The following is a 57671-nucleotide window of genomic DNA, read 5'->3' on the forward strand; positions in this document are numbered from 1 at the left end:
TTACCCTGTTCCTGGTCCCACCAGATGTATTTCTTCCGCTCGCTCCACGGGTTGCCGGCCGGATCAGCCGACGCGCGGTTGTAGAGGATCCGGCGGTTGGCCGGCCATGCCCAGCCCCATTCCGGGGCCGCAGGCCCCTGTTCCTTGCCCGGCTTCCGGTTGGCGGCGTGGTTGACACCGTCAGCGTACACGCCGGTGTAGATCCAGCAGCCGGCCGCCGTGGATCCGTCGGCGCGCAGTTCGGTGTATGCCGAGAGCGGCTTGCCCGCATCCGGGCCGTCCAGGTGGCGGCCGTTGATTTCCGCCAGCACGGCTTCACCATCAGGTTCGCCATGCCCGTCCGTGGGGTAGTCCCAAGTGAGGTCCAGCAGCGGACGGTCCCGTTCGTCCTGCGACCCGGCCAGTTTCTCCCGGATCCGCTGGCCCAGTTCGAAGAAGAACTGCAGCTCGCTCTGGCACTCCCCCGGCGGCGACACCGCCTGGTGCCGCCACTGCAGCAGGCGCTGGGTCTGGGTGAAAGAGCCGGCTTTCTCAACGTGGGTTGCGGCAGGCAGGAAGAACACTTCGGTCTCGATGTCCTCGGTGCGCAGCTCCCCGGATTCAATTTCCGGACCGTCTTTCCACCACGTGGCCGACTCGATGAGGTTCAAGTCACGCACCACCAGCCACTTCAGGTGCGACATGGCCAGGCGTTGCATCCGGCCGTGGGCCGAACCCACTGCAGGATTCTGGCCGAGAAGGAAGTAGCCCTCAACTTCGTCCTCGAGCATGCCCATTACTGTCTCGTACGTTCCGTGGGCCCCCGTCAGTCTCGGGAGATAGTCGTAAGCCCAGTCGTTGTCCGCGTTGGCAGCCTCACCCCACCAGGCCTTTAGGAGGCTGATGGTGTAGGCGTCGGCATCAGCCCAAAAACCCTTCTGTTGCTTCGAGCCAATGACTGACAGGTACTCCTCAAGGCTGTCATGGCGTCCGGCGCTGGGCATGGGCAGGTACCCGGGCAGAAGGTTGAAAAGGGTGGGGATGTCCGTTGAGCCCTGGATGCTGGCATGGCCACGCAGGGCCATGATCCCGCCACCGGGGCGTCCGACGTTCCCGAGCAGAAGCTGCAGGATGGCGGCGGCCCGGATGAACTGAGCCCCAAGGGAGTGCTGGGTCCAGCCGACGGCGTAGGCGAAACACGTCGTGCGGTCGCGCCCGGAGTTTTCCGTGATGGAGCGCGCCAGGTACTCGAAGTCCGCGGCGTCGATCCCGCACATGTCCTGGACCATCTCCGGGGTGTAGCGGGCGTAGTGCCGCTTGACGATCTGGAAAACAGTCCGCGGGTCCTGGAGGGTGTCGTCGCGCTGCACTTCGGCGTGCTCCAAAGGTGGTCCGCCGCTGCCAAAGGCGTGGCCGGCGGCGCGGGCCGTGGCATCGGCTCCGTGTTCCGAACCTGGCCCGGGCTCATCGATGGCACCGTCCCCTTTTTCCGCATAGGCCCACGATGACGTGTCGTAGGCGCGCTTCTCCGGATCAAAGCCGGAGAACAGCCCACCCAGGTCCTCGGCGTCGCGGTAATCCTCATGGACCAGCGTGGCGGCGTTGGTGTACGCGCTGACGTACTCCTTGAACCACAGGTCATTGGTGAGGACATAGTTGATGAGCGCACCAAGGAGAACCACGTCGGAGCCTGCACGAATGGGAATGTGCTTATCCGACACTGCCGACGTCCGCGTGAACCTGGGGTCAACGTGGATGACCTTGGCTCCGCGGGCTTTAGCCTCCGCTACCCACTGGTATCCCACGGGATGGCACTCGGCCATGTTGGAACCCTGGATAACGATGCAATCGGCGTTGGCCATGTCCTGCAGTGACTGCGTTGCACCACCGCGTCCAAACGAGGCTCCCAAACTGGGAACCGTGGCGGAGTGTCATATGCGGGCCTGGTTCTCGGTCTGCACCGCCCCTGCAGCCGTGAAGAGCTTCTTGATCAGGTAGTTTTCTTCGTTGTCCAGGGTTGCGCCGCCCAGCGAAGCAATGCCCATGGTGCGGCGAAGCAGCCGGCCCTGGTCGTCCTCCTGCTGCCACGTCCTGCGGCGCGTTTCGATGAACCGGTCCGCCACCATCTCGACGGCCGTGGCCAAATCCAGGTGTTCCCACTCCCTGGAGCGCGGCGCACGGTAAAGCACCTTGGTCTGCCGGCCTGGTGAATTGACCAGTTGCTCGCTGGCAGAACCCTTGGGGCACAGGCGGCCGCGCGAGATGGGTGAGTCCGGATCGCCTTCGATCTGGATGACCTTTTCGTCCTTGACGTAGACACGCTGTCCGCAACCCACGGCGCAGTAGGGGCAGACGCTCTGGACAACGCGGTCAGCAGTAGCTGTGCGGGGGGCAATGGCCTGGGTCTTGGCCGAGGTGACAGCGGGCCCACGGCCCAGCAGATCCCCCGTCGACAATTGACGGATGACCGGCCATTGAAGGAAACTTCGCGGTGCCATTTGTGGAGCATATCCCGAAGCGCCGCGAAAGCAACAGGACAGCGTTCGCGTGTCTTCCGCAGAAACTACGGCGCCGAAATTCAAGTAGTCCCCACAAAAGTCAAGGAGCACGACGACGGGACGCACCGCCGTCGTGCACCTTCCGCCGGTGCCCCCTCCCCCAGGCGGACGCAAAAAGACATTCGCCCCGGTCCGACCGCCCCGCGTTCAGCTTCATGGTGGAACGATGGACGCATCGGAAGGTAAAGGGAGAAAATTTTGAACCAGTTTGATAACTCCGACGACGGCGCTGAAGGCGGCGAACGCGGTTCGCATGCGGGCGGCACCCCCGCGGCCCTTACGGTCGACCAGTTACTGGAAGAGAGCCGCAGCGGGCTCGTGCGTGTCCACCCTTCGGATCTTGAGCGGGAAATGGGAGCGGGCGCCCTTGTTGTTGACATTCGGCCCGTGGATCAGCGGGACCGGGACGGCGAACTTCCGGGAGCCGTCGTGATCGACCGCAACGTTCTTGAGTGGCGGCTCGATCCTTCCAGCGCCCATCGGCTCCCGATCGCTGACGACCCCGCCCGCCGCATCGTGGTTGTGTGCAACGAGGGCTACAGTTCCAGCCTCGCTGCGCACACCCTGCAGAGGCTGGGGCTGATCCGTGCCACCGACCTGATCGGCGGTTTCCAGGCGTGGGCGGCGTTGCGCAACCAAAGCAGTGAGTAACCGGCCCCGGGCCAGCGTCCAACCGGATTTCACACGCCTTAGCTGATGCGCGCCCGGGTCCAGTCAGCACGTTTTTTCGTAGTTTTTGGCGGCGTCAATTAATAGATTGACACCCTGCGTGGCACGAGTCACACTGTTGCATATGGTGATCGATGTTGCGTACAGCGCGAACAGGGACGTCCCCGACGGACGCATTGGTGCAGGTCGATCCTCCCCAACCTTTATGACTGCAAAGTTGCGGCAACGCCGGTTGCCGCCTCCAACTCTGTGGTCGCCACGAATCGCCCACCAGCCAGCCCTCCCGGGAGGAAACCCAACATGACTGCTTCAGTGAACGTCCCCCTCAAGCGCGGAAAACTCGCTGCATCCCTGCCTGCCGAGCAACTGGCGGAAATCACCGAACTGTTCGAGTTCCGGCGCACGGGATATTCCCTCGATGCCCCCTTCTACACGGACTCGACGATCTTCAACATCGACATGGAGGCCATTTTCGGGCAGCACTGGATCTTTGCCGCCAGCACAGCCGAACTGCCGGAACCGGGCGACTACGTCACTGTCGACTACGGGCCCTATTCCCTGATCGTGCTGCGCAACGACGACGGCGGCGTGAACGTACTGCACAACGTGTGCCGGCACCGCGGCGCCCGCGTCCTGACGGAATCCACGGGATCAACGGGAAACCTGGTCTGCGGCTACCACTCCTGGACCTACTCGCCCAGCGGTGATTTGATCCACGCCTCGGCCCCGGGGGAAACGAAGTTCGACAAGAGCTGCTTCGGCCTCAAGCGCGCCCACGGCCGCGAGGTGGCAGGACTGATTTTCGTCTGCATTGCGGACGTGCCGCCGACGGACTTCGATGAAACCGCAAAGATCTTTGAGCCCTACCTCGCGCCCCACGATCTGTCGAAGACGAAAATTGCCTACCAGCAGAACATCATCGAAGAGGGCAACTGGAAGCTGGTCATGGAGAACAACCGGGAGTGCTACCACTGTGACGGCCACCCCGAACTCGCCTGCTCCCTCTTTCCCACCTGGGGCCTCACGGAGGGGCTGATCCCGACGCACCTTGAGGAAGTGTGGGACCGCAACAAGAACGCACAGTCATCGCTCGAGGAGCGCTGCCGCCGCTACGGCCTTCCCTACGAGGTGGTCGAGGAGCTCGACACGCGCATCGCGGGAATCCGCATCTCACGGGAATCGCTCGACGGCGAGGGCGAATCGTTCTCGCCCGACGGACGCAGGCTTTCCAAGAAACTGCTTGGCGACCTTCCGGACTTCCGCCTTGGCCGCTGCTCGATGCACCTGCAGCCCAACAGCTGGTTCCATTTCCTTGGGGACCACGTCATCACCTTCGGTGTCTTCCCCATCAACGAACACCAGTCGCTGGTGCGAACCACCTGGCTCGTGGCGGACGACGCGGAAGAAGGCGTCGACTACGACCTGGACAAGCTCACCTACACCTGGAAGCAGACAAACCTGCAGGACAAGGCGTTCGTGGAACTGTGCCAGAAGGGTGCCGGCAGCCCTGCCTACCAGCCCGGCCCCTACATGAAGAGCGAATACCAGGTGGAGGCCTTCATCAACTGGTACGTTCAGCGCGTTCAGGAGCACTTGGCATGACGGAACTCCTTACTGAAACGGTAGTCCAGGAACCCCAACGCATCCGTGGCCTTGAGATGCCGTGGAACAGGGTAATGGGCAGCGCCGAGGCACCCGCCCGCGCTGCACGTGCTTTGGGTCCCTGGCATCCGCAGGAGTTCATGGCGGAATGTGTGGAGACCGTACCCGAGGCCGGGGGCATGATGACCTTCGTGTTCCGCCGCTGCGACGGCGCACCCCTGGCATTCAGGGCCGGCCAGTACGTGAATATCGCCTTTCCCGTGAACGGCGAGGACCAGGAACCCGTGGACCGCAGCTACTCAATCTCCAGCTCACCCACGGAACCCTGGACCTTCAGCGTCACCGTTAAGCGCGATCCCGGCGGACTGGTTTCACCGTGGGTGCATGACAACGTCAAACCCGGCACCGTCCTGGACATGCTGGGACCCGTGGGGGCATTCCACCTGCCCGATGCCGACCGGCGCGCACGGTACCTCTTCCTGGCTGCCGGCGCCGGCATCACTCCGATCATGTCGATGCTGCGGACCATCCACTCGCTGCCCGGTACGGCCAATGTGGTAGTGCTCTACCACGGAGCGGAAGCCGGCGGCTTTGCCTTCCACCGGGAACTGGCCTACATCGCGTCGGTGGACTCGCGCGTCAAGGTCTTCTACGCCCTTGGCGACCGCGGCCGGCCCGAGGAGTGGGATGGCTTCAGCGGAAGGCTGTCCTCGGCCATGATCGACGAGGTCGCTCCTGATGCCAACGGCCGCCAGGTGTACGCCTGCGGCCCGGAAGGTTACCTGAACACCGCCACCGAGCTGCTTAAGCAGGTCGGCGTCGACGACACCTCCATTTACATGGAGTTCTTCTCGGGGGATCGCCAGACACTCCTTGAATACCAGGCAGAAATCGCGCTCGCTTCGGACATCGCGGAGGAGATCGCCGAGGAAATCGCCGATTCCGCCGAGGACTATTTCGAAAGCCAGCCCAGCGCGTTCGGGCTCTACGAGCCTGGCTACGACGACGAGGGAACCTTGAAGGCCACGGGGGTGCCGCTGGAAACGGTCGACCCGGGCCCGGCGGCCGCCGAAGGCGGATCAGATGCGGAACCGGAGGCCGCGTCCCCCGACGCCTCGAGCTTTGACACTGTGGGAACGGGCAGCCTCACGTTGTCCTTCATGCGGACGGGCATCAATGTACGGATCGGCCCGGACGAACACATCCTCGGAGTGGCCCAGCGCGCAGGCGTCCGGATCGGCGCGAACTGCAAGGAGGGTATGTGCGGCTCCTGCAAAGTCGTCAAGCTTTCCGGCGAGGTGGAGATGAACCACCAGGGCGGGATCCGGGCCCGTGAGATCACTGCAGGCAAGTTCCTTCCCTGCTGTTCAACCGCGCTGACCGACATGGTTATCGACGCCTAGCCGCTCGGTCCGGCCCGCCCGGCACCTCAATCCACCCCCCTTGCTTCACGAAAACTGACAACTCTTGCCCCACGGAAGGTCTGATGCAGCCGGCGTCAGGCCTTCCGTGCCAATTCGAACACCAACCATAGGAGCCATGCCCATGTCAGCCAACAAAGCCGTTGCGTACAAGGCACCCGGGATTGTCGAAATCATCGATACCCCCTACCCCACCTTTGAACTGAAGGCCGGCCCCGGAGTCAATCCCGTCAACGTCGGCCGGAAGGTCCCGCACGGCGTCATCCTGCGCACCGTGAGCACCAACATCTGCGGGTCGGACCAGCACATGGTTCGCGGCCGCACGACCGCCCCGGCCGGCCTGGTCCTGGGTCACGAGATCACCGGGGAAGTCATCGAGACCGGGCCCGACGTCGAGTTCATCAAGGTCGGGGACATCGTCTCGGTCCCGTTCAACATCTCCTGCGGGCGCTGCCGGAACTGTAAGGAGCGCAAGACCGGGATCTGCCTGAACGTGAACCCGGACCGCCCAGGATCCGCTTACGGCTACGTCGACATGGGCGGCTGGGTCGGAGGGCAGGCGGAGTACGTCCTGGTCCCTTATGCCGACTGGAACCTGTTGCGGTTCCCCGACCGCGACCAGGCCCTGGAGAAGATCCTGGACCTGACCATGCTCTCCGACATCCTCCCCACCGGATTTCACGGCGCCGTCACGGCAGGTGTCGGCGTCGGGTCAACCGTCTATGTTGCCGGGGCCGGACCCGTAGGACTTGCCGCGGCGGCAAGCGCCCAGCTGCTGGGGGCCGCCGTGGTCATCGTAGGGGACCTCAATGAGGATCGTCTCGCCCAGGCCCGGTCCTTTGGCTGCGAAACCGTCAACGTGGCCAACGGCGACCCGGCCGACCAGGTCGAGCAGATCCTCGGCGTTCGGGAGGTCGATGCCGGTATTGACGCAGTCGGTTTCGAGGCCCGCGGGCACGGGCGTGGCGCCAAGGAAGCGCCGGCCACCGTGCTCAATTCGTTGATGGACCTCACCGCCGCCGGCGGGTCCGTGGGCATTCCCGGCCTTTACGTCACAGGAGACCCGGGCGCCGCGGACGAGGCGGCCCAGAAGGGTTCACTGTCCCTGTCCCTGGGCACTGGCTGGGCAAAGTCCCTCTCCTTCGCGACCGGCCAGTGCCCGGTGATGAAGTACAACCGGCAACTGATGATGGCGATTCTGCATGACAAGATCCAGATCGCCAAGGCGGTCAACGCCACAGCCATAGCGCTCGATGATGCACCGCGGGGGTACGCGGAATTCGATGCCGGAGCGGCCACAAAGTACGTCCTGGACCCGAACGGCTACCTCAGCAACTAGATCCGGGCAGGAAGCGGGCTGCCTGGGCAGGCTACCTCATGAGGTCCGCCGGTTCGTCACCGGCGGACCCGCTCCCCCTGTCCGGTATCGCTCCCCGCCGCCTGCGGTTCTCCGGCCGGTTCAGGTGACGGTGAGCTCCGTGTACATCCCTGCCCAGTAGTGGCCCGGGAGATTACAGAACAGTTCATACCGCCCGGGCGGCAGGTCAAGCGTGACCCAGCCGCTCGTGGACGGCAGGATCCCCTCTCCTTCACCTTCGGCGCAGGCAGCGGAGGCCTCGCCCAGGCTGCCGGCCTCGTCGGCTCTTCCGTCCCGGCCCACGGGGCGCGTTCCTGCGCTCTGGGTGCCCGCCACGGGGACGACCAGCATTTCATGGGGAATGGTGCCGGCGTTGACGACCAGGAAGGACACTTTGCCGTGGACCACGGTGGCCCGGTCCGCGGTCAGGCGCATGCTGCCGCGCATCATCCTGGGACCGGCCATCATGGTCCCGCCCCTGTCGATGGTAGTGACGTTCACGACGGTGCCCGCGAAACTCGGCGCCGCACAGCGGGTGGTGCCGGGATTCCCTGCTCCGCCCGGATTCGGGCCACCGCCCAGCAGCGCGATCCCCGTCATGGACAACGCGGTCAGCAGTACTGTCGCGATAGCCCCGATCAGGATCTGCGTGCTGCGGGAGAGTGTCTTCACGGCCTGCGTCGGAGAGCAGCCCGGCGTTCATTCAGCTCGGTAGCGTCGATTTCCCCCCGCGCGAAACGTTCATTCAGGATCCGCTCAGCCTCATCATGAGCAGACCCGTAGTATCCCCCGTGCCCCTGGCGTCCGCCGCGGACCAGAAGAATCACGACCGTCACCACACCACCCCAGAACAGCAGCATCATCAGGGCCATGACAATCCAACCGCCCACACCCCAGTCGCCATACCATCCGTACATCATCCCCGGACCCGCCCCTTCAATCCCTGCCGTTCATTCCAGCTTTGCGCGGTCACCGACGGGCGAACAGAGCCATTAGTCACCTGGTTTCGGGCCTTCCCGAAGCCACGGGATTCCCTGGCGTCCCGCCCGTCGCGATTGCGCATTCCGCCGGATCGTCCATCTGTGCTGTGTTCAAACCAAGCCTTGAACAGCAGGCACTTTCTCATCTGGCTGACATGCAGAGCCGGTCAAGGGTCTCGTTCAGGGAGGACTCGATCTGGCTGTTCAGGAGGTCACGCCTGTTCCCGGTGGACGGGTCTTCGAGTTCGGTGGGCAGTGATGGCGTTGTGACTGTCATCGCCGCCTGGTAGCTCCCGTCAGCGCTGCTGACTGCTATGGTCCGGTATCCCCACAATGAGCCCCTTCCTTCGTGCCGCGACTCCTTCGAGCATCCGTCCGCATGCTCCCACAGGCCCGGCCCGTAGGGGCCAAACCCGGGCATGGTGCTCACCCTGGAAGGGCTCCTGCCCTTGGATACCCTCCACGCCGTTACGGTGGGCAGGCAGGGTCGTTTCGGACGCTCGAAGCAGTGACAAACGCAACGGGAAGGGCGCGCACACTGAACGGAGTGCGCCATACATGGCACGCCTCTTCACTGGCAAAGCGGTTTCGGTGGAGATGCTGCGGGAAATGGAGACCAGCCCGCTTTCGCCCCGACGGACTGTGCATGTGGGAGCAGGCTCTGCAGCCCTGCACAACTGACCAAAGACCTATTCTGACTGTCTTGGCACCGTCGAATCAAGGGCACAACAAAGCCTCGGACCAGCAATGGTCCGAGGCTCCCCAGATGCGCCTAACGATCGATGCGGACGCTGAGATCCAGGTGGATGTTCTCGGCCATGAGGCGGTCCTGAAGGTACTGGGCGAGGCTCGCATCGGTCGCGGTGTGCGGGCCTTTCGGCGCAGCCCCGCGCAACAGGGCCTGGGTGTTCGTTGACTTGATAACGTCCAGCGGCGTCCACCGGAGATGTCCGTCGGTCATCCGCTCGATGTCGGTGCGGAAGGTGCGCCGGTGGTCGTCTCGGACCGAGGCGCGCATAGTGAAGGGAATGAAAGCAGTGGGCAAGAGGGTCCTTTCGAACGAGGCAGCCAAGCGTCGGCGCCTCACTGGGAACAAGCCCAAAACCACCACTGGTATTCCCTCTAAGCCAGAATGAGGTGGGCGTCACTGACGGACGTCAAGGTCCCGCTTGTTGGGGGCAGGACCTTGAATGGGGACAGGGCCGGCGGCCGTGGCAGCTTTGAGACAGGATGCTGCCCTCTAACCGCCGCCGGCCCAGCCTTTCCCGGGCATCTGCGTGGGAGGGCTCCTGCGCCGATGATACCTGCGTGCCAAGAATCATCTGGGGCCTGGGCCTCGGCTGGAGCTGACACCGCCGCTTGAAAGACGACGCCGGCCGGACGCTTAGCTTTTGGCGTCGAGTCCGGCCTGCGAAATGAGCTCGCTCAGCCACGGACGGTGTTCGCGGTGGAAAGTGATGCCCTCCGGCAGGCCCTGCACCGATGGGCCAGAGGGGGTGATGTCAATGGTGATCCGGCCCCCGGCCAGGGGCGCATTGGTAATGTGCAGATCCCCGTACGATGCCGGCAGAGCAGGATCCATCCAGAAGCCGCCCCGCGACACGTGGGCGTCGTACCGCATCAGGCTGGTGATCAGCATGATGGGTGTGGTGGCCGCCCACGCCTGGGGTGAGCAGGCCGTGGGGTACGGCACCGGTTCGGTTACCTGTTCCCGGCTGAAACCGCAGAACAGTTCCGGGAGCCGCCCGTCGGAGTAGTCCGCCGCTTCAAGCAGGGCCGTGGCGATCCGTTGCGCCTCCTCCACGAAGCCGTAACGCATCAGGCCCGCCGCGATAATGGCATTGTCGTGGGGCCAAACAGACCCGTTGTGGTAGCTTGCCGGATTGTAGGCGCCCATGTTCGTGGCAAGGGTCCGCACGCCCCATCCACTGAACATTTCAGGCGACATCAGCCGCTCGGCCACCATCGGCACCTTGTCATCATCAATGATGCCGTGCCACAGGCACTGGCCCATGTTTGAGGCGCAGGCATCCACCGGGCGTTTCCTGCCGTCCAGCGCTACCGCGAAGTAGCCGCGTTCCGGCAGCCAAAACGCCTCGTTGAACCTCTTCTTCAGCGCCGCCGCCTCATCGGTGAGCTGCGCGGCCAAACCCGCGTCGCCGCCGTCGTACGCCATCCACGCCCGTGCCTGCAGCGCGGAGTACACCAGCGCCTGCACCTCGCAAAGGGCTATCGGCGGCTCGGCAAGGGTGCCGTCAGCGAAGTTGATGCCGTCCCACGAGTCCTTCCACCCCTGGTTTAGCAGGCCGTGGTCATTGAGGCGGCAGTACTCGACGAAGCCGTCGCCGTCCTTATCGCCGTAGTTCCGAACCCAGTCCAGTGCGCGGTCCGCGTTGGGCAGCAGTGCCGCAATGGTTTCCTTCGCGAAACCCCACCGGCTGACGGAGGCCAAAGTCATCACGAACTGCGGAGTGGCGTCCACGCTGCCGTAATAGACCGACTTTCCGCCCAGAGCCAGCCCGGAAGATACCCCAAGCCGTACCTCGTGGAGGATCTTCCCGGGTTCCTCCTCACTCACCGGGTCCACCACCTTGCCTTGGCGGTCAGCCAGGGTCTGCAGGGTGCCAAGAGCCAGTGACGGATCCACAGGTAGGGCCATTTCTGAAGCCCACAGCGAATCACGCCCAAAAAGGGTCATGAACCATGGCGCTCCTGCGGCCACCACAATCCGCTCCGGATACGCAGGGTCCTCGATCCGAAGTGCGCCGAGGTCGTCGTAGCTGCGCCGCAGCGTCCGTTCGATGGACCGGTTGGTCATCTGCAGCCTGGGTATCTTCGCGACCCATTCCTGGTGCCGCCGGTCACTCTGTGAGGTGCCGTGCCGGACAGGGCGTGAAACGTCCTTTTGCGCGGCCGGTGCAACGCTTAGCCGCGTTCTCCAGTGGCCGGAAGCGGGCACCATCGCCTGGTACGTGAGTGCGCCGGCGGTGGCCACGGCCCCGCGTCCCCGCACCAGGACAGCCTTCCGCAGGTCCTGCCATGCCGCGCTGATAATCAGGGAATCACCGTCGGCTCCACGGACGACCTCCCAGCGCCGCTGGACCCTCGCCTCCTTCACCTCGAACAGGTCCGCGAAATCCGAATCGACGCCAACGGAGACGCTGCACTCCACAGGGTTTCCGGAGTAGTTGCGAATGGTGATTTCCTCTATCACGCCGTCAGCGACTTCCCGCAGGCGCTCCACGATCAGAGGGCTGTCCGCGTATCCGTCCCCGCGCGGAACGCGGCCGATGAACAGTGCCCGGTAGGGTTCTTTCGTTTCCGCGGCCAGCGGCTCAAGCGACTGGCCGTTCACCGTCATGCTCCACCCGGACAGGATCCGGGTGTCCTCGTGGAAAACACCGTGGGGAAGTTCCGAATGGATGTCGCCGTTGGCAGCGGAGATGCAGAAACATGAGCCTTCCACCAGCGTTACAGTTCCCGCCCCCACCGGCCCCGCCGCTGTGTCCGCATTCCATCCAGCCATGTCCGCTCCTCTGACGGCTACGACCGTTCCCGGCGGAATAGACGATACGCCGCCGCCAGGGCTCATGAAAGGGCCATCGGCAGGAGTGGCAGGGCGTCATCCCGCACATCCTCGACAACGGACTGGAGCGACGTCGACCGCATGAAGACCTGGATGGAACTCCCCCGGACGGCATCGCCGGCGGGACGCGAGTTCATGGGGACGAGCCCCAGCCGTTTCAGACTGGTCCGGGTGAGGCTGGGGCATGTGGCTGTCCCGTGAGTATTGGAGGACTGCTGACTTCACACCCGTCTGCAGGACCTTGTGAATTGTCAATAAATGTTGACGCTGGCGATTTCCGTCAACTAATGTTGACGCATGGAGGTGGACCGGATGAAGACATTGGTTGCATCAATGGACGGCAAGGGCCCCGCTGACGCGTTGCGCGCGGTCGCTGAGCTGCAGAAGGAGGTTGGGCGCACCGAAGCGTCCCTGGTCAGAAAGGCCCGGCAGGCCGGCCTTTCTTGGGAAGCCATTGCCCTGTGCCTGGGCGTAAGCAAACAAGCCGTCCACCGCAAGTACGGGAAGCGCTAAGCGCTGCTGCTCAGTCTTTCTACCGGCTCGTCCCCGCCGGATGGGAGCAAACTTTGGCAGGACAGACAGGTGCCCCATCTCCCGCGCCGAAGAAAGTAGCAGTCCGAGGAAGTTTCCCACCACAATCAGCAAAGTCTTGTTGTGCCCGCTCCCCCCCCCCCCCCCCCCCCCCCCCCCCCCGGCCCATGCACCGGTGCTGGCCATCCCGAACCAACCCGACACAGCCGGAAACGAAGCCGGCTGTTCGCTGTTCAGCTTTTTGATTCGGGGTCGACTGCCTGGCTCTTTGCCGCTGCTGGCGACCCGGAGGGGCGGATGCGAGGCGGTGTCGAGGGCCCTTCGACACGGACGTGCAGCTCGTTGTCCCCGCGCAGAATGGCGCGGAGCAGCCGCCGCTCCTCCCATCTGAGCGACCTGAGCGCGTGACCGCGCCGCAGTAGCAGACCCCCGTTCGGGGTGGCGTACCACTTCTGCAGATCTCCCAGCTCCTCGGCTCGCAGCAGCGCGACCGTGCTGCCAGCCGCCGAGTCGATCATGCTGACAAGCGACGAAGGTCCCGTCAGATCGGTCGAAACGACTCGCCGCTCGCTCTCGGCGAGGATTGTCTTTTGCGCTGCGCGTGTCACGACGAGGGGACGGGACGGGCCGTCCAACAGCCCGGTCAGCACGTCCGCTGCAGCGTCAGGGCGGCCCGTTCTCCGCGCCGCCGCCTGCATCCGCTGCAGGCGGCCCGGCTCCCGCAGCAGCTCGTCGATCTTCCAACCGATCGTCGCGGGAGTGTTGCAACGGACCGCCGCCCCCTGCTCCATCAGGTAATCCCCGTTGCGAACCTCCTGCCCCGGAATGGGGTTCACAAGCACCATGGGCAGCCCTGCAGCCATGCACTCCGCCGCCGCCAGACCGCCCGGCTTGCCCACAAACAGGTCGGCGCGGCGCAGCAACTCGGGCATCTCCGCCGTGAAGCCGAGCACGCGGTAGCGGTCGCCAGCGGGCGCCACTAGCTGTTCGATACGCTGCCGCAGGGCATCGTTGCGTCCGCACAGAACCGTGGCCGTGAAGGATGAGCGCATGTGCAGCGTCTGCCGCACGACCGAGACGGCATAGTCTCCGCCAGTCGCGCCCGCCGAGATCAGCAGCATCGGGGGCTCGTTTACATCGCGCGCAGGCGCTACATCCAGCTGGCTGGCGATCGGGATGCCCGTGGCCGCGACGCGGTCGGGGGGCAAACCCAGCGCTATCAGCTCCACCCTGCCCTCTTCCCTGGCCAGGAAGAGCGCATGGAACGCCCCCGTAAGCCATAGGCCCTGGAAGTCGTAGTCCGTCATGACGACGGCGATCCGCGCGTCAATCACGCCGCGAAGGAGCAGCGACGCCAGCAGTTGGGCTGGCAGGAAGTGCGTGCACAGGATTGCGGTCGGCCGGAATCGCTTGATCGCACCGATCACCGGAAGAGCGTTTACCCGTGTCCAGGGATCAACTGGGACCCGGCGCCGGAACGGACGGTCGTTGATGTCGTAGCCCCACTCGACCAGCCAGGGCAAGTCCTTGACCAGGACGAAGTAACCCTTGCCCAGCAGTGAGCGGTAGAGCACGCTGCTCACCTGCAGCACGTCGAGCACCTGCACCTCATCAATGTCGGCGCGCGCGGCACACGCCTGCCGCAGCGCCGCCGCGGCGCTGTTGTGCCCCGCTCCTACCCCTGCTGACAGGATAAGTACGCGCTCGCTCCCAGCGGCGTCGGGGCCTCGTGCCGAGGTTGTGCGCATGAAACGAGTCTAACCGGCCCGGCCCTATCACCACCGCCTGACCCCAAGTAGTACTCGATCGGCATGGGATTGGTTCTCCTGTTGACGGCCCTGCAATCCTGGGCACCCTCAGGCTTTCCGGCAGGAGTAGTGTTGGAAGCACCGTCCATGACCTAGCCCTCTCACGTCTGCCACAACTTGAGCGATTGCTTTCTGCTTTCTGAACGTGTCTGTGAATCTCAAAAAGTCGTTATTTCTGGTGCTGAACCTATAGGCGAAGTGAGGTGCCCTCCAGTAAGCGAAACAGCTACCTGACCTGTTCAACGCGTGACATATCCGAATATCAGTTAGGCCCTGGACAGAACCGCTGGGGCCTAACTGCTCCAATCAGGACTCACTCGCACCGAACGGCAGGTACGCCCGCAGCAGGCGGAACGATTCGGTCATGAACGGCCAGGGAGAGCCCGTATGCACTTCTGAAAGGTGGCACAAATATTGTTGGTTCGCTTCGACGCCTACTGACCACAGCCTTCAGGCACAATGGCGTCATGTGCGGCAGATACGTGATATCCAAGGCCACCGGCGACCTTCTGAGCTACTTTGATGCCAAGAGGTAGAAGGTGACCCGCCTCCTCCGAGCTGGAATGTGGCGCCGACTCAGAGCGTGCATATCGTGGCTGAGCGCCTGGACGAGGGCTCCATCGAGCGGCATCTGCTCGTGGCCCACTGGGGTCTGGTCCCCTCTTGGGCGAAAGACATCAAGATCGGCAAAAAGCTGATCAATGCCCGCAGTGAACTGGAGAAGTCGTCATTCCGCAAAGCGGCGGTCAAACGAAGGGCAATCCTGCCAGCTGACGGATACTTTGAGTGGCAGAGCACCTGCTGGGCTCTCTGCCGGAGCCAACCCTGACACCCCGGGTTGTCAGCACGAGGGTAAACAGCGTCCGTAACAACGGACCTGAGCATATCGAGCCGGCCGAGTGATCGAGGCGTAGAGCACCACGATGCCGTTCCCGCATGCCCCGATGTGGCTTATGGCTGGCAGGCTTCGCGTCCCATGTAATTGTTTTTGCATGGCGAAATTGGCCGGCATTGAAAGGTCAAGGATGCCTTCAAGGAGTAACAGTTCTATACGGGAAGGGCGCGCGCTCAGCGAACGGGGCGCGCCTTCTTCGTGCCCTCTGACCTTCCTGCGTTGAACTTGAAATAGCGTGGCACCAGGCCACTGGCTGCCTCCGCTCTCCGGCCGTCCCTGCGGCGGGAGGAGGATGGAGTTAAGAGGTGCCCGGAGGGCCGTCCGCCATGTCGAAGAGGTCAAGGACCGCTGCGCCCTCCTCCAGCAGGGGGTCGCGATCGGCTGGCTGCGCCACGAGCCGGGTTACGTCGCTCATAAGGGTCTGCACATACTGCCGAACGACGGCGCGGTGCGCGGCGTCTCCGAACCAGGCGAGATCACGGCACACCCGCAGCAACGCCCTGACGACGCGGGGTTCGTTCGATCCGTAACGCCGAACCTGTCCGAGGGCCAGATCGACGAGATAGGCGAAGTCGCGGGCCGGGATGTGGAGCCTGACCGTACCTTGGGCGTCTGTCACTGCTCGCGGGCCGTGCTGCCTGAGTGTAAGCGCGGCGAGGATCGTGCCCAGATGGTCGACCGCCTGGTTCGCCGTGTATGGGTCATTAATAGCTGGCGAGAGCGCCTTCGACGCGACGTCCGCGAGCTGTCGGATCCCGAACGCGACGTCCTGCTCCAGGGTCCGTTCGTAGCCGATGCGTACACTCTGCGCTAGTGCACGCCGAAGCGGGGCGGAAGCCTCGGGCACATACGGTCTCCCGCTGCCGTCAGCGACGTCCCATACCCAGGCGATGGGTGCTCCGGCAACCACGTGCCGGCCCACCATGGGCACCATCAGTGCCTTCAGGCCCCGCTCCGCGAGTGCACCGACGAATGGCCCGACATGGAAGGCCTGGACGTATCCCGATGCCGGTGCCGGCAGGGCGGTGGCACCCTGCGGCACGTCCGGCATGGGGATCCCAGGGTCGCCGGGGACGTATGACTGCTCGATCACCTTCAGCGTCGCCGTCTCGACGCCCTTCATGACTTGGTCCACCTGGATCGAATGCGATAGATGGTGGACGAAGAACACGAGCATCACCATGCTCACGAACAGCAGCATCAGCGCGCCGCTAACGGCGAGTCGGGGGTACTCCTCGATGCGTTGGCCGCCTGCGATGCCCACCGTGTAGAGCCCCGCCGTGCTGTACGCGAAGGTCGCGACGAAGGCGCTCAGGGTCAGCTGGTTGGGGATGTCGCGGAGGAAATTCCGCAGGAGCCGAGGGCTGAACTGCGTCGACGCGAGCTGCAGGGCCACCACGGTAAGTCCCAGGACGAGGGCGATGACCGTGACCATCGTGCTGGCGATGCTCACGAGCAGGTTCCGGGCGTCATCGGATGTCCCCTGGAAGAGGAGGACTGCAAGAGGCGACGTCTTGTCGATCTGCACAGCGGAAAGGCTCGCCCCCGCGATGAGCGCGAGCACGACGGCGCATGTCGGCATCGCCCACAGTGCGCTCGCCAGATACTCCCGAAGAGCCACACGCTTCACATGTGCCACTCTCTGCCGACGGTCCTCGGTCGTCAAGGGGCGCTGTGCTGAGTCCGGTCCACCGGAGGTCACTGGTCTTCGCAGGACGGAAGCCCATGGCATCCATGCCCTTGCTGGTCTCCTCAATACCGCCGCCGCCGAACCACCCGAGTTGTTTCTGCCACCCGTGTGCGACGAGTACACCGCGTCCGCTCCGCCCAGCTGCGTGGTGGGGTTGCAAGGCCCTGCGGGCGAATCCGACAGCGCTGGGGCGAGGGTGAGGGGCCGGGTCTGCTGCTGATGCTGCTAGGCGCCCTCGGCTGCGATCCACGCCTGAACCTTGTCTAGATGCTCCCGCTCCTCACCGGTAACTGTCGCCTCGTCGATGTGAAGCGGGGCAGCGACCGCCAAGAGATGGATACCTGTGACGGCGCCACGATACGCCTGCCCGAGCCGCGAGGTGATTCCGGCGCCGAGATCACCACCATGCGCCGCGTACTGCTGGAGGCCGAGATGACGGTCATCAGGTGGTGCCAGAGTTTATGCGTTTGCTCGTCCAAAGTCGGTCGCTGGGGGGAGAAGCAAAGCCCAGGAAGGGCCGGAACTACCACCGTAACGGCGCGGTCCGGGTCGCCACCGAAGCGCGACGGCGTGGCCAGGCGCTGTGCCACTTCAACGAGCTCGAGGACACTGATTGGCCACCCATTGGTAAGAATGCTTACTCAATTCGGACGGGAGGGAAAATAGATTGTCTTCAGTGAAACTAGCCTGGGCGACATCATCCCGGGTCCGGGTCGGCATCTCCCCCAGAGATGGACGAGAAACAAGTCCGTGCCACCCCGACGGTGTTGGTGTGCATGGGTTCGCGAAACAAAGCTGTCAGTGTCCGCTGCGCCGGCCCGACGGTTAACCCCGGGGTGAGGTGTCGAGGACCAGGCGGGCGAGTTCCTTGGCGATCCGGACGGCGTCCGGGTGCTTGTCGAGTTGCGAGTTCGCGACCGCTCCGTCGTAGAGCAGGCAGATGCGGGCGGCGACATCGGCGGGGTCCCTAAAGCCTGCTTCTTCCGCCAACGCCAGGAGGGTGCCGGCGAGCCAGTCGCGGAAGGCACGCAAGGCCTTGGCTTCGACGCTGTCCGGGAGTGCCTCGGCATTGGCGTTGGCGAATGCGCAGCCCCTGTAGCCCGGGGCGAGAACTGCCTCCTCCAAGGCATCAAAGACGGCCAGCAGCTTATCAATCGGGTCCTCAAGGCCCAACTGATGGCGAGCGATCCGGTCGCGCCGCCGGTGGTCCCGGCCGGCAAGATAAGCGGCAACAACGTCGTCCTTGCCCGTGAAGTTGTAGAACAGCGATCCCTTTGCAACCCCGGCCTCTTCAATGAGCCGGTCAATACCGACGGTATGGACTCCCTCGGAATAGAACAGCTTGTCAGCCGCATCCAAGAGGCGTTGTCGTGCCGAAACCCGTGCAGAGGCCATACATCCACCATATCAGACAGATCGGTCTAAACAGCGCTTGACAGCTTTGTACAGATCTGTCTAACTGGAAGTGTTAGACCAATCTGTCTAAGGAGTTTCCACCTTGTTCCCCAAGAAAATGTCCGCGCGTCTCGCCTTCCCCGGGCTCGCCGCAGTATTCGCAGCGTTCTTTTTCGCTGCCGGTGCACCGACCCCACTCCTCTCGCTGCGCCAGCAGGAGTGGCACTTTTCATCTGGCACCCTTGGCATCGCTTTTTCCGCGTACGCCATAGGCCTGTTGGCGGCGCTGCTCGGGGCTGGTTCGCTGTCCGATCACGTGGGCCGTCGTCCCGTCATGCTCGCTGCTCTTGCTGCTGAACTCGCTGCGATGATTGGATTCGTACTCGCTCCAAGCATCACGTGGGTCATCGGTGCCCGCATCCTTCAAGGCATCGCCACGGGCCTGGCGACCAGCGCCTTCAGTGCTGCCATTACGGAGCAGGCACCTGCCCGATTCAAGAAGTTCGCCGGGGGCCTGGCTGCGGGTTCCGTTGCCGGCGGCCTGGGTGTCGGGGCGCTCGTGACCGGCGCTGCCGTTCAATTCACTTCCGACGCCAACACCGTGATATTTAGTGCCCTTACGGCAATCATGGCGCTGGGCCTTGTGTTCGTGGGCTTCACGTCCGAAACAACTCCGAAGTGGCCCGGCGCACTACGCTCCCTCATCCCCCGCATTGGCGTGCCCGCAGCGCTCCGCAGCGAGTTCGCTGCCGGCGTCCCGGTGCACGTCGCGGGCTGGATGTTCCCGGCCTTCTTCCTTGGACTCTCACCTGCGATCCTCCGCCTCCATTTCGCCCTGGACGGCGGACTGGTCGCAGGGTTCACCGCATTTCTAGGTCCTTTCGCCGCTGCCGTCTCAAGTTTCACCTTCAACCGGCACCCCGCCAGGCAGGCCACCATCATCGGTACGTCCCTCACGCTGATCGGGGTCATCGTGGTCCTCATCGGCGTGAATCAAACCTGGCTCGCCGCCGTCTGGATCGGTGCCGTACTCGGCGGGACCGGCTTCGGTGCCTCATTCGGGGGGCAGGTCCGCCTGATCGCCCCGCACATCCAGCCGCACCAGCGTGCCGGCGTCTTCTCCGGCATCTACACGGTCGCGTACTTGGCCTTCGGTCTTCCTGTCATCATCGCCGGGCAGCTTGTACCCATCCTCGGACCGGTACCGACCTTCCAGTGGTACGCAGCGGCCATCGTGGCCTTCGCCGTCCCGGCGGTCGTCATCCAACTGGTCCGCCAACGGCGCGATACCGCAAGCGCCCTCACCCCGGCAGCCCCCGCCGCCTGAAAAAGCAACCCCCAAGAACAATCACCACACAACAGGAGCATCAGTGAACCCGACACATCCAAGCAGCACAACGGCCATCCAAGCCCCGCCCGTGGCGTGCCGGGTTGAAGCGGTGGTCATCCCCTCGCCGACTTCTCCCGGGCCAAGGGCTTCTACGCGGGGCTGGGCTGGAGAATCGATGCAGACCTCGACGACGGCAATGGGTACCGCCTGATGCAACTGACCCCCGGGTCAGACGCCCTGTCCTCTTCGGCACCCAGGTCACCTCCGCCCAACCCGGCAGTCTCGACGGACTGCTCCTGGTGGTCGATGACACCGACGCCCGCCCGCACTGCCCTGATGGAGTACGGCGATGGACCGGGCGAGGTCTTCCAAGTCGCCAAACGGTAGCCTCGGCGGTGGTTTCCACATCAGCCTCGGCGGTGGTTTCCACATCAGCCTCGGCGGTGGTTTCCACATCGCAGACGAAGGACGGGCCCCAGGACAGATCCCGGCGGCCGATCGCATGCCTCCTACGCATCATTCCATGATTCGGAAGGCAACCGCTGGATCCTGCAGGAGATCACCACAAGAATCCCGGACGCATCAGCGCCACCGGTACCACGGACACAGCGGATCCCGCCGAACTACTCAAGGAGACCGCGGAGTGGAACATCTCCCTCCGGAGCCGCACTGGCGGATCACGAGCCGACCCCATGGAGGCGGCTTTCCTCTTTAGCGTGCAGGAACCTACCTTGTCCTCGCCGAACACGGCATCACCCGCCAGGACGACTCTTCATCGGCAAACCAACGCAAGCAACAGCGAATTCGTCTACCAGGCATCCACCGCAATCCCTTGACGGCTCAATATGGCGCAGGTTACAGTTTTACAGCAATCCAGTTATACGAATAACTGATACGAATAACGACCGGCCCAAGGAGGTGCCCATGGCACGACCCCGCTCACACTCAGGCCCAACCATGCACGACGTGGCGGCGGAAGCGGGTGTCTCGCAGGCAACTGTCTCCCTGGTCCTGAATTCGGCTTCCGGCTCACGCTTTTCGGACGACACACGAAAACGGGTGCAGGATGCCGTCCAGAAGCTCGGCTACCGCACTAACGCCCATGCCAAAACCTTGCGTGACGGCGTGTCTGGAATCATCGGATTCCTCGGGGATGCCGTGGCCACCGCTCCGTTCGCCGGAAAGATCATCGAAGGCGCACAGGAACGGGCATGGGAAGACGGCCTGCTCCTGCTTACCATGAACACCGGCGGAAACAAGGCCCTCGAGGCAGCGTCGCTGGACTCCATGCTCAGCTACAAGGTGGCTGGGGTGGTGTATGCGGGCATGTACCACCGCCGCCTGGACGTGCCTGAGGCGCTGATGGACGTCCCTTCCGTGGTGCTGAACTCCCAGGACCGAAGGGGCCGCCTGCACAGCGTGGCTCCCGACGAGGAATTGGGGGGCCTCACGGCTACCCGGCATCTGCTGGACGCCGGCCACACCCGGGTGGCGATGATCAACATCGAAACCCTGGAAAGCGAACTCCCCGCCGCCGTCGGACGCTTTCGAGGCTACACCCAGGCCATGAACGAAGCGGGGCATGGCGTTCAGCCGGAGCTGGTGCGCTTCGGCAGGGGCAACGAAGAGGATGGCTTCACCCACGCCATCGAGCTGCTTACGGCTGCGGAGCCGCCCACCGCCATCTTCTGCGCCAACGACCGTACCGCCTGGGGCGCCTACCAGGCCGCCCAGGAACTGCACCTTTCGATTCCGCGTGACCTATCCATCATCGGCTTCGACAACCAGGAAACCCTCGCCCCGCACCTGCGGCCCGGCCTCACCACCCTTGAGCTGCCGTTCGTGGAGATGGGACGCCGCGCCGTGGACCTCATCCTGCAAGGCGCCGAACCCGACGGCCAGGTGGAATTCATCACCTGCCCCCTGATCGAAAGAAACTCAGTGACTCATCCCAAGGAGAAGCCATGAGCCGCATCCTGGCTCGATCCACACCGGCAGCGCCGCCGGCTCCACCGGCTGGACCAACGCGCCGCACTCCCCTGCCACTGCGGCTGAAGAAAATCGCCCGGTCTTGGCAGTTATACGTATTACTAACCCCGGCCCTCATCTATATCGCGGTCTTCAAGTACTGGCCGATGTACGGAGTGCAGATCGCCTTCCGCAACTACAACCCGGTTGACGGCTTCACAGGAAGTCCGTGGGTGGGGCTCCAGCACTTCATCAGGTTCGTCAACTCATACCAGTTCGGCCAGGTTGTGGGGAATACCCTCTGGATCGCGGTCCTCGGCCTGGTGGTGGCCTTCCCCATCCCGATTGTCCTGGCCCTGCTGGTCAACCAGCTGCAGAGCGAACGGTTCAAGAAGTTCACGCAGACCGTGCTGTACTCGCCGGCGTTCATCTCCACGGTGGTGGTGGTGGGAATGATGTTCGTGCTGCTGTCTCCACGGTCGGGCCTGGTCAACAACGCCATCCAGCTGGCTGGCGGCGAGCCCATCTTCTTCATGGGTTCGGCCGAGTGGTTCCGGCCGATCTATGTGATCTCGGATGTCTGGCAGAACGCCGGATTCTCCATGATCGTCTACCTTGCTGCGCTCTCCGGCATCGACCCTGCGCTGCATGACGCAGCCAAGGTTGACGGCGCCTCCAAACTGCAGCGTATCCGGCACATCGACCTCCCGGGCATCATGCCCGTGGTCACGGTCCTGTTCATCCTGGCCATCGGCAATTTGCTCAACGTCGGTTTTGAGAAGGCCCTGCTGATGCAGACCAACCTGAACCTCCCGGCGTCGGAAATCATCCAGACCTACGTCTACCACGCAGGCCTGCAGCAGGCGCAGTTCAGCTACTCGGCCGCCATCGGCCTGTTCAATTCCGTCCTCAACCTCGTGCTGCTGCTGACCTTCAACTGGGTAGCACGCCGGGCCAACCAAGCAACCCTCTGGTGATGCCGCTATGACCCTCCATACCGAACCCCTGTCCACTCCGGCCCCTGCCAAACGAACCAGGCCTGGAACGAATGGGCCAGCCTCCGGGCGGCCCGTCCCTTTCCGCGAAAAGTGGGCGGACAAAGCCTTCAACATCACGGCCATCACCATCCTGACCCTGTCCATCATCGCGGTGGTCTATCCGCTGTACTTCATCGTCATCGCCTCCGTCAGCGACCCGAATGCCGTCTATGAAGGCAAAGTGTGGCTGGTCCCCTCCGGCGTGACGCTGGAAGGCTACCAGCGCATACTCGCCGACAGCCGGATCTGGAACGGCCTCGGCAACACCCTGGTGTACACCGTGCTGGGGACTGCCATCAGCGTGAGCACCATCCTGTGCGGCGCCTACGCCCTGTCCCGGAAAGACATGCCGGGCCGGAAGATCCTGATGCTGCTCTTTGTGGTCACCATGTTCTTCGACGGCGGCCTCATCACCAAATACCTGGTGGTCCGCGACCTGGGCATGCTGGACACGGTCTGGGCCGTTGTCCTGCCGGGCGCAGTGGGCGTATGGAACCTCATCATCGCCCGCTCGTTCTTCGAACACACCATCCCCGGTGAACTGCGCGAAGCCGCCCAAATGGACGGCGCCAACGACTTCACCTTCTTTTTCAGGATGGTCCTGCCACTGTCCAAGCCGCTCATCATGCTGATGATCATGGTCCACGTGGTGGCCCACTGGAACTCGTTCTTCGACGCCCTGATCTTCCTCAACGATGACACCAAGTACCCCCTGCAACTGGTCCTGCGGAACATCCTGATCCAGTCGGACGTCTCCTCCACCGGCACCACCGGCGCGGACATCCAGTCCTACGCTGCCGCCCAGCGGATCGCCGAACTGACCAAATACGCCATGATCGTGGTCTCCAGCCTCCCGCTGATGATCGCCCTGCCGTTCATGCAGAAGCACTTCACCAAGGGCACCATGATCGGTGCCGTCAAAAGCTGACACCCCGCAAAACCAATTCTCGACGCCGTTGCCCCGCACCGCCGTCGTACTCCTCCCCTCCACCCAAGCAAAGGAAAACCCATGGCAACCAGCCGTAAACTCGCCGTCGCCGGCGCCCTGATGGCAGGAACGATGCTGTTCACCGCCTGCTCAGGCAACTCCAAGGGCACTGCGGAGATCAAGGATTCCTCCGCGGACTTCGGCTTCCAACAGTCAGGACTGCCGATCGTCAAGGACACCCTGACACTCAAGTTCTCCGGAACTAAAACAGCACTTGCCCCCGACTACAACACCATGTCCCTGGTGCAGCAATGGGAAAAGGACACCAACGTCCACATCGAATGGCAGAACCTTCCCGAAACCGTGTTCAAGGAAAAGAAGAACCTCATCCTTGCCAGCGGCGACCTTCCTGACGCCTTCTTCAACAGCGGCCTGACCGACGCCGAAATCGCCACCTACTCGGCCAGCGGCACCCTCATCCCGCTGGAAGGACTGATCGAGACGAATGCCCCCAACCTCTCAAAGCTGCTCGCGGACAGGCCCGACATCAAGGCAGCCATCACCTCCTCCGACGGGCACATCTACTCCCTCCCCTCCATCGAGGAGCTCGGCCTGGTCCAGTTCCCCAACGAAATGGCCATCAACACCGCCTGGCTGGACAAGCTGGGCATCCCGATGCCCAAAACCGTCAACGAACTCCACGACGCCCTGCTGGCCTTCAAGAACCGCGACGCATCCGGCACCGGCAAGACGATCCCACTGAGCTTCATGCCTGGCTCATGGTGCGGGGACATCGTGGACCTGATCGCCGCACTCGGCGGCGTTCCGGACAACATGGACCACAGGATCGTCCAGGACGGCAAGGTTAGCTACACCGCCACTCAGGACGGTTACAAGAAGGCCCTCCAGACCCTGCACCAGTGGTACCAGGAAGGACTGATCGATCCGGAGTCCTTCTCCCAGGACGACAAGGCCTACCTGGCCAAGGGCAAAGCCGGAACGGAAAACCTCGGGTCATTCGTCTGGTGGGAGATCAAGGAAATGGTCGGTGCCGATCGCGCCTCCGACTACAAGCTGCTGCCGGTCCTGGAAGGAGTGGACGGCAAGCGGCGGGCCAGCCAGTCCAACAACCAGGAGATCGCGCGCGGCGCCTTCGCCGTGACGCGGGCGGACAAGTATCCCGCCGCGACCATCCGCTGGGCGGACCACCTCTACGAACCCATCCAGTCCGCCCAGGCCAACTGGGGACCCATCGGCGAAACCCTGCAAAAGGACCCCGCCACCGGGCTGCTCACCCAGATCCCGGCACCGGCGGGCACCAGCGAAGGCGAACGCCGGCAAAAGGTCGCCCCGGGCGGTCCCAAAGCCAACACCGCTGAAAACTTCAAGAACGTCGTAGCGCCCGAACCCCGCGCCGCCGAGCGTCAGAAGACGGTCCAGGAGAACTACAAGCCCTTCGCCGCCAACGACGGGTACCCGCCGGTCCCGCTGTCCAATGAGGAAATCCAGCAGATCAGCACCATCGAGTCCGACGCCGCCACCATCGTCAAGCAGTCAACGGCCAAATGGATCGTGTCCGGCGGCATTGAGAACGAATGGGACGGCTACGTCTCACAGCTTAAGAACATCGGAGTGGACAAGATGGTCGAGGTCTACCAGCAGGCCTACGACCGGTACAAGAGCAACTCCTAAGCCCCCGGCTTTCCCTCCCGGTGCCGGGCGCGGACTCCGCGCCCGGCACCCCAGCCTGCGCCGCCCCGGCCGGCGGCATCACGAAAGAGACCCATGAACACTGTCACGTCCACCCTTGAGACCTTCCGCCCGGCCATGCACTATACGGCCAGGGACACCTGGCTCAACGACCCAAACGGCCTGGTCTTCCACGAAGGCACCTACCACCTCTACTACCAGAACAACCCGTTCGGGAACGTCCACAGCAACATGTCCTGGGGACACGCAACATCCACAGACCTGGTGAACTGGGAAGAGCAGTCGGTGGCCATCCCATGCGATGACACTGAAGAGATCTTCTCCGGGAGCATCGTGGTGGACCACGGGAACACCTCCGGTTTCGGCAACGACGGCACGGCCCCGCTGGTAGCCATCTACACCAGCGCCTACAAGCCGGCCTCAGCCCACCCCGGCATCCAGGCACAGTCCCTCGCCTGGAGTACAGACGGCGGCTACTCATGGACCAAATACGCCGGCAACCCCGTACTCACGCGTGACTCCCCCGAGTTCCGTGACCCCAAGGTCTTCCGCTATGAAGGCCCCGCAGGCAGCTACTGGGTGATGGCCGCCGTCGAAGCCCACGACTACGCTGTCCTCCTCTACCGTTCCGACAACCTGAAGACCTGGGAGTACCTCAGCACCTTCGGGCCCGCGAACGGCACAGGAGGCATCTGGGAATGCCCGGATCTCTTCGAACTTCCCCTGGACGGCGACGCCGGGAACACCCGATGGGTCCTGACCGTGAACATGAACCCCGGCGGCCCCAACTGCGGGTCCGCAGGGCAGTACTTTGTGGGAGAGTTCGACGGCGTCACGTTCAGCTCCGAGACAACCCTCACCGAGGGGATGCAGGACCCTGAGCGCGTACCCGACTACCAGTGGCTGGACTGGGGCCGGGACTACTACGCAGCAGTCTCCTTCAGCAACGTCCCGGACGGCCGGCGGCTGATGATCGGCTGGATGAACAACTGGCAGTACGCCAACCACATCCCCACCTCGCCCTGGCGCAGCCCCATGAGCTTCGTCCGCGACGTCACCCTCACCTTCGTCAACGGACAGCCGCGGCTGGTCCAGCAACCCGCCGCCGAATACACCGCCAATTCGGTTCCCGTTCCCGCTCAGCAGCTGCAACTGGACGGGACGGTTGCGGTCGACGGCGGCACGGCCGTCCAGCAGATACAGGTCACCTTCACTCCGGGAACAGCGGAAGAATACGGCGTTGCGGTCAGGGGCGGCGAGGATGGTGGCGCTACCAGGATTGGCATCCGTCCGGTATCCGGCGAACTCCTTGTGGACCGCACCAACTCCGGCGACACTGGATTCCACGACGCCTTCCCCTCCGTCAGCACCGCACCAATCCAGCCGGGTCCCAATGGGACCTACTCCCTGCAGATCTTCATCGACCACTGCTCCGTTGAGATCTTTGCGCAGGACGGGCTCGTGACGCTGACCGAACTGATCTTCCCTGACCCCTCCGCGACCTCGCTGGCGCTCTACTCGACCGGCGGAACAGCCGCCGCTTCCCTGCAGCTGACGCCGCTCGCCTGAAACATGAACACCTGCACCAAACAACCGCACGGCCCTGACGTCCTTGTGGTCGGCGAGGCCCTGATAGACGTCGTCAACTCACCGGAAGGAGTCTCCGAACACCCGGGCGGCTCACCGGCAAACGTGGCCTACGGGCTGGGTCGCCTGGGGATCCAAACCAGCTTCCACACGTCGATTGGCCAAGATCCCCGGGGGCGCGCGATCGCCGCCCACCTGAACAGCGCCGGCGTCGAACTCTTGCCCGGTGCACACCGCGACAGCCCGACGGCCACCGCAACCGCCACTTTGTCCACCGATGGGTCCGCGTCCTACCACTTCGACATCAGCTGGGACCCTTCAAGGATCGCTCGGCACTTCCTGCCGCAAATCCTGCACGCGGGATCCCTCGCTTCCTTCCTGGCGCCCGGAGCATCGGTGGTGAGGGAACTCATTGCACAGGCTCACCGGCGGTGTCTTATCACCTACGACCCAAACATCAGGCCGGCTCTGCTGGGCTCCGTATGGGAGGCACGGTCGACGTTCGAGGATCTGGCGGCGTTTGCACAGGTCATCAAACTCAGCAATGAGGACGCCGCCTGGCTTTACCCAGAATTGACGGCAGAGGAGGCTGGCAAGCGAATCCTCCGCCTCGGGCCCGGGATGGTGGTCACCACACTGGGTGCAGACGGATCACTCCTGATGACTCCTCACGGCAGTGTGCACGTACCGGCATTCCCCTCACCGGTCGTCGACACCATCGGAGCAGGGGACTCATACATGGCCGCCCTAATTTACGGGCTCCTCGCGCGCGGAACACACGGACTGACGCCCCAGGCCCAGGAAAGACTCGGCCGAACTGCTGCCGCCGCAGCTGCAATCACGGTCAGCCGAAAAGGCGCAGCTCCGCCTACCGCCGGCGAACTGTCGGCATGGCTGCAGCAGGCCAGCATCCCCAGCTAATCTGCGCGCGGCGTGTGGGCCGGGAAATCGTCCCCGCCAGCATCATCCTCGCCCTCAGCCCCGTCATTGAACGAAACCCTCCATGTAGTGGGCGACGGCGGACGAGTTAAAAAACCTTTGACACCAACCAACTAACGCGGGTAACTTAGATCACGCAACAAGGTAACGCGAGTTACTACCGATAAGCGCAAACCACTAGCAGCCAACGTCCAGTTCAACGAAGACTTCTGGAGCATCCAATGGCGGACACCGCCTCCCAAAGCCGGGCACGGAACTACTCAGGCATTGCTTCGCCAGGCGCTCACCCCACGCGATGAACCTGAGAGCACCCCGACTCCTGCAATTGCAGCCAGTTGATTTCGCAGTGGTCCCTTTACGCCAACACACGCCCGCTCCACAGGTCCGAGGACCTCAGCCGGCCATGAAAAGAGAAGAATGAACAGCGTTACCACCACCGTTGAGACCTACAGGCCGGCAATGCACTTCGCCGCCAAAGACACGTGGCTCAACGATCCGAACGGGCTTGTCTTCCACGAGGGCACCTACCACCTGTACTACCAGAACAACCCCTTCGGAAACGTCCACGCCAACATGTCCTGGGGCCATGCGACTTCTACTGACCTGGTCAGCTGGACGGAGCAACCGGTAGCGATTCCCTGCGATGACGTCGAGGAAATCTACTCCGGCAGCATTGTGGTGGACGCCGAAAACACCAGCGGATTCGGCGCGGACGGTAAGGCTCCCCTAGTGGCCATCTACACCAGCGCGTACAAGCCGGGCTCCCTCCACGAGGGCACGCAGGCGCAGTCCCTCGCGTGGAGCACGGACGGCGGATACTCCTGGACGAAGTACGCCGGCAACCCGGTCCTGACCCGAAACTCGCCGGAATTCCGGGACCCCAAAGTCTTCCGCTACGACGGCCCTTCGGGCAGCTATTGGGTCATGGTGGCGGTGGAAGCCCATGATTTCACCGTCCTGCTCTACCGCTCACAGGACCTCAAGATCTGGGAATATCTCAGCACCTTCGGCCCGGCCAACGCCACCGGCGGGATCTGGGAATGCCCGGACCTCTTTGAGCTGCCCCTGGACGGTGACTCCTCAGCCATGAAATGGGTCCTGACGGTGAACATGAACCCCGGCGGCCCCAACGGCGGGTCCGCAGGGCAGTACTTTGTGGGAGAGTTCGACGGCGTCACGTTCAGCTCCGAGACAACCCTCACCGAGGGGATGCAGGACCCTGAGCGCGTACCCGACTACCAGTGGCTGGACTGGGGCCGGGACTACTACGCCGCGGTCTCGTTCAGCAACGTCCCGGATGGCCGGCGGCTGATGATCGGCTGGATGAACAACTGGCAGTATGCCAACCACATCCCCACCTCGCCCTGGCGCAGCCCCATGAGCCTGGTCCGGGACGTGTCCCTCGTTTCCGTGAACGGGCAACCCCGGCTCCTGCAGCACCCCGTACCGGAAGTGAGGGCAACTTCGACACCCGGTCCCGAGCAGCGGCTGGCACTGAACGGCCCCGCAACTGTTGAGGGCGGCACAGCAGTACAGCTTATTGACATCACCTTTTCCCCTGGGGACGCCGAGGAATTCGGCGTCGTGGTCAGAGGGCCAGCGGACGGCACGGTCGGGACACGGATCGGGATCCACCGCGGCAGCGGCGACCTGATCGTGGACCGCACCCACTCCGGCGACACCGACTTCCACGAAGCCTTCCCCTCTACCAGCCGCGCCCCCATTGCCGCAGCCAAGGACGGCAACTACACCCTGCAGATCTTTGTCGACCACTGCTCCGTGGAGGTCTTCGCGAACGATGGGCTCGTCTCGGTGACCGAACTGATCTTCCCGGATCCAGCCCAAACTTCCCTCACTCTCTACTCCACCGGCGGCACAGCCGACGCAGTGCTCCAACTCACCAACTTCGAAAAGGCTGATGCCTAATGGAATACCGCAAACTGGGAACCTCCGGCCTGTACATCAGTGAAATCGCCTACGGAAACTGGGTCACCCACGGCGAGCAGATCGACCAGGCCGCGGCGACGGAATGCGTCAAACAGGCACTGGAGTTGGGCATCACCACCTTCGACACTGCCGATGCCTATGCCGGAACCCGGGCGGAGGAAGCTTTGGGTTTGGCGCTAAAGGGAACACGCCGTGAGAGCGTGGAGATCTTTACCAAGGCCTACTTCCCCACCGGGGACGGCCGGAACGACCGCGGCCTGTCCCGCAAACACGTCATGGAGTCCATAAACTCCTCGCTGCGCCGGCTCCAGACTGACTACGTCGACCTGTACCAGGCGCACAGGTATGACTACGAGACTCCGCTGGAAGAGACCATGCAGGCTTTTGCCGATATTGTCCGGGCGGGGAAAGCACACTATATAGGTGTGTCAGAGTGGACGACGGACGAGATACGAGCCGGTGTTGCCCTTGCCAAGGACCTTGGGGTCCAGCTCATCTCCAACCAGCCGCAGTATTCCATGCTGTGGCGCGTCATCGAGCAGGAGATCGTTCCCCTGAGCGAAGAACTGGGCATTGGCCAGATCTGCTGGTCCCCGCTCGCCCAGGGAGTCCTCACCGGCAAGTACACCCCCGGCGCGGCGCCCCCACACGGCTCCCGCTTCCGAGGCGACAACGGCGAACTGAAGAATGACCACCGCTTTCTCAACGAGGACATCCTCACCCGCGTCCAGGAACTGAAGCCCCTGGCCGAAGAGACCGGAGTGTCCATGGCAGCCTTCGCGGTCGCATGGGTACTGCAAAACCCCAACGTCTCGGCAGCCATCGTGGGAGCATCCCGGCCCGAGCAGCTCGTTGACAATGTCCGGGCCGCAGGAGTCAAACTCGACCAGGAAATGCTCCTGAGGATCGATGACATCCTCGGCCCCGTCATTGAAAGAGACCCCGGGAAGGTCGAGTCCTTCAAGCACCGCCCCTAACAGCAGCGGCTGAAGAAACGTCTTGACACCGTTTAGTAACGCGGGTAACTTAGATCACAGCCCGAAAGTAACGCGAGTTACTATACACAGATTCACCCAATTACTTCCGTATTAGCACGGGCAACCCCAGCTCAATGAAGACCTCTGGAGCATTCAATGGCGAAGACCACCTCACCCAACAAACCCGGCACTGCCCGGCAGCGTGGCGTCACCATGAATGACGTAGCCAAGCATGCCGGAGTATCCCGGACAGCTGTTTCATTCGTGCTGAACAACCGTGAAGACGCCAGCATCTCGGAGGAGACCCGGGTCCGCATCGCTGACGCGGTTCAGGCTTTGGGCTACCGTCCAAATGCCGGGGCCAGGGCGCTGGCATCCCAGCGCAGCGATTGGTACGGGATCGTCACCGAGATCGTCACCGCCCCCTTCGCCGTGGACATCATCAAGGGTGCCCAGGACCAGGCCTGGAGTGATGGCCGGTTCCTCCTGATCGCCCCGTCGGAACAGGGTGATGCGGCTGGCCCCAACCAGGGGAGGGAGGACGCCGCTGTGGAGAAGCTGCTGGAGCAGCGGGTGGAAGGCCTGCTGTACGCCGCAACACACCACCGCGGCGTCCACGTGCCCCGCAGCGCACACGAAGTACCCACGGTGCTCGTCAACTGCTTCGACCTGGACGGGAAGCTGCCCTCAATCGTCCCTGACGAACGCGCGGGCGGACGGGTCGCCGTCGAACGCCTCCTCATGGCCGGCCACACCAAAATCGGTGTGATCAACCTGGACCCGCGCATCCCGGCAGCTGTTGGGCGTTTGCAGGGCGTCCGGGAGGCCTTGGCCGACGCCGGCCTGGAGCTTGATCCGGAGCTGGTGACGGCCGGATATGCGACGGCAGACGGCGGCTACGACGCTGCGTGTCAGATCCTTGACCGGTACCCGGCCAAGGAAAGGCCCACCGCACTGTTTTGCCTCAATGACCGTATGGCCATGGGGGCTTACGACGCCATCAAGGAACGTGGCCTGGCCATCCCCGGTGACATCGCCGTGATCGGCTTCGACAACCAGGAACTCATCGCGGCCTACCTCAGGCCCAAGCTGACTACTGTTGCGTTGCCGTTCGAAAAGATGGGCGCTCTGGGAGTCCAGACGCTCGCCGCCCTTACAGCCGGACAGCCGATCACTGCCAATCAGCAGTTGGTCGACTGTCCGCTGTTAGAACGCTCTTCGGTCTGACCGCGAAATCAACGTCGAAGAGCAAAACCCCAACCCACCCTTCACCTTGCTGATGAAGACAGGAAGAGATAACCCCATCATGACACAAACCAAGTTCCTCAAGTCCGCCCGCATTGCCGCGGCCGGACTGGCGGTAGGCGCGATGCTGCTGACCGGCTGCGCCGCCACCGGCAACAAGTCCGGCGGCACCGACGCCGCGGCCAACGCCAGCGCATTCCTCACCATTCCCCGTGAAGACATGGGAACGTTCGTGCAGAACTTCAACCCGTTCGCGCCGACCGTCAACCCCATGGTCCAGCAGTCCATTTACGAGTCCCTCCTGGTCTTCAACCCGGCCAAGGGGAATACGGTGCCGTGGCTGGCCACCGACTGGAAGGCCGCGGACGACGGAAAGTCCATCACCTTCACCCTGCGTGACGGGGTGAAGTGGTCCGACGGCCAGCCCTTCGTTGCCGACGACGTCGCGTACACCTTCGAGCTTCAGAAGAAGCTTAAGGGCGGCTACGAGTACCTCGACGGCGTCACGGCCCAAGGCAACAAGGTCACCTTCAACTTCAACAAGCCCTGGTCCCCCGCCCTGTCCGACGTCGGCCAGCTCAGCATTCTGCCCAAGCACATCTGGTCCGCACTGGCCGATCCGGAAAAGGATGCCAACGCCAAACCGGTCGGCACCGGACCGTACACCGAGGTGGACAACTTCCAGGCGCAGTCCTTCGTGCTGAAGAAGAACCCCAACTACTGGCAGCCGGATAAGCAGAAGATTGCCGGCATCAAAATGCTCGCGTTCGCGGGGAACGACGGCGCCAACCTCGCCGCCGCCAACGGCGACGTGGACTGGGCGCCCCAGTACATCCCGAATATCGAAAAGACCTTCGTCTCGAAGGACAAGGACCACCGGCACTACTGGTTCCCTCCGACCGGTGCCATGATCAACTGGCAGCTCAACACCACCAAGGCGCCCTTCAACGATGTTGATGTCCGCAAGGCGCTGAGCATGGCCGTGGACCGGGACCAGGTCACCAAGATCGGCATGAGCGGCTACGCGCAGCCGGCCGACTGCACCGGCCTCTCCGGCAACTACGAGACCTGGAAGAACACCCAGGTCAAGGACACCTGCACGTGGACCAAGCACGACGTCCAGCAGGCAAACGACCTGCTGGACAAGGCGGGCTACCCCAAGGGCGCCGACGGCAAGCGCACGCTCAAGGACGGCAAACCGTTCGAGTTCAAGATTTCCGTGGGTGCTACCTCGTCCGACTGGCTCTCCGTGGCCAACGTGATCTCCCAGAACCTGGCGGAGGTCGGCGTGACCGCGAAGGTGGACTCCCCGGACTGGGCTGCCGTCGTGGCAGGGTACGAAAAGGGTGACTTCGACTCCGGCATCGTCTGGAGCGCCAACGATCCCAGCCCTTACAAGTACTTCAACACCACCATGGGCACTGCATCGGTGAAGCCGGTGGGCACTAAGGCCTCCGACAACTACCACCGTTTCGGCGACCCCAAAGCCGATGCCCTGCTGAGCGACTTCGCCGCAGCCACGGACCAGTCCAAGCAAAAAGATATTGCCAACAAGCTGCAGGAAGAATACAACGACGTCGCACCACTGGTGCCGCTGTTCTCCGGCCCGGAATGGGGTGCGTACAACGACACCCGCTTCACCGGCTGGCCCACCCAGGACAACCCGTACGCCACCCTCTCTGTCCGCGCACCCTCCACGGTTCTGGTGCTGACCAGCCTGGAACCGCGCAAGTAGTCCCCCGCCCCTGAGGCCCATCTGGCCCTCAAGGCATCACACGCCCGACGGCCTGGCTCATGCCATCAGCCGGCCGTCGGGCGTACCCACAATCTTGACCACTCCCGAATTGGAGGGAAACCGTGCGCTTCATCCTGCGCCGACTGGGTTTCTACCTGATCGCCTTCTGGGCATCCATTACCCTGAATTTCCTGCTCCCCCGCTTCATGCCCGGGGACCCCGTATCACGCATGTTTGCCCGCTCCCAGGACAGAATGCAGCCCGAACAGCTCGAAGCCCTGCGCAAGCTGCTTGGCGTGGACGACCGGCCCATCTGGGAGCAGTACGCCGGCTACCTCCAGAACATCCTCACCGGACAGATGGGGGTATCGATTACACGCTTCCCCACCCCCGTCACCGAAGTCATCTCATCCCAAATCGGCTGGACCCTCCTGCTTGGCGGGACCGCGCTGGTGATTGCCGCCGTCGTGGGCAACCTGCTGGGCATCCTGGCAGCCTGGCGCCGCGGCAGCGCCCTCGACTCGGCTCTGCCCCCCGTGCTGGTCTTTATCGGATCGTTCCCCTACTTCTGGCTGGCAATGGGCGCCCTGTACCTGTTCGGCGTCGTGCTCGGCTGGTTCCCCATCCGCCACGCGTTCACCGACGGCCTGGAGCCGGCGTTCACTGCCGAGTTCATCGGTGACGTCGGCGCCCACCTCGTGCTACCGGCGCTGACCATCGTGCTGGTCTCCATCGGTGGCTGGATGTTGGGCATGCGGAACACCATGATTGCCACGAACTCCGAGGACTACATCACAATGGCCGAAGCCAAAGGCCTGCGCCCCGGACGGATCATGCTCCGCTACGCAGCCCGGAACGCGATGCTGCCCTCGGTGACCAGCTTCGGCATGGGCCTGGGCTTCGTCGTCGGCGGCGCCCTCCTGACCGAGGTCGTCTTCGCCTACCCCGGCGTCGGCTACCAGCTCCTCAACGCCGTCCAAGGCCTCGACTACCCGCTTATGCAGGGCCTGTTCCTGACCATCACCGCCGCCGTGCTGCTGGCGAACTTCCTGGTGGACATCCTCTACGTCCGCCTCGACCCCCGCGTGCGCAGCAACTGAGCAGTGCGTACCCAGTAACCAAGGGACCGACCATGACCAGCGTTATCCTCCAGCAGCCAACTGAAGCAAAAGCTGCCCGCAAAACCAACCGCGGTTTCATCCACGGACTCATCACCAACAAGAAGGCCATGACCGGCATGGCCATTATGCTCGTCTTCATCGTCCTGGCCCTGGCCGCGCCGGTACTGTTCCCGGACGACCCCTCCCGGATCACCGGGATGGCCTCACTGGAACCAGACAGCGAACACTGGCTCGGAACCACCGCCAAGGGCCAGGACGTGCTCGCCCTGACCATCCACGGCGCCCGAAGCTCCCTGCTCGTAGGGCTTACCGTCGGGTTCGCATCCACTTTCATCGGAATCCTCGTCGGCCTGGCATCAGCCTATTTCGGCAAATTCATCGACGAAGCACTGTCGCTGCTGACCAACGTCTTCCTCCTCCTTCCCGGCCTGCCGCTGCTTGTGATCCTGGCCGCCTTCCTGCCCCCAGGCCTGGGCACGGTCATCCTGGTCCTCACCGTCACGGGATGGGCCGGATCAGCGCGCGTACTCCGGGCACAGGCCCTGTCCATCCGATCCAAGGACTTCGTCGCTGCCGCGGTCGTCTCCGGAGAGCGCGCCGGCCGCATCATGTTCCGCGAAATCCTGCCGAACATGGCATCGATCGTGATGGGAACGCTGCTCGCCTGCGTCATCTACGGCATCGGGGCCCAGGCGGGCCTCGAATTCCTTGGACTGGGCGACGTCAGCACCGTCTCCTGGGGCAACAACCTCTTCTGGGCCGGAAACGAAGGCGCCCTGCTCACTGGAAGCTGGTGGGTCTTCATCCCCTCCGGCCTCTGCATCGCACTGGTCGCGTTCGCCCTGGCCCTCATCAACTACGCCGTTGACGAAGTAACCAACCCCCGCCTGCGGAAGATCCGCAAACCCGCCACCACCGAAAGGGGCGCCGCACAGTGACCGTCTCCCAAACCTCCTTCGGCTCCCATGAACCGGTCCTCGACGTCAAGAACCTCACCGTCAAGTACATCGGCGACTCCCGCTCGACCACGGCTGTGAACGACGTCTCCTTCAACATCGGCGCCGGCGAGGTGTTCGGGCTGGCCGGCGAATCCGGTTGCGGAAAATCAACCATCGCCAACTCCATCATGCGGCTGCTCAAGGACCCGGCGAAGATCGCCGCCGGCAGCATCTCCTTCGGCGGCAAGGACGTGCTCGCCATGAACCAGGACGAGCTGCGCCGTTTCCGCTGGCAGGACGTCGCCATGGTGTTCCAGTCCGCCATGAACTCGCTGAACCCCGTGCTCACCGTCGGGGAACAGATGGCAGACATCTTCACCACCCACGCCGGCTACTCGCGCAAAGAATCCCTTCGACGCGCCGCACAGCTGCTGGAACTGGTCAGAATGGACCCCGCTCGCCTCAAGTCGTACCCGCATCAACTCTCCGGCGGCATGCGGCAACGCGCCGTCATCGCCATGGCTGTGGCCCTGAAGCCGTCACTGCTGATCCTTGACGAGCCCACCACCGCACTGGACGTGGTGGTGCAACAGGAGATCATGGCCCAGATCAAGGATCTCCAGCGCGAACTGGGCTTCTCCGTCCTCTTCATCACGCACGACATGTCCTTGATGGTGGAACTCTCCCACCGGATGGCCGTCATGTACGGCGGCCGGATCGTAGAGACCGCCAAAGCGCACGACATCTACACCGCCCCAGGGCACCCCTACACCCAAGCCCTCATGGGCGCGTTCCCGCCGCTCACCGGCCCGCGGATCCCGCTTAAGGGCCTGCCCGAAGGCGTGAAGTTCCGGAACATCCCGGACCTCGCCGAAATTGCGCCCGGCCACTTCGTGGCACCGTTTGATGCCGACGCCGAAGCCGCCGTCCTTGAAGGAGCAGCACAATGAGCCACGCCGTCCACTCCCCGACACGGCCGGATGTTTCGACCCTGACGCCGGCCCTGGAGGTGCGCGGACTGGGTAAGTCCTTCCACATCGGCGGCCTGTTCTCCAGCCAGGCGGTCCGGGCGCTCCACCGCGTCGACCTGACCATCGGCCGTGGAGAAATCGTGGCACTGGTCGGCGAATCGGGCTCAGGCAAGAGCACCCTGGCCCGCTGTGTCGCCCGGCTCGAAAAACCCAGCGAAGGGGCCATCCTGGTCGACGGCGTCGACGTCCTCAAACGTGACCGTTTCCAGGCCTCACGGGAGTTCCGGTCCCAGCTGCAAATGGTCTTCCAGGACCCCTTTGGCTCACTGAATCCCGCCCACCGAATCGAGCACTTCCTCCGCCGATCCCTCACCGTCCACGGCAAAGGCGGCACCCGCCAGCGCGGTTCCGAAGAGCAGACCAGGCGCCGTCTAGAGGAGCTCATGACCACCGTCGGGCTTCAGGCCGACATGCTCGACTCCTACCCCCATGAGCTCTCCGGCGGGCAACGTCAACGGGTCGCGATCGCGCGGGCCCTGGCCGTGGAGCCAAACGTCATCCTCGCCGACGAGCCGACTTCCATGCTGGACGTTTCGGTCCGCATCGGCGTGCTGAACCTGATGCGGAAACTGCGCGATGAGCAGGGCATTTCCATGCTCTACATCACCCACGACCTCGCCTCCGCCCGGTACCTGGCGGACCGGACGGCAGTCATGTTCGCCGGCGAAATCGTGGAAGAAGGTGAATCACTGGACCTGCTCGCCAACCCGGCCCACCCCTACACCCAATTGCTCGTCTCAGCCGTCCCCGACCCGGCGCGGGCGGGATCCTACGACCCCATCCACCGCGCCCATCTCCGGCAAGCCGTCATGGCTTCCGCCGGCTGCGCCTTTGAGAACGACCCGGAGCAGCGCTGCTCATCCGAGGAACCCGTCCGGCACCAGGTGGGCGACCCCCTCAACCGCCACTGGGTCCGCTGCCACCTCTACCGCCCGCGCGCCGGTGCCGGCGGCCATGCATTGGCGACAGAACCGGAGCCTGGAGACTGACGTTCCCGTTCCCACGTCCAAAACATCAACATTCACGCACTGGCAGCACCGACGCTGCCCGCCGAAGGGTAACTGATAAAAGATTCACCCGCCGTATCCCGGCGTGCCCTCCTGACCGGAAGCGGGGCCGTTGCCCTCACCGGATCGCTCGCACTCGCAACACCATTCGCCCAGTCAGCGGCAGCGGCACCCCCGAACGCCCGCGACAACGCACCGGCCAAGCCGCCCTACAAAGGACCAACCCGTATGCGCCCGACTTATCACTTCAGCGTCCCCGACAACTGGAAGAACGACCCCCAGCGGCCCATCTACATTGACGGCGAATACCACTACTACTACCTCTACAACGCCGATTACCTCCAGGGCGGCGGCGGCACATCGTGGCGCCGTGCCACCACCACCGACCACGTCTCGTTCCGCGACCGTGGCGTGGCCATCCCCAAGTTCAGCAACGATAACGGCGACTGCTGGTCAGGCTGTCTTGTCATCGACGAACGAAACACTGCCGGCTACGGTGAAAACGCCGTCATAGCCCTCGTGACCCAGGCGCCCCAGGGCCGCCAGGCGCAATACCTCTGGTACTCAACTGACCGTGGGCGTTCGTTCAAACCTGGTGGGACGGCGCCGGTACTTCCAAACCCAGGCGTGCAGGACTTCCGCGACCCGAAAGTCATCTGGGACGCCGACCGCGGGCAGTGGTTCATGGTCAACGCCGAAGGGCAGAAGCTCGGCTTCTACACATCTGCCAACCTGCGTTCCTGGCGGCGGGTCGGCGAATTCGTCCGGACGGACCTGGGGTTGCTGGAGTGCCCGGACCTTTTCCGCATGACCGCCGACGACGGTACTTCGCACTGGATCCTGGGCACCAGCGCCAACGGCAAGGGCCGTGGACTGCCGGCAACATACGCCTACTGGACAGGAGCCTTCAACGGAATCACGTTTACTCCCGACCATGCCGAGCCGGAATGGCTGGACTACGGCTATGACTTCTACGGTGCGGTGACCTACCCCCATCACGACTCCTCCGGCGCGGAGGATGCCACCCTGCGCAGGGCGCTTGGCTGGGCGAACTTCTGGGACTACCCCCACAACACTCCCACCCTGGCGACCGACGCGTACAACGGTGATGACATGATCGTGCGCGACATCCGGCTCAAGAAGGCAGGCGGAAGCTACCACCTCGCCTCAACCCCCACCACCGGCCTGGCCAACCACATCAAACGCACCCACCACCTCGGGGACGTCAAGGTCACGGGAACCCAAGACCTTGATATCAGTTCACTGGCCTATGACCTGACCTGTGAGCTCGTATGGGACCCGGCGGCCCCTCCGTCCAACATCGGCCTTGAGCTCTGCCGTGCATCCGGTGGGGGCCGGCACGTCGCGGCCGGTGCATTCCTCCGCGGCCCGTTCGCCTACGTCAACAGGCGACCCACCATCAACCCCACTGGCGGGGAAAGCCAGACACCTATCGATCCCTCGGCAGGGCGCCTCACACTCCGCCTCCTGGTGGACCGGACCAGCGTCGAAATGTTCGTCGGAGACGGACGGGTGGTGCACTCACACCGCGTTTTTCCCCTGGAAGGTAACAACATCCGGCTCTACGCCAACGATGGAACGGCCACCTTCAGTGACCTGACGATCAACGAGATCAACGCGACGACCTAGCCGCTCCCCCATCAACACTGTCCGAGAGACAAACATGGATTACCTCAAAGCAGCCTGCCCAGACCCCCAAAAGCCTTTTGACGCCGTCGTTGTCGGTGAAGCGTTGATCGATGTGGTCACCACCCCGAACAGCCAGGTTGAGCATCCTGGCGGATCGCCTGCCAATGTCGCCTATGGCCTCGGTCTCCTGGGGGTCACCACCGGCTTGCTCACGGCCATTGCACCCGATGAGCGGGGAAGAACTATAGAGAACCACCTCCACCGGGCAGGGGTGACACTTCTGCCAGGATCAAAATCCCTCACCCGCACCGCAACAGCGACCGCAACCCTCGGACCCGACGGATCCGCCGCATACGACTTCGACATCCGCTGGCAGCTGCCAAGAGCAACGCCTGCCTGTTTCCCCCAAATCCTGCACACCGGTTCCATCGCCACCTTCCTCAACCCCGGCGCCGGTGCGGTCAAAACCCTGCTCGAACAAGCCCACAAGCATTGCACCATCACCTACGATCCGAACATCAGGCCATCGCTGCTTGGCAGCCACGCCGAAGCGAAGGCAACCTTCGAAGCAATCGGCGCACTGACCGACGTCGTTAAACTCAGCGACGAGGACGCCCAGTGGCTCTACCCCGCGAAAACACTGGAAGAAACCGCTGAGCACATCCTCCGCCTCGGCGCCGGGCTGGCGGTGATAACCAAAGGTGCTGCCGGCTCCCAATTCACCTCGCCGTCCGCGAGCATCACCATTCCCGCCGTCAAAGCGACGGTGGCGGACACCATCGGCGCCGGCGACTCCTACATGGCCGCACTGATCCTGGGCCTGCTCACCCGCGGCGCCGGGGGCTTTGCCCCCGCCGTCATGGAGCAGCTGGGACGCACCGCAGCCGCAGCAGCGGCCATCACCGTGCAGCGCGCCGGGGCTAACCCACCCACCCTTGACGAACTCACAGCTGCTGTCGAAGCACACGCCTCCGTACCACGGGCTTTCGCATGCGACCAGGCATAAACAAAACGACCCTGCGGGCAACAAAAGTAAAGGACGCCGTCTACCCTGTTAGGAGGAGCCAACAATGACGTCTGAAAAGACACCGGGGCACCAAGCCCCTGCGCATTCGCTGCGGTCCAGCAGCAGGTTTGCGCAACTCACCCGGCGTTCCATGCTGGGCCTGGGCGGGCTCGCCGTGGCGGGGGCCACTGTGGGGGCCTGGCCCCGAATTACCGGCGCTGACATTCCGGGCCGCGGCAGCAAGGCCCTGAACATCGCCATCCTGGGGACGGCAGCGGATGCGGCGGGACGCCAGGGCCTGATCCAGGCTTTCACCGCCGCCCATCCCGACATCCCGGTGCGGCTGCAGGCGATTCAGGGTGCGGACTGGAAGGACTTCTTTTCCAAGATCCTGACCATGGTGGCCGCGGGCACGCCCCCGGATGTGGTCTATGTCGCCACCGAAGGCGCCCAGTTGTTCGCCGACAAGCTGGCCGAGCCCCTGGATGGTTATGTCCGCCGGGACGCCGCGGCGATGAGCGACTACTTTAACGACGTTCATCCGAGCCTGCTGGAAGCCTTCATGTACCAGGGAAGCCTGTACCAGCTTCCCCTGGACTGGAACGCGGCGAACATGTACCTGAATACCGCCACCTTCGCGCAGGCCGGCATTGACCGGCCGAGGGACGACTGGACCAAGGACGACTTCAGCTCCACCCTAAGGGCCCTGCGGAAAGCCCGCCCCTCCGATTTCACCCCGTACTACTGGACCAACCGGCTTTTCGGCGGGGTGGTCCCGTGGCTTTACGCCAATGACACCAGCTTCCTGTCCGAAACGAAGGCGCCCGGCGGGGACTGGCTTTGGGACCGCTTCTACCCCAGCGACCCTGCCCGCGGCACCCGTGGCGGCGGGTACCAGTGGCTGGCCCCCAACGCCGAGGACGGGCGGGTGGTCGAGACCTTCGACTATCTGCGTGAACTGGTAGCCGAAGGACTCGGCGTGCGGCCGGAATCCGGGGGCGGCAACGCCCTGGTGGGCCTGTTCGGCAACAACCGCATCGGCACGACGCCGGCCGGTGGCTATTGGGCGCAGGGCCTGCACGAGGCCGGGATGACCGCCGATCAGTTCGACGTGCAGTTCTTCCCGCGCTGGCGGACCCAGCGGCACCAGTTCGGTGCTGCCGGCTACGCGATCATGCGCACTGCGAAAGACAAGGACGCGGCCTGGGAATGGGTGAAGTTCTGCTCCAGCCGCGAAGCGATGCAACTGGCCATTCCCAAACCGAACACCACCCCCACACGCCGTTCGATGGTCAACGAGTCCTTCTACGCCGCCACCGGGCCGCGGCACTGGAAAGTCTTCTACGACACCCTGGACAGGTTCCCCACCTCCGGTCCGATCCCCGCCCCACCGCAGCAGGCGGCCGTCGAAACTGCCCTGATGAAGAACGTCTCCACCGCGGTCAGCGGCAGCTCCGCCGATGTACGGACAGCGATGGGCAACCTTCAACGTGACCTCGAACTGGCCCTGAGGAGGAATTTATGACCACCACGTCCACCGTCCCGCGGCCAACAGTGAAGCCACCGGCCGTGCGCCGGTCCTTTGTCGAGCGGCGGCTTGCAAGGATTTTCCTTGCTCCTACGGTGATCGGGATGACCCTTTTCACCTTCCTGCCGATCATTGCTTCGCTGGTCCTGGCTTTCTTCCGCTGGGACATCATTTCGACACCACAGTTCGTCGGGTTCGCCAATTTCGCCTCACTGGCACAGGACCCCACCGTCCGCGTGTCCTTCCTGAACACCATCGGGTTTGTGATTGTGGCGGTAATCCTTCAACTCGGCATCGCCCTTGCCCTGGCCTCCATGCTTCAGGCCAGGATGCCGTCCTGGCTGAGGGTATTCCTCCGTTCCACCTTCTTCTTTCCTCTGGTCCTTTCCGCCGCGTCGGTGTCCATCTTCATGCGGTACATGTTCAACGAACAATTCGGCGTGGTGAATTGGCTCCTGTCACTCGTCGGGATCCCCGCTGTGCCGTGGCTGACAAGCCCCGCGGCGTCCGCCGCCGTCGTCGTCCTGGTCTACGTGTGGCAGAACTTCGGGTTCTCCTTCCTGCTCTTCCTCGGCGCCCTCACCAATATCCCGAAAGAACTGCATGAAGCAGCGAACCTGGATGGTGCCACGGGCTGGAAACAGTTCAGCAACGTGACCCTTCCGCTGATCAGCCCGACGGTGCTCGTGGCGTCCGTCATGGCCATCATCAGCGCCCTGCAGGTCTTCGACCAGCCCTATGTCCTGACCAACGGCGGCCCCGGCGACTCCACCCGGACCGCCGTCATGGTCATCTTTGAATCCGCCTTCCAGCAACTGGAGTTCGGCAAAGCCTCCGCCATCGGCCTGGTACTCACCGTGCTGATCCTTGCCGTCACCGCCCTGCAATTCCGCCTTAGCCGCCGCTTCGTCTTCTACCAGTGAGGTCCGCCATGTCCAGCCAGACCCTGCACACCGGGACCGGCTTGCCTTCCGGTTCCACCGCCGAACCGCCCGCCACCCGTACGCCCCGCCGCTTGCCATCAGCCAGCACTGCCGGCAGATACGCAGCCTTGGCCGTGGCAGCGGCGCTGACCCTCGGCCCTGTCCTGTGGACCTTGTCCACCTCGCTGCGCACGCCGTCGGAATCGTTCAACCTGCCGCCCTCCATCCTGCCCATCAACCCTGACTTCACCGCCTACCAGGAAGTGTTCAAGCAGATCAACGTCGGCCTCCTGGTCCTGAACAGCGCCCTGGTGACCGGCCTGATCGCACTTGGCCAGATGGCGTCGGCCACCCTGGCCGGCTACGCCTTCGCCCGCCTGGACTTCCGCGGTAAGAACGCCATCTTCTCGCTGGTGCTGGCCACCATGATGGTCCCGGTGCAGGTCACCATCGTCCCGGTGTTCATGCTGATCCGTGGAATGGGCCTGTCAGACACCCTGCTGGCCCTGATCCTTCCGGCGCTTCCCACAGCATTCGGCACCTTCCTGATGCGCCAGTACTTCCTTGGCCTGCCGAACGACTTCGCCGAAGCAGCAGCCCTGGACGGTGCCGGGCCGTGGCGGATCTTCCGTTCGGTCTACGTCCCCCTGGCGGTCCCCGGCATGGCGATCGTCGGGATCCTCGCCTTCAACTTCCATTGGAACGAGTTCTTCCGGCCACTGATCCTCACCATCAGCGAACAGAATTTCACCCTTCCCCTCGGCCTGGTCACGCTCCAGGGCAACCTCGGCACCGGCAGCATCTCGGTGGTCCTCGCCGGCGTGATCCTGTCCATGCTGCCGGCTCTGGTCGTCTTCACCTTCGGCCAACGAACCCTGCGAGAAGGCCTCACCGCCGGCGCCAGCAAATAGCGGTGCTGTAGGAAAGAAACACGTCCACGCAGTGGGGTGCATCATCTCGGGACGGCACGGCGAGACGATCCCGCGCCCATCTCGTCTGGCGCGGCATCAAGATAAGGGCCCGTCATGTCGTCCCCGCTCCCCCGGCGAATGAATAGGTGTAGGCCACCGACGGCCCACCCGACATAACCTGAACGAGGAAAGTTCAGAACCCACTCACGGCAGGCGGACCAGAGCGACAACACTCAAACTATCTCAACACGTTAAAGCAAAAAGCCCCTCTGACGAGGGGATATGCTGTGCCCGAGGTGGGACTCGAACTACATTCCAAGCCCTGCAAACACTGGGAACCCGCGAAAACATGCGGAGTCCTGGACAGTCCGGAGGCTGTTGGGCCCAGTACGGGACGAAAAGTGTGGACATTGTCACAGCCCCCTTTCGGGGGCGCTGGAGCACTACCGGGGCATCAGATGACTGGAAATCCCGGCGGCAGAGTCCAGCAAGTCGATAGTGCCCGCGGCGACTCCGACGACAAGGTCGAAGCCTTCATCCGTGGTGAAGCCATGCCTGTAACCGTTGATCCACAGCAGCAGCACCATGAGCGTCCACGCCGTCCGTTTGTTGCCATCAATGAGTGGATGGAACCGGGCGACCGACTCCAACAAGGCTGCCGCCTTCACCGCAAGCTCCGGATAGGCGTCCACACCCATAACAGTGGTAGCCGGCCTGGCCAATGCTGAGGCCAGCAATCCGACGTCGCGGATATGGAAGCCGTATCGATCAACTACCTGGAGTGCATCCTCGATGTCCAGGTACGGTGTCACGCGTCCTCAAGGCGCTTCAGCAGATCAGCGTCATGACTCATAACAAAATCAAGCCCCTCGCTGATTTCACGTCGGCGCGCGTGGCGCTGCAGAACCAACTCTGCACCCTGCAACAGAAGCGCGGACTTGGACGTATGTTCCTCGGCAGCCAACTTCTCCAGCCGCCGATCGAGGTCTTCAGGAACACGAAGATTCATAGCCATCCCCAATGGTACCAAAGCGGTACCCACGCTTGACTGGGCTGCCTACCTCGCTGGTGGGACCAGACTCACCCGTGCAGCGTCGCCGTGTCCTGGAAAGCTCTGGTGGGGTTTTCAAGGAGGTACGCTGCTGAAGCCAGAAGTGTATTTACTTCCGGCCTCGCTCTAATCCCCTCGAGCCGACACCCGCTCACCTGTCTCATAACCAAGGATGAGTGCCAGATTTTGGCTACGAAGTTACGAGACATAGTTACGAGAATCGCCCTTGCCATCGCGCGTAGAAGATTCCGTAGGAAATAGGCGACCATGCAGCTCAGACGTCTCTCCGCGGAAGTAAGACGTCTCATTTCCCAAGGGTTTCGAGACGCATATGTCTCTTATTAGTTATGTCGGCTGAGACTAGTGGAGGAGTTTGTGAATGACCGATCCGTCTCCGTGGAAGATCAGCGTTCTGCCTTGGCCGTCAATCCAGACCCAAAAGTATGAGGCGTCTTCGCCGACATCATCCACCGTGCCACCTTCGGATGCACATCCGGTTCGTTTGACGATCACTCTGTCGCCCGGGTTCAAGTGAATCCAGTTGTGATAGCTGAGTAGGCGACTTTGTGCGTCGGTGGATGGGACTTTCAATAGCTGCGTGCCTGCATTCATGGTGTTCCTTCCGGTGGATTTAGGCGTTTCCGTCCACCAGGTCCGGGTATATAAGGAAGGGCGGGGCGGGCACCCGTGTGCACGCCCCGCCCTTTTCGTTTAGTACTGCTAGGTCAGTTCTGGGGTACTACCTGCATGCTTGGGGGCTAGCGCCTCCTGCTCGACCGCGTTGTCTTCTGTGTCCGCCAGGCCTTCCTTTTTCTGCACCCTCTTTGCCCATGCTGAGGTCACGATTGGGCAGAGCACGGCGGAGACGACGACTGAGGCTGCGACCAGGACGGTGGCGTGTTCTGCTGCCGGGGCGTAGACAGGGTTGGCTGTGGCGATGATGGCGGGAACCAGCGCGGCGTTGCCGGCCGTGGTTGCTGCGGCAAGGCCTGCTACGCCGTCACCGCCGGTGAGTTTGTCGGCGAGGAGCAGCACGGCGCCGCCGACGAAGACCACGAACAGGCCTAGGGCGATGCCGAGCAGTCCGGCTTCGACGACGGCGTTGAGGTTGATGGTCAGGCCGAGGGCCAGGCCCAGGAACGGCACCATCGCCGGTACCAGCGGGGCCAGGAGATGACGCATGTTCTTATCGAGGTTTCCGAGGAGCATGCCCAGTGCCAGTGGGAGGATGGCGCCGACGAGTGCCTGCCAGGGGAAGGCGGCGAGACCGGCGATTCCCAGTGTGACCATGGTCAGGAAGGGGCCGGATTCGAGTGACAGGATGGAGTACGCACCCGCATCGCGCTTACGCCCGAACTGTCCCATCAGTGAGATGTAGAGACCGCCGTTGGTGTCATTCAGTGCGGCGACAAGCGCCAGGGTTGAGAGGCCTGCGAGGATCCCGGATTCGATGGGTGCTTCACCGAGGAATCGTCCGGCGATGACGCCAATGAGGACGGCGAAGAGAATTTTGGAGCCGAGCAGTACACCGCCCTTTTTGAGGATGTAGGGCGTTGATTTGACCTCGAGTGTCGCGCCGAGGCAGACAAAGAACACGGCCAGCAGCGGCGCCAGGCCGGTGAAGAAGGCCCCTGTAAAGGAACCGAAAAACTTGCCGGCGTCCGGGGCGAGGGTGTGGATGATGGCGCCGATGCCAAGTGGCACCAGCATCATTCCGCCGGGAACTTTTTCAAGGGCTTTCTTGATGGGAATCGTCATTGATTTCTCCTGTGAATAGCTGGGTGGTTGGGAGCTGCACGGTTCGGACCGTCAGTTCCGTTGCTTTTTGGGGTTAGCCGAGGCCTGGGATGAGCAGGACTTTGCAGGCGTCTCCGGTGAGAAGTTCTACGGCTTCGTCGATGTCGCTGAGTTTCTTGCGGTGGGTGATGAGCCAGTCGAGCTCGAGTTTGCCGGAGTCAAGCAGCAGCAGGCTTTGTTCCCAGGTTTCCCATAGCCGGCGCCCGAAGATGCCGCGAAGGGTGATGCCTTTTTTGTTGATGTAGGCGGCGATGTCCACTTCTGCGGGGCGGCTGGGGTGTCCGACGGTGATGACGGTGGCTTCGCGGCGGACGGCTTCGAAGAGTGTGGTGAGGGTGCCGGGGGCTCCGGAGCATTCGAAGGCGACGTCGAAACCGCCGCGGCGGCCGGTTAGTTCGCGGCAGCGTTCGATAATGCCGTCGTTGGGGTGCATGGCGGTCGCGCCGAGTTTTTCGGCTTGGGCGCGACGGTAGGGGTTGGGGTCGACGGCGATGACGTGGGAGGCGCCCATGAGTAGTGCCAGGTTCACGACGACGAGGCCGACCGGGCCTGCGCCGCTGACGAGCACGGCCCGGCCTGCGACGGAGTAGTTGGCGCGCTGGATGGCGTGGACGGCGACGCCTGCTGCTTCGAGCAGGGCTCCGGATTCGAGGGACAGGCCGGTGGGGAGCTTGACGCAGATGTCCTGGGGGACGGCTGCGTATTCGGCGAAGACGCCGTCGATGTGCATGCCCAGGATCCCGGTGCGTTCACAGGTGTGGGCGTCTCCGGTGCGGCAGGGGAAGCATTGTCCGCAGGTCAGGTGGCTTTCGAGGGCAACCTGGTCGCCAACTTGCAGCCCGGTGACGCCGGGACCGACCTCGACGATGGTTCCTGCGCCTTCATGGCCCAGGATGACCGGGAGGTTGAGGTTGAACGCCTGGGCTGACGGGGTCCATTCGTAGAGTTCGCGGTCGGTGCCGCACAGGGAGGCGGCTCCTACTTCGATGACGACTGTGCCTTCTGTTGCCTTGGGGTCGCCCGCGTCGGTGACGTACGTGACGCCTCGCTCTGCTGCGTTCTTAACTACTGCCCGCATGGGGGCCGCCTTTCATTGGTTCTGGTGATGCGTGGAGGAATTGTGTGGAGTGTTAGCTGGGGAGCTGGCCGGCGAAGCGGCGCAGGATGTCGGTTGGTCCGACCTGTCCGCCTTTGAGCAGCAGCCGGGATCCGCCGACGGCGGAGGCGCCGTCGGCGCGCAGGATGGGGCCGGCGGTGACGAACTGGTCGGACACCCGGAGTTGGCGCACGCCCATGGCGATGAGTGCGTGGCTGGAGGTATCTCCACCACAGACGGCGATGTCCCGGGTGAGCCCGGCGTTGGCCATCCTGGCGGCGATGCCTCCGATCAGGGTGCCGACGTAGCCGGCGTCCACTGGTGTGCTGGCCCCGTAGCGTGGGTCCGCCGCGCCGCGGGTGGTGTGAACGACCACGTTGCGCCCTGCCCGGAGGGCGGCTGAAACGCGTTCATCGAGGGCGGCGACCAGTGCGGTGTCATCGCGCTGGAGCAGTTCGGCAGGCACCGGGACGTCTTCCCAGCCATTGGAGATGGCGTCGTTGATTTGCTCGGCCGTGGTGCTGGAGGCCGAGGCGCTGACGGCCAGCACTGGTCCAGACGGCTTCTGGGGGCCGGGTGTGCGTGGGGCCTGGTCCGAGATGGACCTGGCCAGTGCTGCCATGATGCCGCCGGATCCCACGATGATGGATGGGCCGTGGCCGTGTTCTTCCCGCGTGAGGGCTTCTGCGATGGCGTCCATCTGGTGTTCATCCACGGCGTCGACGACAAAGGCCTGCGCCGCGAGATCCCGGCGCCGTTCCGCCCAGGAGTCCTTGAAGGTGCCGTCCTGGTAGGCGGGCAGGTGGATCGCCCCGGGCACTTGGGTGCCGCCGAGCTGTTCGGCCAGGACCTGGCGCAGGTCCGCCTCGGCCATGGGGGTGGACGGGTGGCGGGACATGACGGGGTGACGGTCCAGCCGGTAAATCTGGCCAGCGTAGGTTGCGTAGTGGTTGCTGAAGGCGGTGTATCGGCCAAAAGCGGGCTGGGCCGGCGCCACGGGAACGGGTCCGTGCAGGGGGAATTGCTGATGGAGCAGCTGGATCCCGCGGCCGATACTCCCGACAGTGGTGGAGCTGTCAAAGGTGGAGCAGACCTTGTACAGCAGCACGTCCAGGTTCAGGGCCGCAATCCCGGCGAGGTCCCTGATGACCAGGTCGTCGAACGCTGTTCCGGACAGGGAGCGGGCCGGTCCTGCAAACCCGACGACGTCGGTGTCCTTCGGCAGCGGCGCGTCCCCGATGACCAAAGCAGCTTCCAGGCCGTAGCGGTGGGACTGGGCCAGGACGTCGGCGGCTCCGGTGAGGTCGTCCGCGACGAAACCGAAAGCTGGCATCTCAGGCACCTTTCCCGAAAGTCTGGACAGCGTGCAGGAGAGCATCGTCCCCCGTTTGAGCGAGTTTGTCCGCTGCGTTTTGCAGCGACACCCCGTCCACTGCTGCTTCCCACGCCTGGCGCAGGCTTCGCACTCCAGCGCCGGGGCCGTCCGGGTGGGCGGCGACCCCGCCGCCGGCCAACATCATCAGGTCGGTGGAACCGACCGCGTCGAAGGTGGGGCCGGGGGTGGTGACATTCTGCCCGGAGGACAAAACAGGCAGCGGTGCAATGGTCTGCCCGAGCGGTTCGAGGAGGCAGCGAATGTTGGCCGCGACCTCTTCGTCCAGTTCGTAGAACTTGCTGCCCAGCCCGCTGGCGTGCAGGTGATCGGCGCCGGCGAGGCGGGCCATCTGCTGCCAGACCCGGTAATCCATGCCCAGGGCCTTGGACCGCATCGAAGCCGCGAGGCCTGCCCGGTGGCCGTGGATCGGTACCTCGGCGAAGCTGCGCAGCAAGGCCAGGGCGGGCAAACCCATCACGGGGATGTTCAGCATCACGCACGTGCCGCCGGCTTCAACAACCAGGTCGTGGCGTTTCTGCAGTCCGGCAAGGTCACCGGTGATGTTGAAGGCATACATGGTGGAGTGGCCGGTGACCTGCTCGGCGGCGCGGATTTCCTCGGTGGCAACGGCGACCCGGCGTTCCAGAGGCAGGTATGCCGGATCAGTCATGAGCTCGTCGTCCTTGATCAGGTCGATGGAGGCCATCGCCAGATCCCGGACCACCAGACGGAACTCCTCTTCCGAGAGCCCGACATTGGGCTTGACGATGGTGCCAACCATCACGCCCTCAACGTCACTGATGAACTTGCGCGTCCCCTCGATGCCGAAGGCCGGGCCCGGGTGGGCTGCCACGAAGTCCTCCGGCAGTTCAATGTTCTGGAGCCGGCAGGCAAACAGATCGCCCAACTCGAAGAGATTGCCTGCAATGGCAGTCTGCAAGGTCGCCAGGTCCGTTCCGACGTTCTCCATCGGGAAATCAACGGTCACCAAGGCAGCGCGGACTTTTTCCGGGTTGGTCCGTGACGGCAAGGAAGGCCGGCAAAAACCAAGCTCCTGCACATCCGATATCCGGGCGGCGTGCCGTTCCCGGATGCGGGCGGATTCGCCCGGGACCGGCAGGAAGGTGCCGCTGGACTGCTCGCCGGCCATGATGGCGGCGGCCTTCCCGGGATCGATCTCGGATTCTAGGTAGTAGGTGCAACGCACCGAGCGCGGGTCGCGCATGGATTCTCCAATTCGGGGGTTTTGAAACTCACGTATCCGACTGTCACCTGCAGGTACTTTCACTTCGCTCACGCGCCGATGCGGGCTCAAGCAGGTGACTCCCACTTCGGGACTATGGCATCTCCTGTGATCCCAAGCCCCGAAGTTATACGTACCTTTGATACGTACAATAATGGGTGGTGTAGGTCACGTCAAGGCCGGACGATGTCACTGCTCAGCGTCAGAGGAGCAGGGGAGGGCTAAGATTTGCACAGCGGCAAAGGAGTAAGCGTGAGTTTGGAACCAGCAGAACCAGGGTCGGGGCCGGTGGGACGCAGCGGTGGTCTGGACCGGGAAGCCGGAGGCCCACTCCATGCACAAATTCGGGACATCCTGCACCGGCAGATCGTGGACCTGGCACTGTCCCCAGGCTCCTCCCTGCCCACTGAAGAGGAACTGCAAAGGCAGTTCGGTGTCTCACGCAGCGTCGTGCGCCAGGCCCTGTCAGGCCTTGCTGACCTTGGCCTGATCCGACGCCAGCGCGGCCGCGGCAGCGTAGTAGCCGCAACGCCCGTCCTCCGCCGACACGTTCAGCGCGCAGGCGGCCTGGACGAACAGGCTGCCGCGCACGGCCAGCGCCTGCGCACCCATGTCCTCACCGTAGAACCATCCGAGCCGCCCCGGGCAGGCATCGAGGCCCTTAACACCAACAACACCTGGAAAATCGAGCGGGTCCGCTACCTCGACGATCTTCCCGTTGCGTTCATGCGTACCTGGGTCCCGCGTGACTTCTTCCCGCACTTCACCGCGGAACTGCTCGAAAACGCGTCACTCCTGAGTCTCATGCGCGACCACGGCTACCACCCCGCCGGCGGACCCCGTCAGGTCCAAGCCGTGTCCTCAGATCCTGACCTGGCGCGGAAACTAAACATCAACACCCGCGAACCACTGCTCCTGCTCCAAGGCGTAACCCGCGACGCCCTCGGCCACGGCCTCGAATGGTTCAACGTCTGGCACAGCCCCAACACCGTCTTCGACGTCGATGCACAAGTCACAAGCCAGCCCGGCCGCGTCTCCCAAGAGCACCTTCGCCGCCTGCGGAACCTGACCCAGCAACTTGAATCAGAACTAGCCGACCTCGAACGAGGAGCACGCTAAAGCGCGCCCCCGCGGCCAACCGACCCCTGACATCCATCGGGACATCTCAAGATGTCGGGAGTCGACGCCCGGCAGGACGTACGCGCACCCCTGCGGGTCGCCACTGACTTGTCCCGTTTGGGCCTGGCTTGTCTCATAACCTGTGTGCCTCAAAATCCCTAGGCTCTCGTGACACGTCTGTGCATTGGTGAATAGGAGTACCGGGCGAAAGGGAACTTTGTGCATAGGAGTACCGGTCAGCCGGTGGTCACGAGCCGCCTGCACAAACCCTGAAATTCAGGGGAAGTTTGTGCAGTCAGCTTCTGAAAACGACAGGTCGCGCCGCCGGCGACTGTGGTGATCCCCGCCGGTTCACCAAGGGCCTCGGCCCCCCTGTGCCTGAGAAGCCCCAAGCCCTCGGAAGTGCTGATAGGTATCCGGCGGGGTGGCAATGCTGAACGGGCGTCGTCCCTGCTGCAGGAACATGAACCACGGCGAACAGCGAGCCCGGCAGCGCATGGTGTGGACCATGGGAGAGGGAGCCGTCCCGGACTTGAAAAGTAAGCATGCTTGCTATTAGGTTGGTGTCAGCTTCGCCGCCTGGCCACCATCAGGCGGACGGCGTTAGGAAAGCCTCGCGGTCCCAAGTGCTGCGGGGCTTTTCGCTCCCCGTGTTGTACAGCGGGTGTCAGGATCCGAATCGGCAGAGGGAGTATGCAGTGGCTCAGGGCGATATCGAGACGTACTACGAAGACGGCCAGTGGAAGAACAAGCGTGAGGGTACTGACCGCGCGTTTGGCGCCGGCTACGGCACCAAGGAAGAAGCGGTGGCTGCGGGCCGGGAAGCGGCCCAGGCTGACAAGGTGGAGCACGTCATCAAGAACCAGGACGGCCAGATCGCTGAGAAGAACAGCTACGGCCACGATCCGCGGAACGTCCCGGGCTGATTGCCGAGTGACGCTTTTGCGTTGCGACTTGTCTGGAGATACAAGAATGGCCGGCGGTTAGGCCGGCCATTCTGCGTTCTCCTCGGCAAAGGAAACTTATGGGTTCAGCTTAGCTGAATGTTCTTCTTCGGGTGCTGCAGCCGCTGGGAGCGTCGTTGTTCCCTGGGGGCGCGGCACCTGGTGGGCGCGGACGTGGGGTGCGTTAATCGGCGGTCCGTCGCTGGTGAGTCGCTGCTGTGGTTCGCCCTGGGCGGCGGACCGCCCGACTTCTGGAAGGTTCCTGGCCTTCCTGCGGCGATTGGGCTGGGCCTGTGCCGGGCGGGGTTTGGGATCCGCCGCCCGGCACAGAATCCGTGGTTTATCCGGCTGTCTCTGTCTTGTCGCCGCTGTCGATGATGATCTGCTCAACCTCGCTTGCGGTGTATCCCCATGCGACCAGCTGGTTCAGGTAGTCCCGGTGGGTTTGGCTCGGTGAGCGCCACGAGTCTTTCTGGATGGTCTTTTCATACCCGGCGCAGATCAGCGCAATCAGTCCAAACTCCGGCCGGGTTGTCGTTTTGGCGACGTGGTCCCTGAGCGGGTTCCACGCCCACTGGCTGGACTCTTCGAACTTCGCCCCGATCATTTCTGCAGCCACCTTCCCTTCGTAACCGCTGGCGGTTTCGGAGTGGTGGGTGATCGCGTGCAGGGTAAGTACTGCCAGCCCTTGGGGGCCTGCTTCTTCGCCAGCAGGTTCTTGACCCACTCCCGCCGGACGGTCGTAGCTTCTCTGCACTTTGCAACCGGCATGGATTCGGCTCAGGCGCAGCGACATATCACTTCCTGCAGCCATCAAACGGGTCTTGAGAACGGGGCTTTCTGGTCGTGTGACTGCTTGCCTCGAGCCGGGTCGGTCAAGGGCAGTCGCACGCGGAATTGTCCTGTGGAGCCTGACCATACCCCTGACTCTTTGTTGTCGGGGGCATGGTCAGGCCTTGTGGCTCCGGCGGTTAGGAGTTTCTTACCGCAGCTGCAAATTCTGCGGTTGTCCCGGTGAATTTCACCCCACCAGGAGCGAATGGGGTGACCTTGTCGTTGGCAACCTCAAATCTTCCCGACGGTCCTCCAATCACGTAAAAGAGGCCCGGTTCGGGTTGCTTCAGGAACAAGACGGCTTGTTCTGAAACCTTGAACAGCGGGTCATCATCGGTTTGGTGAAGGACGCCATCCACGAGTCCGCCAGTCTGGCGTACGGTCAGTTTCGCTCCAACAGCCACAACATTTCCCGGGTCGTGGACCACCTGTTCAACCGTAAATTCGAAATCGGTAACCGGAATGGTCTTGATGCTTGACTGTCCGATGACGCGCGTAAAGCTGCCCCGGACCGCGACCGCACTATGCGCCTTGAGATCACCCAGGTTGTTGTAGGCCTCAGCCCAGCTGGCGTCCATTCCGACCGTTTGGGCAGATGTAGTCGCACTTGTGTTTCCCGGTGTGCTCGAACAGTCGACCAGGCCTGAGACAGCAGCGATAGCGACCATTGCTGATGCCGTCCCGGTCACCAGCATCCTCATGGAGTGAGTCTTCATAATGTTCATCATCCTCTTGGGTCGATCGTGTTAGTACAGGGCAACGGAGCCGTTGTTGTCATCCGCGGTGGGCATGTAAATCCCGCAGGAATTACGCGTGGGTGTGTTGGGAGTCATCAAAACGCAGCCATTAGTGTGAGCAAGTCCGATTGCATGCCCCAACTCGTGCGCTGCGACTCCCTGAATGGTGGCCGCCGAATACCCCGACGTGTAGTAATAGTTCAAATAGGCATTGGCATAGCTGAAACAGTTCCCGGTTGAACACCCGTGCCAGGCGTAATAGGTAATCCCGTCCCAGCCGACGGTAGAGCTGTAAGCGTCGTCGACAGTCAGCGCACCACTACCCGCGTTCAGATAGAGGTTGTCCGGGCTGGCATTCCACGCCCAGCGCTGGTTGTCCCAGCCGGTAATATTAATGCCGTACATGTTCGGCTGATACTGCACGCTGATGTAGGCGCAGCACCCGCTGGTGGGCGTGTTCTCCCATCGGACCCCTTCAAGTGCGTAGGCCTGAGCCGGACTCATTCCCAGTACTGATACCAGAAATATCGCCAATCCGGCTGCCATCCCTCTTAGGCCCAAAATACGCTTGTTTCTGATTGCCACGTGCATAATTCCTTCCTCAAATGAAGACGGATGCAGTGGGTAGCCTCACTTCTGGCAGGCAGGCAAATATGGCCCAACAAATGGAATTTAGGTGGAATTGAATCCAACAAGTTCCGCAATCAGCAGACATCAATAAGTTCTGGATACCCCATAAGTTCGAGGTCGATGAGTGCATGGACCAGCTTCGTCTCGAAGGCTGGATCTCGGCGTAGTAGCTCTGGCCATCCCCCTGAAGCAGAGGATTTTTGCGAATTACACGCGTTTATCCGGCATCGTTGCCTGAAATGTTTTCCCCCAATTTCCCCCCGGATACCTCTGTATGAGATATGGGGTGAGAATATTCCACTGGATGCCGCGGCACAATAGCTTTAAAAATTTTCAGTCGAATCTTTACATGACTGCAGTTCGTGAGTGAACGCCTCGATCCCTGACACCTCTAGCCTGGAGGGCATCCAGAGGTTCACTGGGCTCGCCGGCGGTTGCCCGAACCAGCTTGCCGAGTGTTGAACCCGTATATGGGCTGTGCCGAGTATCGGAGATTTTTGGGGCCAGCTCCGCCCCCTGGCGCGGCGAATTAGCTAGTTCTCAGATCGGATTGTTGGGATACCTAGCATCGTCTGCCCGAACCCACCGAGTCTTTGAGCGTCGGCGCGTTTCTGTTTGAGGAACTGCATGGTTAGCTCGATGCCTTCTATCTCCCCCAGCCAGCCTTTCGCGTGGGCCAGCTCGCGGCGCGCTATGAGATCGATGTTGATCTCGTCGAGCCGGGAGACCATGTCAGGCTTCACGTGGAGCATGGGGCATCGGATGCAGGCGTGCTCGTGTTCGCACGGGGTGGCGTAGGGTCGTGCGCAGTCCCCGAGCTCCACTTTGCGTTTGTCGAAGTGTTCTTCGAACTCAGCCCATTCGGTCCTGCTTGGAGCCTTGTATTCCCGTGCTGGACGGGCGGCGCGCCGCTCGGCGAGGTGTTTTTGGTAGTGCCTAACGACGTCTTCCCGGAAGACCGTGACGTAACCGTGGGTTGTTTGAATATCGAGGTGTCCCAGAAGTGCGGCGCCGATGTGGATGGGTAGGCCGTTATTGACCAGGTCAGAGGCCAGAAGACGGCGGAAATCGTGCGGTGTGAACCGGCAACCGCCCAGCTCGGGATGGTCGAGGGCGACGGCGTCGCTGAGTTTGGCCAGTTCATCTCGGAGCGTTCCCGCGTTGATTACCTCGGTGCGTTGTCCGATCGTGCGTTGGAAGAGGAACGGCAGCGGCTCGCTGGTGACTCTTTCCGATGGGTTGAAGCGGGTCGCCAGTGGCACGTTCTCCCTGTTCCTGGTCAGGCGCCGGATGATGGTGGCGATAACGTGGAAAAGGTCGGGGCTCATGGGGATGACTCGTTCCCGATCATTTTTTGAGGGAGCGACGACCAGGAGTGCGACGATTTCGCCGTTGGGTCGGATGTATTGACGGATGCTCAGCTGCGATAGTTCCAGCAGTTCGTCGCACCGGAGGCCGGTGTGCCTCAAGGTCTCAACAGCCGCCCACTGCCAAAACACGCCATCCTCGGTGAACGTCACATTGATCTTGCGGTTGGTGGACAGGTCAAGCACGCGGACGTTCGATACTCCATGGAAGCGGCGGTGCCTGGCGTCGCCCTCGGTGTAGAGGCGTTGATACTGTTTGCCGCCGACGGTAATGATCTCGTCTTTGCGGGTTTCGCCGGCGGCTTTCAGAAGTTCCTGGAATTGATCTTTGCGTTCTGTGGCAGCGGCGATGAAAGCCGGCAGCACTGGCTGGAGGAGGCGGATCCTAGCGTCCATGCGTTCTTTTGCGCGGCGGGCGGCTTTGCCCAGCGTCCGGGTCTCTCTGCCAGCGATCGGGCACGGCGCTACCCATCGGGCCCAGCGTTCTGGTTCTTCGGCCGCCCAGCCCTGCAGGTCGAGATAGAAGGCCCTGATATTCGTCATGACGGCTTCGAGCTGAAGACGTGGCTTTCCATCGCGGCGGACAGCGACAACGGCCCGCCAGCTTTCATAGTTCTCTTGTGAGATGACGAAGGTCGCTTGGCCGGGGTTGATCTTTTGGAGGCCTCCCCAAAACTTCCCGCAAACGTCTTCTGAAAGGTCCCGTAAGGTGGCGTAGTCGATGTCGTGGCTGCGCCGGGTCAGGTAGGCAACGAAGACGTCGCGGATGTCCGGATTAGTGACGCTGTGCTTGTCGACCAACTCAGCCGGCGTCTGGGCCGGGGATCGCATCGCCGCGCGGAGAGTTGGCGGGACCTGGGCGGGAAAGTGCCCGGATTCGGACATCACCCGCCAGGCAAGGTAACCGACGTGAGTTTCATACCCGCCGCCCCATCCGCCCTCGCGCGTGGCGATGGCGTAGTGCAGCAATGCTTCCGCGCTCAGGTCAGCGAACCGGATTCCCTGCGTCGTCAGTGCTGATGCCACATCCATCCGGGCGCAGCGTTTGAAGTGATCAGATGTGTCCTGCTGTTCAACCAGGGCAAGGAAGCGGTCCAGGTCCGGGTCATTTTGCGCTTGCTCAAAATGCTCGTGGTAGCGGACGAACGAGTTGATTTTGAAGGCTTCCAGCGAAGGGCGAATGACACGCAGGCAGCACAGCAGCATCAGAGAATGCCCCAGCTCGCCGTCCAGACGGAAGTTTCCCGTGGTCAGCTCGCGTATTTTGCGGTGACCATCATTGAACCCCGACGAGATCCATTTCTCCTGCCAGGTCCGTCCGGAGTGCCTCACGAGATAGGACAGCAGCCATTTCAGCCCGTGGTGGCGCAGTGATTCACGTGGCTGCTTGCGCGGCCATATCGTGTCCGTCAAGGCGATGATGCTCTCGGGGCTTGCCGTGTCCAAGTCACCGCGAGGCCATGGCGGAATTTCCGGTCTCGGCGCAGGA

General features: G+C 63.2%; 48 protein-coding genes and 1 pseudogene (1 of these 49 cut by a window edge). 28 read left to right on the forward strand and 21 right to left on the reverse strand.

The window, feature by feature from the left end; all coding sequences use genetic code 11:
• Positions 1 to 2477 carry the 5' portion of a formate dehydrogenase gene (gene fdh, locus ACV095_RS10865; protein WP_134165406.1) on the reverse strand. The gene continues 850 nt to the left of window position 1, outside the view, so 2477 of the gene's 3327 nt are visible here — the first part of the coding sequence; its start codon is at positions 2475 to 2477; the stop codon falls past the left edge of the window.
• 258 nt (positions 2478 to 2735) lie between these two features.
• Here fdh and ACV095_RS10870 point away from each other — a divergent pair, with 258 nt between their 5' ends.
• The 4 genes from ACV095_RS10870 to fdhA all read left to right on the forward strand — a co-directional run bounded on the left by ACV095_RS10870 (position 2736) and on the right by fdhA (position 7568).
• Complete coding sequence (locus ACV095_RS10870) at positions 2736 to 3188, forward strand: rhodanese-like domain-containing protein (RefSeq protein WP_478221800.1); 453 nt, start codon at positions 2736 to 2738, stop codon at positions 3186 to 3188.
• Positions 3189 to 3506: 318 nt separating this feature from the next.
• Positions 3507 to 4808 carry an aromatic ring-hydroxylating oxygenase subunit alpha gene (locus ACV095_RS10875; RefSeq protein WP_478221801.1) on the forward strand — a complete coding sequence of 434 codons (1302 nt, stop codon included), beginning with the start codon at positions 3507 to 3509 and terminating at the stop codon, positions 4806 to 4808.
• A complete protein-coding gene (locus ACV095_RS10880) occupies positions 4805 to 6211 on the forward strand; it encodes a ferredoxin reductase (RefSeq protein WP_478221802.1) in 1407 nt (468 codons plus the stop codon). The genes ACV095_RS10875 and ACV095_RS10880 overlap by 4 nt, the downstream gene beginning before the upstream one ends.
• 142 nt (positions 6212 to 6353) lie before the next feature.
• Positions 6354 to 7568, forward strand: coding sequence for a formaldehyde dehydrogenase, glutathione-independent (gene fdhA / locus ACV095_RS10885; RefSeq protein ID WP_478221803.1), 1215 nt, complete (start codon positions 6354 to 6356; stop codon positions 7566 to 7568).
• 120 nt (positions 7569 to 7688) lie between these two features.
• Here fdhA and ACV095_RS10890 read toward each other — a convergent pair whose 3' ends face one another.
• The 6 genes from ACV095_RS10890 to ACV095_RS10915 all read right to left on the reverse strand — a co-directional run bounded on the left by ACV095_RS10890 (position 7689) and on the right by ACV095_RS10915 (position 12289).
• Positions 7689 to 8258: a sulfocyanin-like copper-binding protein gene (locus ACV095_RS10890; RefSeq protein WP_018771031.1), complete on the reverse strand. Its 570-nt coding sequence runs from the start codon at positions 8256 to 8258 to the stop codon at positions 7689 to 7691.
• Entirely contained in the window at positions 8255 to 8506 is a 252-nt protein-coding gene (locus ACV095_RS10895; protein WP_018771032.1) for an SHOCT domain-containing protein, read from the reverse strand. The genes ACV095_RS10890 and ACV095_RS10895 overlap by 4 nt, the downstream gene beginning before the upstream one ends.
• 202 nt (positions 8507 to 8708) lie before the next feature.
• Positions 8709 to 8996 (reverse strand): hypothetical protein, encoded by a 288-nt coding sequence (locus tag ACV095_RS10900; protein ID WP_478221804.1) that lies wholly within the window; start codon positions 8994 to 8996, stop codon positions 8709 to 8711.
• Positions 8997 to 9338: 342 nt separating this feature from the next.
• Entirely contained in the window at positions 9339 to 9611 is a 273-nt protein-coding gene (locus ACV095_RS10905; RefSeq protein WP_478221805.1) for a hypothetical protein, read from the reverse strand.
• Between the two features lie 339 nt (positions 9612 to 9950).
• Entirely contained in the window at positions 9951 to 12092 is a 2142-nt protein-coding gene (locus tag ACV095_RS10910; protein WP_478221806.1) for an amylo-alpha-1,6-glucosidase, read from the reverse strand.
• A 62-nt stretch (positions 12093 to 12154) separates the two neighbouring features.
• Positions 12155 to 12289, reverse strand: a complete 135-nt coding sequence (locus tag ACV095_RS10915) for a hypothetical protein (protein WP_261377330.1) — start codon at positions 12287 to 12289, stop codon at positions 12155 to 12157.
• Between the two features lie 160 nt (positions 12290 to 12449).
• Here ACV095_RS10915 and ACV095_RS10920 point away from each other — a divergent pair, with 160 nt between their 5' ends.
• Entirely contained in the window at positions 12450 to 12665 is a 216-nt protein-coding gene (locus ACV095_RS10920; protein WP_018771053.1) for a death domain-containing protein, read from the forward strand.
• A gap of 251 nt (positions 12666 to 12916) precedes the next feature.
• Here ACV095_RS10920 and ACV095_RS10925 read toward each other — a convergent pair whose 3' ends face one another.
• Positions 12917 to 14431, reverse strand: coding sequence for an MGDG synthase family glycosyltransferase (locus ACV095_RS10925; protein WP_478221807.1), 1515 nt, complete (start codon positions 14429 to 14431; stop codon positions 12917 to 12919).
• Between the two features lie 652 nt (positions 14432 to 15083).
• Between ACV095_RS10925 and ACV095_RS10930 the strand changes: the two genes are divergently transcribed.
• Positions 15084 to 15320: an SOS response-associated peptidase family protein gene (locus tag ACV095_RS10930; RefSeq protein WP_326498073.1), complete on the forward strand. Its 237-nt coding sequence runs from the start codon at positions 15084 to 15086 to the stop codon at positions 15318 to 15320.
• A gap of 364 nt (positions 15321 to 15684) precedes the next feature.
• Here the strand turns inward: ACV095_RS10930 and ACV095_RS10935 are convergent, their stop codons facing one another.
• The gene (locus tag ACV095_RS10935) at positions 15685 to 17025 is read right to left on the reverse strand and encodes a DUF2254 domain-containing protein (protein ID WP_478221808.1); all 1341 of its coding nucleotides are present in this window, start codon (positions 17023 to 17025) and stop codon (positions 15685 to 15687) included.
• Between the two features lie 876 nt (positions 17026 to 17901).
• Positions 17902 to 18471 (reverse strand): TetR/AcrR family transcriptional regulator, encoded by a 570-nt coding sequence (locus ACV095_RS10940; RefSeq protein WP_056390089.1) that lies wholly within the window; start codon positions 18469 to 18471, stop codon positions 17902 to 17904.
• A gap of 103 nt (positions 18472 to 18574) precedes the next feature.
• Between ACV095_RS10940 and ACV095_RS10945 the strand changes: the two genes are divergently transcribed.
• The 20 genes from ACV095_RS10945 to ACV095_RS11040 all read left to right on the forward strand — a co-directional run bounded on the left by ACV095_RS10945 (position 18575) and on the right by ACV095_RS11040 (position 43989).
• Entirely contained in the window at positions 18575 to 19798 is a 1224-nt protein-coding gene (locus ACV095_RS10945) for an MFS transporter (RefSeq protein WP_478221809.1), read from the forward strand.
• Positions 19799 to 20725: 927 nt separating this feature from the next.
• Positions 20726 to 21769: a LacI family DNA-binding transcriptional regulator gene (locus ACV095_RS10950; protein WP_268003076.1), complete on the forward strand. Its 1044-nt coding sequence runs from the start codon at positions 20726 to 20728 to the stop codon at positions 21767 to 21769.
• Positions 21766 to 22746 carry an ABC transporter permease gene (locus ACV095_RS10955; RefSeq protein ID WP_268003075.1) on the forward strand — a complete coding sequence of 327 codons (981 nt, stop codon included), beginning with the start codon at positions 21766 to 21768 and terminating at the stop codon, positions 22744 to 22746. The genes ACV095_RS10950 and ACV095_RS10955 overlap by 4 nt, the downstream gene beginning before the upstream one ends.
• Before the next feature lie 7 nt (positions 22747 to 22753).
• Positions 22754 to 23734: a carbohydrate ABC transporter permease gene (locus ACV095_RS10960; protein WP_268003074.1), complete on the forward strand. Its 981-nt coding sequence runs from the start codon at positions 22754 to 22756 to the stop codon at positions 23732 to 23734.
• A gap of 81 nt (positions 23735 to 23815) precedes the next feature.
• Positions 23816 to 25426, forward strand: coding sequence for an ABC transporter substrate-binding protein (locus tag ACV095_RS10965; protein ID WP_478221810.1), 1611 nt, complete (start codon positions 23816 to 23818; stop codon positions 25424 to 25426).
• A 93-nt stretch (positions 25427 to 25519) separates the two neighbouring features.
• Positions 25520 to 27013 (forward strand): glycoside hydrolase family 32 protein, encoded by a 1494-nt coding sequence (locus ACV095_RS10970; RefSeq protein WP_478221811.1) that lies wholly within the window; start codon positions 25520 to 25522, stop codon positions 27011 to 27013.
• Positions 27014 to 27016: 3 nt separating this feature from the next.
• Positions 27017 to 27952: a carbohydrate kinase family protein gene (locus tag ACV095_RS10975; RefSeq protein WP_268003070.1), complete on the forward strand. Its 936-nt coding sequence runs from the start codon at positions 27017 to 27019 to the stop codon at positions 27950 to 27952.
• Between the two features lie 435 nt (positions 27953 to 28387).
• Positions 28388 to 29896, forward strand: a complete 1509-nt coding sequence (locus ACV095_RS10980; protein WP_478221812.1) for a glycoside hydrolase family 32 protein — start codon at positions 28388 to 28390, stop codon at positions 29894 to 29896.
• A complete protein-coding gene (locus ACV095_RS10985; RefSeq protein WP_268003068.1) occupies positions 29896 to 30894 on the forward strand; it encodes an aldo/keto reductase family protein in 999 nt (332 codons plus the stop codon). The genes ACV095_RS10980 and ACV095_RS10985 overlap by 1 nt, the downstream gene beginning before the upstream one ends.
• A gap of 156 nt (positions 30895 to 31050) precedes the next feature.
• Positions 31051 to 32121 carry a LacI family DNA-binding transcriptional regulator gene (locus tag ACV095_RS10990; protein WP_478221813.1) on the forward strand — a complete coding sequence of 357 codons (1071 nt, stop codon included), beginning with the start codon at positions 31051 to 31053 and terminating at the stop codon, positions 32119 to 32121.
• A 79-nt stretch (positions 32122 to 32200) separates the two neighbouring features.
• The gene (locus tag ACV095_RS10995) at positions 32201 to 33874 is read left to right on the forward strand and encodes an ABC transporter substrate-binding protein (RefSeq protein ID WP_018771297.1); all 1674 of its coding nucleotides are present in this window, start codon (positions 32201 to 32203) and stop codon (positions 33872 to 33874) included.
• 122 nt (positions 33875 to 33996) lie between these two features.
• Positions 33997 to 34974 (forward strand): ABC transporter permease, encoded by a 978-nt coding sequence (locus ACV095_RS11000; RefSeq protein ID WP_268003065.1) that lies wholly within the window; start codon positions 33997 to 33999, stop codon positions 34972 to 34974.
• A gap of 32 nt (positions 34975 to 35006) precedes the next feature.
• Positions 35007 to 35933: an ABC transporter permease gene (locus ACV095_RS11005; RefSeq protein WP_018763807.1), complete on the forward strand. Its 927-nt coding sequence runs from the start codon at positions 35007 to 35009 to the stop codon at positions 35931 to 35933.
• Complete coding sequence (locus ACV095_RS11010; RefSeq protein ID WP_478221814.1) at positions 35930 to 36883, forward strand: ABC transporter ATP-binding protein; 954 nt, start codon at positions 35930 to 35932, stop codon at positions 36881 to 36883. The genes ACV095_RS11005 and ACV095_RS11010 overlap by 4 nt, the downstream gene beginning before the upstream one ends.
• Entirely contained in the window at positions 36880 to 37953 is a 1074-nt protein-coding gene (locus ACV095_RS11015; RefSeq protein WP_018771294.1) for an ABC transporter ATP-binding protein, read from the forward strand. Before ACV095_RS11010 ends, ACV095_RS11015 begins: the two co-directional genes overlap by 4 nt.
• Positions 37954 to 38028: 75 nt before the next feature.
• Positions 38029 to 39621, forward strand: a complete 1593-nt coding sequence (locus tag ACV095_RS11020; protein WP_478223445.1) for a glycoside hydrolase family 32 protein — start codon at positions 38029 to 38031, stop codon at positions 39619 to 39621.
• 34 nt (positions 39622 to 39655) lie between these two features.
• Positions 39656 to 40627 carry a PfkB family carbohydrate kinase gene (locus ACV095_RS11025; protein WP_478221815.1) on the forward strand — a complete coding sequence of 324 codons (972 nt, stop codon included), beginning with the start codon at positions 39656 to 39658 and terminating at the stop codon, positions 40625 to 40627.
• Between the two features lie 64 nt (positions 40628 to 40691).
• Positions 40692 to 42152 carry an extracellular solute-binding protein gene (locus ACV095_RS11030; protein ID WP_478221816.1) on the forward strand — a complete coding sequence of 487 codons (1461 nt, stop codon included), beginning with the start codon at positions 40692 to 40694 and terminating at the stop codon, positions 42150 to 42152.
• Positions 42149 to 43078 carry a carbohydrate ABC transporter permease gene (locus ACV095_RS11035; RefSeq protein ID WP_478221817.1) on the forward strand — a complete coding sequence of 310 codons (930 nt, stop codon included), beginning with the start codon at positions 42149 to 42151 and terminating at the stop codon, positions 43076 to 43078. The genes ACV095_RS11030 and ACV095_RS11035 overlap by 4 nt, the downstream gene beginning before the upstream one ends.
• Before the next feature lie 8 nt (positions 43079 to 43086).
• Complete coding sequence (locus ACV095_RS11040; RefSeq protein WP_478221818.1) at positions 43087 to 43989, forward strand: carbohydrate ABC transporter permease; 903 nt, start codon at positions 43087 to 43089, stop codon at positions 43987 to 43989.
• 443 nt (positions 43990 to 44432) lie between these two features.
• Here the strand turns inward: ACV095_RS11040 and ACV095_RS11045 are convergent, their stop codons facing one another.
• The 7 genes from ACV095_RS11045 to ACV095_RS11075 form a co-directional block, all read right to left on the reverse strand.
• On the reverse strand, positions 44433 to 44801 hold the full coding sequence (locus ACV095_RS11045; protein ID WP_478221819.1) for a type II toxin-antitoxin system death-on-curing family toxin: 369 nt from the start codon (positions 44799 to 44801) through the stop codon (positions 44433 to 44435).
• Positions 44798 to 44998 carry a ribbon-helix-helix protein, CopG family gene (locus ACV095_RS11050; RefSeq protein ID WP_142074287.1) on the reverse strand — a complete coding sequence of 67 codons (201 nt, stop codon included), beginning with the start codon at positions 44996 to 44998 and terminating at the stop codon, positions 44798 to 44800. The genes ACV095_RS11045 and ACV095_RS11050 overlap by 4 nt, the downstream gene beginning before the upstream one ends.
• A 402-nt stretch (positions 44999 to 45400) precedes the next feature.
• On the reverse strand, positions 45401 to 45652 hold the full coding sequence (locus ACV095_RS11055) for a hypothetical protein (RefSeq protein WP_478221820.1): 252 nt from the start codon (positions 45650 to 45652) through the stop codon (positions 45401 to 45403).
• 108 nt (positions 45653 to 45760) lie between these two features.
• Positions 45761 to 46798, reverse strand: coding sequence for a 2-keto-3-deoxygluconate permease (locus ACV095_RS11060; RefSeq protein ID WP_478221821.1), 1038 nt, complete (start codon positions 46796 to 46798; stop codon positions 45761 to 45763).
• 73 nt (positions 46799 to 46871) lie between these two features.
• Positions 46872 to 47915 carry a zinc-dependent alcohol dehydrogenase gene (locus ACV095_RS11065; RefSeq protein ID WP_478221822.1) on the reverse strand — a complete coding sequence of 348 codons (1044 nt, stop codon included), beginning with the start codon at positions 47913 to 47915 and terminating at the stop codon, positions 46872 to 46874.
• Between the two features lie 52 nt (positions 47916 to 47967).
• Positions 47968 to 49266 (reverse strand): four-carbon acid sugar kinase family protein, encoded by a 1299-nt coding sequence (locus ACV095_RS11070; protein ID WP_478221823.1) that lies wholly within the window; start codon positions 49264 to 49266, stop codon positions 47968 to 47970.
• Between the two features lies 1 nt (position 49267).
• Complete coding sequence (locus ACV095_RS11075; RefSeq protein ID WP_478221824.1) at positions 49268 to 50533, reverse strand: RuBisCO large subunit C-terminal-like domain-containing protein; 1266 nt, start codon at positions 50531 to 50533, stop codon at positions 49268 to 49270.
• A gap of 270 nt (positions 50534 to 50803) precedes the next feature.
• Between ACV095_RS11075 and ACV095_RS11080 the strand changes: the two genes are divergently transcribed.
• Together ACV095_RS11080 and ACV095_RS11085 are read left to right on the forward strand one after the other, a co-directional pair.
• A complete protein-coding gene (locus ACV095_RS11080) occupies positions 50804 to 51670 on the forward strand; it encodes a GntR family transcriptional regulator (protein ID WP_478221825.1) in 867 nt (288 codons plus the stop codon).
• A 698-nt stretch (positions 51671 to 52368) separates the two neighbouring features.
• Positions 52369 to 52596 (forward strand): DUF2188 domain-containing protein, encoded by a 228-nt coding sequence (locus tag ACV095_RS11085; protein WP_120693051.1) that lies wholly within the window; start codon positions 52369 to 52371, stop codon positions 52594 to 52596.
• 358 nt (positions 52597 to 52954) lie between these two features.
• Here ACV095_RS11085 and ACV095_RS11090 read toward each other — a convergent pair.
• The 4 genes and pseudogenes from ACV095_RS11090 to ACV095_RS11105 all read right to left on the reverse strand — a co-directional run.
• A pseudogene (locus tag ACV095_RS11090) lies at positions 52955 to 53361 on the reverse strand (ParB/RepB/Spo0J family partition protein); the annotation flags it as partial.
• A gap of 224 nt (positions 53362 to 53585) precedes the next feature.
• Positions 53586 to 54149, reverse strand: a complete 564-nt coding sequence (locus ACV095_RS11095; RefSeq protein WP_478221826.1) for a hypothetical protein — start codon at positions 54147 to 54149, stop codon at positions 53586 to 53588.
• Positions 54150 to 54194: 45 nt separating this feature from the next.
• A complete protein-coding gene (locus tag ACV095_RS11100) occupies positions 54195 to 54770 on the reverse strand; it encodes a matrixin family metalloprotease (protein ID WP_478221827.1) in 576 nt (191 codons plus the stop codon).
• Between the two features lie 578 nt (positions 54771 to 55348).
• Positions 55349 to 57628: a tyrosine-type recombinase/integrase gene (locus ACV095_RS11105; RefSeq protein ID WP_478221828.1), complete on the reverse strand. Its 2280-nt coding sequence runs from the start codon at positions 57626 to 57628 to the stop codon at positions 55349 to 55351.
• Positions 57629 to 57671: the final 43 nt, after the last annotated feature.

The sequence above is a fragment of the Arthrobacter sp. JDC6 genome (genome assembly GCF_056484025.1).

What these genes read in the sequence shown, in the direction of transcription:
- ACV095_RS10875 (WP_478221801.1), top strand. Translation starts at nt 3,507, where the DNA reads ATGACTGCTTCAGTGAACGTCCCCCTCAAGCGCGGAAAACTCGCTGCA.
- ACV095_RS10880 (WP_478221802.1), top strand. Translation starts at nt 4,805, where the DNA reads ATGACGGAACTCCTTACTGAAACGGTAGTCCAGGAACCCCAACGCATC.
- fdhA (WP_478221803.1), top strand. Translation starts at nt 6,354, where the DNA reads ATGTCAGCCAACAAAGCCGTTGCGTACAAGGCACCCGGGATTGTCGAA.
- ACV095_RS10895 (WP_018771032.1), bottom strand. Translation starts at nt 8,506, where the DNA reads ATGATGTACGGATGGTATGGCGACTGGGGTGTGGGCGGTTGGATTGTC.
- ACV095_RS10910 (WP_478221806.1), bottom strand. Translation starts at nt 12,092, where the DNA reads ATGGCTGGATGGAATGCGGACACAGCGGCGGGGCCGGTGGGGGCGGGA.
- ACV095_RS10915 (WP_261377330.1), bottom strand. Translation starts at nt 12,289, where the DNA reads ATGAACTCGCGTCCCGCCGGCGATGCCGTCCGGGGGAGTTCCATCCAG.
- ACV095_RS10920 (WP_018771053.1), top strand. Translation starts at nt 12,450, where the DNA reads ATGGAGGTGGACCGGATGAAGACATTGGTTGCATCAATGGACGGCAAG.
- ACV095_RS10925 (WP_478221807.1), bottom strand. Translation starts at nt 14,431, where the DNA reads ATGCGCACAACCTCGGCACGAGGCCCCGACGCCGCTGGGAGCGAGCGC.
- ACV095_RS10940 (WP_056390089.1), bottom strand. Translation starts at nt 18,471, where the DNA reads ATGGCCTCTGCACGGGTTTCGGCACGACAACGCCTCTTGGATGCGGCT.
- ACV095_RS10950 (WP_268003076.1), top strand. Translation starts at nt 20,726, where the DNA reads ATGGCACGACCCCGCTCACACTCAGGCCCAACCATGCACGACGTGGCG.
- ACV095_RS10955 (WP_268003075.1), top strand. Translation starts at nt 21,766, where the DNA reads ATGAGCCGCATCCTGGCTCGATCCACACCGGCAGCGCCGCCGGCTCCA.
- ACV095_RS10960 (WP_268003074.1), top strand. Translation starts at nt 22,754, where the DNA reads ATGACCCTCCATACCGAACCCCTGTCCACTCCGGCCCCTGCCAAACGA.
- ACV095_RS10965 (WP_478221810.1), top strand. Translation starts at nt 23,816, where the DNA reads ATGGCAACCAGCCGTAAACTCGCCGTCGCCGGCGCCCTGATGGCAGGA.
- ACV095_RS10970 (WP_478221811.1), top strand. Translation starts at nt 25,520, where the DNA reads ATGAACACTGTCACGTCCACCCTTGAGACCTTCCGCCCGGCCATGCAC.
- ACV095_RS10975 (WP_268003070.1), top strand. Translation starts at nt 27,017, where the DNA reads ATGAACACCTGCACCAAACAACCGCACGGCCCTGACGTCCTTGTGGTC.
- ACV095_RS10980 (WP_478221812.1), top strand. Translation starts at nt 28,388, where the DNA reads ATGAACAGCGTTACCACCACCGTTGAGACCTACAGGCCGGCAATGCAC.
- ACV095_RS10985 (WP_268003068.1), top strand. Translation starts at nt 29,896, where the DNA reads ATGGAATACCGCAAACTGGGAACCTCCGGCCTGTACATCAGTGAAATC.
- ACV095_RS10990 (WP_478221813.1), top strand. Translation starts at nt 31,051, where the DNA reads ATGGCGAAGACCACCTCACCCAACAAACCCGGCACTGCCCGGCAGCGT.
- ACV095_RS10995 (WP_018771297.1), top strand. Translation starts at nt 32,201, where the DNA reads ATGACACAAACCAAGTTCCTCAAGTCCGCCCGCATTGCCGCGGCCGGA.
- ACV095_RS11005 (WP_018763807.1), top strand. Translation starts at nt 35,007, where the DNA reads ATGACCAGCGTTATCCTCCAGCAGCCAACTGAAGCAAAAGCTGCCCGC.
- ACV095_RS11015 (WP_018771294.1), top strand. Translation starts at nt 36,880, where the DNA reads ATGAGCCACGCCGTCCACTCCCCGACACGGCCGGATGTTTCGACCCTG.
- ACV095_RS11025 (WP_478221815.1), top strand. Translation starts at nt 39,656, where the DNA reads ATGGATTACCTCAAAGCAGCCTGCCCAGACCCCCAAAAGCCTTTTGAC.
- ACV095_RS11030 (WP_478221816.1), top strand. Translation starts at nt 40,692, where the DNA reads ATGACGTCTGAAAAGACACCGGGGCACCAAGCCCCTGCGCATTCGCTG.
- ACV095_RS11035 (WP_478221817.1), top strand. Translation starts at nt 42,149, where the DNA reads ATGACCACCACGTCCACCGTCCCGCGGCCAACAGTGAAGCCACCGGCC.
- ACV095_RS11040 (WP_478221818.1), top strand. Translation starts at nt 43,087, where the DNA reads ATGTCCAGCCAGACCCTGCACACCGGGACCGGCTTGCCTTCCGGTTCC.
- ACV095_RS11050 (WP_142074287.1), bottom strand. Translation starts at nt 44,998, where the DNA reads ATGAATCTTCGTGTTCCTGAAGACCTCGATCGGCGGCTGGAGAAGTTG.
- ACV095_RS11055 (WP_478221820.1), bottom strand. Translation starts at nt 45,652, where the DNA reads ATGAATGCAGGCACGCAGCTATTGAAAGTCCCATCCACCGACGCACAA.
- ACV095_RS11060 (WP_478221821.1), bottom strand. Translation starts at nt 46,798, where the DNA reads ATGACGATTCCCATCAAGAAAGCCCTTGAAAAAGTTCCCGGCGGAATG.
- ACV095_RS11065 (WP_478221822.1), bottom strand. Translation starts at nt 47,915, where the DNA reads ATGCGGGCAGTAGTTAAGAACGCAGCAGAGCGAGGCGTCACGTACGTC.
- ACV095_RS11070 (WP_478221823.1), bottom strand. Translation starts at nt 49,266, where the DNA reads ATGCCAGCTTTCGGTTTCGTCGCGGACGACCTCACCGGAGCCGCCGAC.
- ACV095_RS11075 (WP_478221824.1), bottom strand. Translation starts at nt 50,533, where the DNA reads ATGCGCGACCCGCGCTCGGTGCGTTGCACCTACTACCTAGAATCCGAG.
- ACV095_RS11095 (WP_478221826.1), bottom strand. Translation starts at nt 54,149, where the DNA reads ATGAGGATGCTGGTGACCGGGACGGCATCAGCAATGGTCGCTATCGCT.